We start from the raw sequence: 57,318 nt of genomic DNA on the forward strand, positions 1-57,318 counted from the left end.
ACCATGCCACCGACGGTCGCCACCTCGGCCACGCCGGGCAGGGATTGCAGCTCGAACTTCAAGAACCAGTTCTGCAGGCTGGTCAACTCGGCCAGATCATGCTGACCGCTGCGGTCCACCAGCGCATAGCTGTAGATCCATCCCACGCCGGTCGCATCCGGGCCGAGACGCGGCTGCACGCCGTCCGGCAGATCGGCCGCAGCCTGATTCAAATACTCGAGCACCCGGGCGCGCGCCCAGTAGAGGTCGGTGCCGTCCTCGAAGATCACATAGACATAGCTGTCGCCAAAAAAGCTATAACCACGCACCGCCTTGGCGCCCGGCACCGACAGCATGGTGGTGGTGATGGGGTAGGTGACCTGTTCCTCGACCACCCGCGGCGCTTGACCGGGAAAGCTGGTCTTGACGATCACCTGCACGTCGGACAGATCGGGAATGGCATCTAGCGGTGTGCGCGCCAGGGCATAGAGGCCCCAGGCCGTCAGCGCCAGGGCCGCGAGCAGGACCAGGAAGCGGTTGTTGAGCGACCAGGCGATGACCGCTTTCATCTAGTGGGCTCCATGTCCGCGGGCCGCTGCCGCGCCTTCGGCATCGGGCTCGGGCTCAGTTAGGCGCTGGAAGCTCGCCTGCAGATTGGATTCTGAGTCGATCAGGAACTGCCCGGAGGTCACGACGCGATCGCCCGCCTCAAGGCCGGAGAGAATCTCCACCGCGCCATCGCGCTGCATGCCGGTGACCACGTCGACCGGCTGGAAGCGCCCGTCGCCGAGCGCCAGCACCACGCTCTCGCGCTCACCGGTCATGATCAGCGCCTCGGCCGGGATCTTGAGCACATCCTTCTTGGGTCCACCAAAGATCTCCACGTCCGCGAACATATTCGGCTTCAGGCTCAGGTCTGGGTTGTCGAAGACCAAGCGCACGCGCAGGGTGCGGGTGTTTGGGTCCAGTTCCGGATAGAGATAATCGACCTTGCCTTTCCAGTCGCGCCCCGGCCGCGCCGGCACGCGCATCTCTGCTGCGGCGCCCGGCTTGAGCCAGTCAATCTGGTGTTCGTAGACGTCGACCATCACCCACACGCGGCTTAAGTCCGCCACCCGAAACATCTCGGTGGCCTCGGTGACATACATCCCCTCGCGTGCGGCGATGTGGGTGACGATGCCGTCCATGGGCGCGCGGATGGGCACCCGGTTGCGCGGTTCGCCGTCGCGCTCGATGGCGGCGATCACATCGTCCGGCACCGCCAGCAGCCGCAGCAGATTGCGCGCCTTGTCCGCGCTGATGCGGCGTTGGCCGCCGCCTTCGCGCGAGAGCAGAAAATCGACCTGGGCGGACAATATCTGCGGCGCATAGAGCTCCGCCAGCGTCTCTCCCTGTTTCACCGGCTCGCCCTCGGCGCGCAGGTCGAGCGCCTCGATCCAGCCCGGCGCGCGCGGATGCACATGCGCAAGGCGCGTCTCGTCATAGGTCACACGCCCGAGGGTGCGGATATAGCGCCACAGGGTGCCGCGCTCCGCCGCCGCCGTGCGCACGCCGAGCGTCTGCACCACCGCCGATGTCAGACCGACCTCCGGATGCTTGCCGGTCATGGGGGCGAGCCATTTCTCGACCAGATCCATGCCGCAGATCGGGCAGGTGCCGGGCTCGTTCTTGATGATCTGCGGATGCATGGGGCAGACGTATTTCGGATCGGCATGATGATGCTGATTATGGCGCGCATGCTCGACCAGGCTGTCGTCTTGCGCCTCGGCCCGAGATTCGCTTGGCGACGCCTCCGCGCCAGCAGCCGGGTCCGCGAAGCTAACTCCCCAGCCGAGGGCCAACAAGCCAAGCAGGGAGATCGAAGCCAGAAAAAGACCAGCCAGCGGTTGGCTGTCTTTCGATGCAAGCACAGGTTTGGACATGCAATGATCCTCGTCACCTGTTCAATTCTTGACGATCGTCAAGTCCGTCATGGAACGCAGCCGAAGCGCGTTCGTGATCACCGAGACAGAGCTGAAGCTCATCGCGGCCGCGGCAATGATCGGCGAGAGCAGCAGGCCGAATACCGGATAGAGCACACCCGCCGCGATAGGCACGCCGAGGGCGTTATAGACGAAGGCGAAGAACAGATTCTGACGGATGTTGCGCATGACCGCACGGCTCAGCCGCCGGGCGCGCAGGATACCGCGCAGATCGCCCTTGACCAGGGTGACACCGGCGCTTTCCATGGCCACATCGGTCCCGGTGCCCATGGCGATGCCAACATCAGCTTGGGCCAGTGCCGGGGCATCATTGATGCCGTCTCCGGCCATCGCGACCCGGTGCCCCTCGGCCTGCAGGCGCTTGACGATGTCGGCTTTGCGCTCCGGCAGGACCTCTGCTTCGACCCTGTCGATGCCGAGTGTGCGTGCCACGGCTGCGGCCGTGGTGGCGTTGTCGCCGGTCAGCATGACCACCGACAGGCCCTCGGCCTGTAGATCCCGGATCGCCTCCGCCGTTGTCTCCTTGATCGGGTCCGCGACGGCGATCAGTCCGGCGGCCTGATCGTCGATGGCGACGAGCATGACCGTCCGGCCCTCGGCGCGCTGCGACTCGGCCTGGGCCTCCAGCGTGCCGGGCTCGATGTCGATCGTGGCGAGATAGCGACTGGTGCCAATGGCGACGCGGTGGCCACCAATGATGCCGGTGACGCCCTTGCCGGTGACGGACTCGAAGGTCTCGGTCTCGGTGAGGGTGAGGCCTTTGTCCTCGGCCCCCCGCACGATGGCCTCGGCCAACGGATGCTCGCTGGCGCGTTCCAGGCTGGCGGCAAGGCGAAGCAGGGTGTCCTCATCCTGATCGGACTCCGCATGGACCGCGACGAGCTTGGGTCGTCCTTCGGTCAGGGTCCCGGTCTTGTCCAGCACCAGGGTATCGACCTGCTCCATGACCTCCAGGGCCTCGGCATTCTTGACCAGCACCCCCATGCGCGCGCCCTTGCCGGTGCCGACCATGATTGACATCGGTGTTGCGAGCCCAAGGGCGCAGGGACAGGCAATGATGAGCACGGCGACGGCATTGACCACGGCATGCGCCAGGCGCGGCTCCGGCCCCCAGACGAACCAGACGACAAAGGCCGCGACGGCGGACAGCACCACGGCGGGCACGAACCAGCCCGCAACCACATCGGCCAGACGCTGGATCGGGGCGCGCGGTCGCGGTATCGAGACGCTGGCGCACAAAAAAACCAAAGCGCCAGCAACCACAAACTCGCCGCCACCGCCGAGGGCAGGCGCAGCGCGAATTCGTTCAGGCCCAGCGCCTTCACCGACCCCGCTTGAAGCCAGTAGATCAGCACCGGTTTGTCGTAGCGCGGCTCGCCATCCTTGTAGGGCGTGATGAAATTGCCGCTTGCCAGCATCTCGCGGGTCGCCTAGGTAAAGGCGCCCTCGTCGAGATCATAGAGCGGCGGGCCGCCTAACTGCCAGAAAAACGTCAGCCAAACGACCAGCAACAGCAGCCAGGCCGACGTCAGCCAGCGAGTCGGAAGCGGAGCCGGGGCAGAGGTCTGAGCCGGATCGCGCGAATGGTCAACATCGGCTGTCATGTCAGAGATGTTTCAGGTGTATCCACATCCAGATAGATATCCGCCACGTCCAGAGAGGTCGCCAGACAATCCAGCCGGATCTCGCCGCTGCTGTAGACTTCCGCTTGCCAGTTATTGATCCGACGAAACACCTCCACCCGAGCGGCATCCTGCCCTACCAGCAGATATTCCATCAAGCTGGGCAAAGTCTGGTAAGCCAGCAGTTTCTCGCGCCGGTTGATGCGCTCGGTGGATTTGGACAGCACCTCGACAATCAGACAGGGGGTGCGACTGAAATAGGTTTCGCGATCCTGCCCGTCGCAGGACAGCAGCAAGTCCGGGTAGTAAAACAGCGTCTGACCGCTGATTTCCAACTGCACCTTCATATCCGAGGTGAAAAGCTGACAACCCTTGCGTCGGGCGGCCGGAGTCAAAGCAAAGGCCAGCGCATTAACGATCAATCCATGCGCACGGCTCGCGCACGTCATGGCATAAACCTGCCCGTCAATGTACTCGTGGCGGATCTCGTTCTCAGCCTCCCCAGCCAGATAGTCTGCAACACTCAGCTCGGATGTCCGTTCGGCAACTGATGACATGGTGGAACTTCTCAACGATAAACCCATTCGACGATAAATCAGTGTAGCCAAGCTCATGCGCACATATCAGATACATACCTCAACATCAGAACCTGCCAAGACCCCCTAGCTATGTCAGCAAAAAGCTGCAATAAATAGCGCATATTTCCTTCATTTCGCGCCTGATTTGACCGTCGGCGCACTTGGAAGTCAGGTGAATATCCAACAATCGCTGTCTCAAAGCAACCCCACAGATCGACTCCTTCATCCTTCGCCTCAATGAGCCTGAAGGATGACTTTAATGAGCAACGTAAGGTTTCGGGTAATGCGCCAAATTGGTCCGGAGAGGTTCCGAGACACACGACTGACCGGTAAACGAATATGCCCCACTCCCCCCGGAAGACACTGAACCTCTCGATCACCATCCTGGCCACCCTGGGCCTGGCCTTGCTGGCCGTTTTGGGCAATGTCCTGACGATGCCTTTGGGTTTTGGGGTGGTTCTTATCTTCGGCTCTGTCTTCGCGATGCTGGCGGTGGTCTTGCTCGGACCGCTGCCCGCTATGCTGGTCGGATTCGCCGGAGGACTCTACACCTGGGTGCTCTGGGGTCATCCCTACGCGCTCGTGGTCATGACGCTCGAACCGCTGGTGGTGGGACTGCTGTACCGGCGCGGGCGGGTTAACCTGGTGATGGCCGACATGGCCTTCTGGCTGGTCCTGGGCGCGCCTCTGGTGATCTTGTTTTACGGTCAATTCATTGGCCTACCGTGGTCGGCCGTGCTTCAGATCTCGCTCAAACAGCCGCTGAACGGTGTCTTCAACGCACTGCTGGCGGGATTGCTGGTGATCGGTGCGCGCTTGCTGTGGCCCAGATGGAAGCTCCCGGGGAGCCTGCGGATGGGCGACCTGATCTTCCATGTGGTGCTGGTTTCCATCCTGCTGGCCGGCAGCCTGCCGCTCGTCTACGAGAGTTATCAGCAGCGCGCCGAGCTGGAGGAACGGCTCCGGATCGAATTGGCCGGTATCCTCGATCACCTGGCACTGCGCTTGGAACGGAACGCCAGCGAGGGGCGCCTCGACCTTGACGAGGCCATGGCGCGGGAGCGGCTAAAGCCAGACATGGGGCTCGCGGTGACCGATACCGCCGGCGAGATTCTGGCCAGGCGCGGCCAGATGAATAGCCTGGACAATGCCGAGGCGCCCCTCGCCCGACCGCCTACGGAGCTGCGGGTCTGGATGCCCGGCGGCGAGCTTCCGCTGATGAAACGCTGGAAGCAAGGTCGTTATCGCCTGGCTACGCCGGTCGCGGTGGCGGGACTGGGTCAGGTGGTGGTGGAAGCCCCGGCCGCGCCCCTGGTCGCAGCCCTGGAAGCGGGCAGCGTGACGCTGTTCGGGTTTCTGGTGCTGCTGTTGCTGATCGGCATTTCGGTGGCGGCTGTGCTGAGCCACTGGCTCAGCCGGCCACTGCGCGAGCTTGGAATCCTCGGCGAACGCTTGGCCGAGACGGTGGCCCAGGGGAGAGAGCCGCGACTGCCGAACAATCCCCTGCGCGAGTACAACGACCTGGCGATGCGCCTGCAATCCATGGCGCAGAGCTTAGCCGCCAGCTTTTCTGAATTGCGTGTGACCCAGTCTGGGTTGGAGGCGCAGGTCGCGCAGCGCACGCAGCAGTTGGAGCGACTCTCGCAAGTGGCCCGTCAGACCACCAATGGGGTCATCATCACCGACACCGAGGGCCGGGTGCAATGGACAAACGAGGGATTCACCCGTATTTCAGGTTATCCACTCGATGAGATGCTCGGTCGCAAGCCGGGCGAGATGCTCCAGGGCGCTCAAACCGATCCCGATACCGTCGCACGCATCCGCGCGGCAGTCGTTGCCCAGCAGCCCTTCACAGAGAACATCCTCAACTACAGCCGCGCTGGCGAGCCCTACTGGATCAACATCGATTGCAATCCCTTGACGGACGCCGACGGCCAGGTCTACGGCTTCATGGCCATCGAGTCCGACATCACAGCGCAGAAACGGGCCGAGGATGCCCTGCAGCTGAGTAACTTGCGCCTGCGCAGCCTGTTTGAGCTGTCGCCCTTGGGGATTGCCCTGAATGACATGGCGAGCGGCGATTTCATTGAGGTCAATGACGCCCTGATCACGCCGACGGATTACAGTCGGGAGGAATTCCTCGCGCTGAGCTACTGGGATCTCACCCCGATGGATTACGCGGACCAGGAGCAGGTCCAGCTCGAGAGCCTGAAGTCCACCGGCCGCTACGGTCCCTACGAGAAGGAGTACATCCGCAAGGACGGCAGCCGCTACCCGGTGCTGCTGAACGGGGTGACGATCGAGGATCCCGGTGGCACCCGCATCTGGTCCATCATCCAGGACATCTCCGAGCGCAAGCGCGTCGAGATGGCGATTCGCGACCAGGCCCAGCAGACCCAGGCCATTGTCGATAACATCGTCGATGGCATCATCACCATTGATCGCGAGGGAATGATCGCCTCGGCCAATCCGGCGGCGCTGAGAATCTTCGATTATCCCCCCGAGGACGTGATTGGAGAGCATGTTGGAATGTTGATGCCCGAGTCCCAGGGGCGCGCCCACGACAGCTACATACGCAATTTCCTGGCCACCGGAGTAGCCCGGGCCGTTGGTCTCAGCAGGGAGATGGAAGGTCGGCGTCGCGACGGGACCATCTTCCCGATTGAGCTCGCGGTCTCCGAGGTCAGTTGCCAGGACCAGCCGATGTTCATCGGCATGGTACGCGACATCACCGAGCGTAAGCGGGTGGAACGGATGAAGAGTGAATTCGTTTCGACGGTCAGCCATGAACTGCGCACGCCCCTGACCTCGATTTCCGGCTCCCTGGGTCTGCTGCTCGGGGGTGCCATGGGCGAGCTGCCGGAGACCATGCGCCCGCTGCTTGAGATCGCGCACAAGAACAGCCAACGCTTGAGCTACATGATCAACGACCTGCTCGACATGGAGAAGATCGCGGCCGGCAAGATGCAGTTCGACCTGCAAGAGACCGCCCTGATGCCCCTGGTGGAGCAGGCGGTGAGCGCCAACCTGACCTATGGCGAGGCACGTGGGGTGCGCCTTGAGCTGACCGAGCGGATTGCCGAGGAGATCGCGGTGCGGGTCGACAGCCAGCGCTTGCAGCAGGTCCTGGCCAATTTTCTCTCCAATGCCGCCAAGTTCTCGCCCGACGGCAGCACCGTCGAGATCGGCGTGCGGCTGCGCGACACCTGCGCCAGGATCTGGGTGCGGGATCGGGGACCCGGCATTCCGCGGGAATTCCGTTCCCGGATTTTCCAGAAGTTCTCTCAGGCCGACGCCTCCGACACCCGACAGCGGGGTGGCACCGGGCTGGGGTTGGCCATCACCAAGGAGCTGATGGAGCGCATGGGCGGCGCGGTCGGTTTCGAGTCGGTTGTCGGCGAGGGGGCCACCTTCTGGGCCGACCTGCCAGTCATGGCGCACGGCTTAGCGGGGGCGCAACCGTCGCCGGACCCGGACCATCCCACCGATGGACCGCCGGTTCTGGTGGTGGAAGACGATCCCGACGTTGCCCAGTTGCTGAGCCTGATGCTGACCCGGGCCGGCTACCAAAGCCAGATCGCGACCAGTGGCGAGGAGGCCTTGCGCATCCTGGGCGAAGCGGACCTAGCCGCCATGACGCTGGACTTGCAACTGCCCGGCATCCATGGTCTGGAAGTCATCCGACAGGTGCGTCAAAATCCCCGCACGGCGGAACTGCCGATCATCGTGATTTCCGCCAGCGTGGCCGAGGGCAAGCTGGCCATTGACGGGGATTTGTCCTTCGTCGAGTGGCTCCCCAAGCCGCTCGACGACCAGCGTCTGGTATCCGTCCTGGCACAGGCATTGCCTGATGACCGGGTGGGTCATCCGCGCATTCTCCATATTGAAGACGACCTGGATTTGCACCAAGTGGTCAAAATCATGGTCGGCCATCGCTACCAGTTCGACCATGCGGCGACCCTGGCCGAGGCACGCGCCCTGTTGGCCGGGATGGAGTACGATCTGGCGATTCTGGATCTGAACCTGCCCGATGGCTCGGGCTGGGAGTTGCTGCCGCTGATTCGTCGCCAATCATCCCGGCCACAGATCCTGATCCTGTCGAGTATGGAGGTATCGCGAAACGAGGCGGAGCAGGTCGAGGCGGTTCTGCTGAAATCCCAGATCACGCCAACAACGCTGCTCAACGCGCTTGGCGGTCGCATTCGAAGACATCAGGAAGCATCCTCATGAGCGAATTACAACGCGTTCTCTGCGTCGAGGACGAGCCCGACATTCAAACCGTGGCCAAGATCGCCCTGGAAGCGGTGGGTGGTTTCACCGTCAAGATTTGTTCCTCTGGGGAGGAGGCACTGGCTGCGGCGGAAGACTTCGACCCCGACATGATCCTGCTCGACGTCATGATGCCCGGGATGGATGGTCCGTCCACGCTCGCGGCCCTGCGCCAGCGCCCGGCACTGGCGCAGACGCCTGTGGTCTTCATGACCGCCAAGGTGCAGCCCCAAGAGGTCGCGCAGTTCAAGTCCCTTGGCGCGCTGGACGTCATTCCCAAACCTTTCGAGCCCATGCAACTGGCCAATCAGGTGCGCGCCCTCTGGGATGAATCGTATGACTGATGTCCAGATCAACCTGGCCGCTGAACTCGCCAGGATTGGCGAGGACTATGCGCAACGGGTGCGCGGCGAGCTGGCCGAATTAACCCAGTTGGCCGCTCGTCTCGAGAGCGAGGTGGATGTGCGCCCGTTCCTTGAGAGGTTGCACCCGCGTCTGCACCGCATCGCGGGCTCAGGAGGCTCGTTCGGCTTCAAGACGCTAAGCAAGGCGGCGCGCGATCTCGAGGTCGAGGCGAACGGATGGCTGAGCCAAGACGCTGTAACGCTCGATCTCGCCCAGCGACGACGATTCGCCAAAGAGGTTGCCGCGCTGGCGAACCGTCTCACGCAACGCGAGGCGGCGCCGACTCAGGCGGTGGCGCAGGCGCCGAGCGCCAAGACGACGGTATCCGGCAACGGCGGCAAGGTCGCCGTCTGGCTGGTCGAAGATGAGATTCCGCTGGGTGAGCATATCGTCCATCTGCTTGGGCAGTTTGGCTACCAGCCGCGCCTCTATACCCGGTTCGATGCGGTCGCCGCCGCCGTCCAGGATGAATGCCCGGATTGTTTGGTGATGGACCCGCGTTTCACCGAGGAGGATCTGGGCGCGGTCGAAGCGCTCATGGCCAGCCCAAGCTTTCAGGCGTTAAACTGCCCTGTTATTTTCGTGTCTGCCAGTGGCGACTTTCCGTCGCGCATGCGCGCCGCGCGGCTCGGAGCCGATGGCTTTATGTTAAAGCCGCTCGATATCCCGCGTCTTGTGGATCGGATCGGACGCATTCTGGAAGAACGCCACGCGGCTCCCTATCGGATTTTGGTCGTGGATGACGACCTGGATCTGGCCGAGCATCTTCGTCTGGTGCTGAGTGCGGATGGCATGGATGTGGAGGTCTTAAGCGAGCCAGAGCAGGTCATCGAGGCGGTTGCGACCTTCCACCCGGAACTGGTCCTGATGGACATGCACATGCCCGACTACTCGGGTCCCGAGTTGGCCACCGTGATTCGCCACCACGATGACTTGCTTGGCCTGCCCATCGTTTATCTGTCCGCCGAGCAAGACCGCAAAAAGCAGATCCAGGCCCTGCGCAGCGGCGCGGACGATTTTCTCACCAAGCCGATTTCGGACGCCGAACTGGTGGCGGCGGTCAGAGTACGCGCCGCGCGTTTCCGCCAGTTGGCCAATCTGATGACCAAGGACAGCCTGACTGGGTTGCTCAAGCACGCGCACATCAAAGAGGGCATTGTTCGGGAGCTTGCCCGTGCCCAACGCACCGACCATCCGCTGGCGGTGGCCATGCTGGACATCGACCATTTCAAACAGGTCAACGACAGCTATGGGCACGCCGTCGGCGATCGCGTGATCATGGCCCTAGCCCACCTGCTCAAGCAGCGTTTACGCAAGTCCGATGGCATCGGGCGCTATGGTGGGGAAGAGTTCGTGGTGATTCTTCCCGATTGCAATCTCCAAGTGGCGCAAAGCGTGTTGGAAGATATTCGCGCGCGCTTTGAAGTGCTGCCATTTCTGCACAACGATCATGAGTTTCGCTGCACCCTGTCCGCCGGCATCGCCTCAACACTGGAGTACCCTGATGCCGATGATGGACAATTGCTCATCGCGGCGGATCAGGCCCTCTATGCGGCCAAGCATGCCGGGCGCAATCGAGTCCATGTCAGCCAATCTATGTGATGCCGAAACCTCCTAGGTTTCAAGGGCTTAATTGAACCTGTAGTAACTTCTCAATCTCTCATGGCACCACACCCGCCGCAGTGGCGCGCTCGCGAATGATGTCAGGCAATGGCGGGATGTTGTGATGCCCTTCGATGCGATCGCCGAGGTAGCCCCAGAAGGAGATGCCGAGCTTGCGACAGGTCTTTTTCAAACTGGCAAATCCTTCACGACAGCGTCTACCCAGGTCGCTGCGAGTACCGCCGCTAATCTTGCGCCACTTCACATAGCCGCGGATGTCGCCTTCGGAACCGTTGGTATATAGCACAATCTCCGGGCGTTGGAGCACCAGCAGCAGTTTCTGCTTGTGCCGATGCAGGCGCTTGAGCGTCTGATTGAGGGTGGCAAAGGAGGTGTGCTGGGTGAAAATGGTCTCAAAGCGCGCCTCAAGCGCCGGCGCCAATGCGGGATCGGGATTGCGCTGATAGGCCTTGAGGTCGGCATACAAATTCCAGATCTCCCGATGCACCCGCTCTTGATCCTGGCGGTGCTGGTCATTGAGTGCGATGAGCTTATGCACTGATATGTTTTGACCTGTCACTTTTTGGTAGTGACTATTGCTTAACCACCTCTTCTTCTTTGTCTTTTTCCGAAAACGTTGTTCTGACAACTGCTCGTCGGTGTAGACTGAAAAGTCACATACTCCCATCGGAGAGAGACGATGATGGCTCAGTCTGACCTTCAAAAAGAGCTGAGGTTTTCGGAAGCCCGCTACCGCCGCCTATTTGAGGCTGCGCAGGACGGAATTCTGCTTCTGAACGCTAATACAGCGGAGATCGAAGACGTCAACCCGTTCCTGATGGACCTGCTGGACTATTCTCATGATGAATTTCTGGGTAAGAAACTGTGGGAAATCGGGGCCTTCAAAGACACGAGCTTGAGCAAAGATTCTTTTCTCGAACTTCAGATGAAGCATTACATCCGATACGACGATCTGCCGCTGGAGACAAAGGACGGCAGGCGGATTTCAGTTGAATTTGTCAGTAATCTGTGCGAGTGCGACGGCATCGACGTCATTCAGTGCAACATCCGCGACAACACCAAGCGCCATATTGCGGAAATGATGTTGAGAGCGACGGCCAGAGAGCTTCAAATGTTGAGTGAAAGCAACATTGCGTTGCTCAACGCCAAGACGGAAAATGAGTTGTATGACGAGTATTGCCGGATCGCTGTCGAAACAGGAGGCTATCGCATGGCCTGGGTAGGCCTTGCGGATCAAGGTCCAGATCAGCGCATCATACCCTTGGCATTTTCCGGCAGCGAAGCAGGCTATTTGCAGCTTGCAGACATCTCATGGGCCGATACCGAGCGTGGCAATGGTCCCGTCGGCCGTTGCATTCGCACCGGGGAGGCCCAGGTCGTCGAAGATATTTCGACCGATCCTGTGATGGCACCTTGGCGAACCGAAGCCTTGCGACGGGGCTATCGTTCGATCATCGCAGTACCGTTTCGACTCCCCGATGCAACGATGGCCTGTCTGGCACTCTACGGCGCAACCAGTGATCTGTGGTCAGCGCCGGAACGGAAACTGTTGCAGGGGATGTCCGATGACCTTGTCTTTGGGGTCGGCACCCTTCGGATGGCGATTGCACGGACGCAGTTTCAAGAATCCCTGCGCTCCAGTTTGGAACAAACGATTCAGGTCGTGGCCGGCACGATTGCCGAGAAGGATCTCTATACCGCGGGCCATCAACGGCGTGTGGCACACCTAAGCGCTCGAATCGCGACCGACTTGGGGCTGCCTGCTGATCGTGTCCACGCCCTTCACTTAGCCGCGACGATCCACGATCTAGGAAAGATTGGCATTCCAGCAGAGATCCTTGCCAAGCCGAGACACTTGAGCGCCATGGAGTTTGGGTTGGTTAAAGAGCATCCGCAAATCGGCTTCAATATTCTCAAAGACGTCGTTTTTCCATGGCCCATTGCCGAGATGATCTTGCAACACCACGAGCGCATTGATGGCTCCGGCTATCCCCGTGGGCTAAAGGGCGATGACATGCTACTGGAGGCGAAAATTCTCGGAGTGGCCGACGCTGTCGAGGCGATGGCGTCTCATCGCCCTTACCGCGCGGCATTAGGGATCGAGGCAGCTCTGTCTGAAGTTTCCTCGCTACGCGGTGTGGCTTTTGACGCCGATGTAGTGGACGTCTGCTTGCGACTATTCCGCGAGCAGGGATATGAGATTGTCGATTAGACGTGTCGCCGGATCGTTGCCAATTCGGCAGTGTGCGGATCGGTTGCTGACCATCCGCAGGCTTCAATGGTCGCCGCGGGTATGGCTCTTCATCGCCGAATCTTGACGCCGACTGAGTGGTCACTCAACGTCTGGTGATAGCCGAGAGCTGTAAGTCGGCTCCCTGCCGACGAGGGTCTGCTTCCTGTCCCACTGCGGACGCAATGGGTGGAGGGCGCGACCGTCCGCTGTTGGCCGCTATTTGAAGCTTCACATAGCGGCCAGTATGTGTAGCTACAAACTATGTGAAGTTCGGTGAAATTTTTTACCCAGCCATTGCGCGGTTGCTGGCTTTGAGGCGCGGCGTGCGACACGAGAACTTCACATAGTCTGTCGATTTTCTGAAGTGTTGTGAGTAACTTCAACTTCAGTCAGGCGTGCACTTCAAGGACATTGCACTCTACCTCGAGTATGAAACACTGACCACGACGCATCAGTATGTTGAGGCGAATATGGCCATGAAGGAACAAGCGCTCGCGCGCCTGCAAGAGCCAACCGCCGTAGTTCCTTCCCGTTTCCAGCCAACTGACGCGCTACGCCAGTTCCTGGAGAACCTGTAACTATGTGAAAAATGGGCTGGCTCCAACGCAGGTCAGCCCAGCAATCAGCATCCGAACTTCACATAGTTTGTAGCTCCACATAGTGGCCGACTGCTGCCATCCGGCGGGCCTCGCTGCTCGCGCAACAATGAATTCGGTAGCAAATGCTGCGGCGGAATCCTGCGGTGTCAGTGCGGATTTTTCTGAGCATCGGCGGCGCGAAAACCTCAAGTAAGACGCGTAGTCCAAGCCGACCTCCTTTGCTGGCTGTGTTAAAGAACGGCGCCGTCGGGGACGCCATTTGCCAGGGAACATCCGCTTCCTCCATGAGCAACCCAGAATCACCCCGATTTCACCGAGATTTCACTGTCGCTTCAGACGCCTGCATCCGGGCAAGCTATGTTCCCACAGCAACCCGACTGATGCAGGTTTCCGATGCGCCAAGTACTTCGTTCCAGTCTCCCTTGCCTGCTGGCCCTGAGCGGACCGGCGGCGAATGCAACTCTTCCTCTTCCGCCTGATCTCGCCGATCTCTCAGCCCCGCTGGAGGCCTCGATCCAGCTGCCCGGCAGCGGTGTGCAGATGCTGCAACTGCAAGACCGGGTCGCCTTTCTCAGCGGCAACGGTCGCTATGCCTTCACCGGCGATGCCTGGGATCTGTGGCATGGCGAACAACTGACATCGGTCCGCCAGGCGCAGGTACTCGCCAGCCGGGTCGATCTCAATCGACTCGGGCTTGACCCAGCGGACCTGGGCGCCATCAACCTCGGCTCCCTGGGTACCGACACGCAACCCACCTGGGTCTTCATCGATCCACTGTGCTCGGCCTGCCAGGAACTGCTCGAGCGTCTCGCGCAAACCGGGACCCCGGCGCACGTCATTCCACTCCCACTCGGCGGCGCTGAATCGGCCCAGGCCGCGCGTCGTCTGCTCTGCGCGCCATCAACCCACGCCGCCCGATCCGCGTTGCTGGATCACTCCTGGTCCGACCTGCCCGCAGCGACGCCCGACTGCGACACCCAACCCCTGGTCAGAGCACTGATCACCGCGCGGCTGCTGGGGATCGATTCCGTCCCGACCTTGATTGCCCCGGACGGGCGCATCCATCGCGGACTCCCCAAGAACTTGACCGTCTGGCTGGAAGGAGCGCAGCCATGAGAAGGCGCTCCGGCGTTCTCTCCGCGCTGGTCCTCATGCCCCTGTGCCTTTCCGGCTGCGCGGGTGGTCTCGGTGCCAAGCGCTACGCCTGCGATGGTCTTCCCAGCCGCCCGTTGTGCCTGTCCACCGCCGAGATCTACACCCTGACCGATGGCAATGGCCCACCCCCAGCCGAGCGCCGACTGCAACAGGAGAAAGCCCGATGATCCGCGTTCGTCAACTCCATCATTCCCTTCTCGCCGTCCTGATCAGCACAGCGCTCTCAGGCTGCATCACGGCATTGCCGCGCCCCTCTGAAGAAGCCACCTCGGTAATCGTGGCAGGGGAGGGCGTTGTGCGCGAGAGACCTGCGGTCACTCCCAGCGGTAACCCATCGCCGAGCAAGTCAGCGCAGATGCCAGCGTCCGCCAAACAGCGCCCGCCAACCCCCGTCGCCGAATCCAACCCCACCCGCAAGCCTGCCCAAGTGATGCGCATCTGGATCGCCCCCTGGGAAGACAGCGCCGGCAATCTCCATGGCGCAAGTCACGTCTTCAGCGAGGTTGTTCCCCGTCGCTGGAGTCTGGCCTCGGACACCGACACGCCAGCAACCACCGTCCTCACACCCCTGCAAATCCAACCGCGCCAGGTTTCGACTTCCGAATCCGAGCGCAAACCCTAACCCAACCCAAGAAGGAGTTACCCATGACCACTGTCTCTAACCAAACGCAGTCCCCAACCAACCCCCTGTCTTCAAGCCCACTGCTGCACGCCGCCCTGATCGGTACGCCGCTGCTGGTGCTCTTGTTTCCCGACACCGCGCTGGCCGGCTCCGGCGGCACCGAGTTCCAGGCCACCTACGACATGCTGATCGGCTGGATGACCGGTCTGCTCGGCCGGATCATCGCGGTGGCCTTCATCATCGTCGGGCTGATCGCCGGTGTCGCGCGCCAGTCGATCATGTCCTTCGCCATCGGCATTTCGGCCGGTCTTGGCCTGTTCATGGCCCCCGACATCGTCGATGCGGTTGTTTCCGCCACCCTGCCCATCGTCTGAGCAACGCTTGCTGACTGACCGGCCCTTGTTAGGACCAAGGCGTGCCGAGCCTGGGCGGGAAACCGCCTCCCATGAATTCACAACCCGTTCCAATTCAAGAATTCAGCGAGGCCACTCCCACCATGCGACACCAACGAGGACCCAGACGCCGGCCATCCGCCGTGGCGGTGCTGGATGACCAAGGCCGCTTTCTCGCCCCCTGCAAACCGGCCCGTGCGCGTCAACTGATCACCCGCGGTCGCGCCTGGCTGCTGAGCGCGGAGCCGCCGCGGATTCAATTGACCGATCAGCCCCAGCAAGAGACCCCCGACCAGCCATGACCCATCCCGCCCGTCAGTTTCAGGGCGAGCGCGCAGCGAACCTGTTCAGCCCGCTCGCCTTCGCCCCCGATTGTTTTCTGTTCCACCACGACGACCAGACCCTGGGGTATGGCTTTCTCTGTACCCCCCTGGCCGGAGCTGATTCATCCTGTGCCGAGCGTCTCTCGGTCCTGCTCAACCAGGACTGGCCCGCCGGCACCCAGATGCAGGTGGCCCTCTGGTCCACCCCGGACATCGACCAAGCCCTGGCCGTCATGCTCGGACTGCGTCTGGATCTGGACGAGGGCGTTCTGCGCGAAGCCACCCAGGAGCGCGCCCAGTTTCTGCGCACCGGCGTGAGCGAGCCCATCATCCCCGGCACCGACGCGCGGGTGCGTGATCTGCGGGTCTTCGTCGGGGTGAAAGTGCCCATCGCCGCCATGCTGCCCAACGCGGCCGAGATCGCCCATACCAACGAGCATCGCGCCGAGACCGAGCAGATGCTCAGCACTGCCGGGCTGCGTCCGCAACCACTCACCGCTGAGCACTATGTCCGCCTGCTGGGTACCCTGCTCAACTGGGGCGAGGAAGCCTCCTGGCGCCATCGCATCGCCCCGGAGTGCGACCCGACTCGCATCCTGCGCGAGCAATTGCTCGATTACGACCATGCCTTGGAGGTCGATGCCGATGGGCTGACCCTTGGGGAGACCCGCGTGCAGGTGCTCTCCTGCAAGCGCTACCCGGATCAGGTCCACTTCGGCCTGGCAGCGCGCTATCTGGGCGATCCCCTGTCCGGCACCCGGGGCATTCGCCACAACGCCTTGGTCACGCTGAATCTGTATTTCCCCGACCAGGAACGCCTGCGCAGCCGCATGAAAGGCCAGCGCCAGTGGGCGACCAATACCGCCTATGGCCCGCTGGCCAAGTTTATGCCGGAACTGGTCTCGCGCAAGCAGGGGTTCGATGCCTTGTTCGCTGCCTTGGATCAGGGCGACCGCCCGGTGCAGTGTTATCTGAGCCTGGTGCTGTTTTCCTCTCCGGCCGAGGCGGCGGCGGTCGCTTCCAATGCCATCACCTACTGGCGCGAGCTTGGCTTTCAGCTGATGCGCGATCGCTACTTCGTGCTGCCCTTATTCCTGCAGGCCTTGCCCTTTGGCATGGACCGCCGGGCGATCCGCGACATGATGCGCTACCGCACCCTGGCGGCACGCCATGCGGTGACTCTGTTGCCGGTCTTTGGTGACTGGAAAGGCACGCCAACTCCCGTCGTCAATCTGCTCTCGCGCAGCGGACAGCTGATGGGGCTGTCGCTGTTTGATTCCACCAGCAACTACAACGCGGTGGTGGCGGCCAGTTCCGGAGCAGGGAAGAGCTTTTTCACCAATGAGCTGATTGCCTCTTCCCTCAGCGCCGGGGCGCGCTGCTGGATTGTCGATGTCGGGCGCAGTTATCAGAAACTCTGCGAGGCGCTGGGCGGACAGTTCATCGCCTTCAATGCCGCATCAGACATCTGCATCAATCCCTTCGAGCTAGTGCAGCGCTGGGAGGAAGAAGCCGATGTGGTGCTGGCGATCATCACCGCCATGGCCGCCCCGACCGAGCTGCTGGGGGACTATCGCACCGCCGGGCTGAAACGGGTGCTCAAGCAGGTCTGGGATGCCCTGGGTCCGAAGATGACGGTGGATGCGATCGCCGATGCCTTGCTCCAGGAAGACGATCCCCGGGTGCAGGATATTGGCCGCCAGCTCTATGCCTTCACCAGCCAGGGCGAGTATGGACGCTTCTTCAATGGCACGAACAGCATCCGCTTCACCGCGCCGCTGGTGGTGCTGGAACTGGAGGAGCTGAAAAGCCGGAGACATCTGCAACAGGTGGTCCTGCTCCAGCTGATCTACCAGATCCAGCAGGCCATGTACCTCGGCGAGCGCGGCCAGCAGAAGTTGGTGGTGATCGACGAGGCCTGGGACTTGCTCAACCAGGGTGATGTCGGGCGCTTCATCGAATCCGGCTATCGGCGATTCCGGAAATACGGCGGCGCGGCGGTCACTGTCACCCAGTCACTGGCGGACCTCTATGCCAACCCGGTCGGACGGGCCATTGCCGAGAACAGTGCCAATACCTTCTTGCTGGCGCAGCCGTCCCAGAGCATTGACCAGCTGGCCCAGGAAAAACGCCTGCCGATTCCTATCCAAGCCGCCGAGTTGCTCAAGACCGTCCATACGGTCCCCGGCGCCTACTCGGAAATCTTCTGCCTGACCACCATGGGCGGCGGCATTGGCCGACTGGTGGTCGATCCGTTCAGACGCTTGCTCTACAGCACCGCGCCGCAGGATGTGGCGGCCTTGGAAAGCTTGAGACAGCAAGGGCTGGATGTGGTCGGAGCCATCCGCCGGCTGCTTTGGGAGCGTGGGCATGGGTGAGATTGGAGCGAAACGAACAAGCTTATCGGGTGCCAGCATGGCCATTCCGGTGCTGGTCGGCGCGTTGGGCGGACTGGTTGGCGCCTTGGTTGCGGATCGGATCGCGGCCGAGCCGGACAACCAAGCGAACCTTGTTGTCGTGCTGTCCGTCGCCGACTGGCTGCGCGGCGGACAGGACGGTGAGGCGATTCGGACGCTGGCCGAACGGCTAGCAGAGCATGGCTTTCTGGTGTTGGACGATCAGGCGGTTCTGGCCGCGCCAGAAGAGCTTTACCTCCAGCCGACGGAGGGGCAGCCATGATTGGGTCGGTGCTCGAATCCAAGTCCCATCCCAAGCCCAAGCCCAGCCACGAACCCTGGGACCGCTTTGCCATGAAAGCCCTGCTGGTGCTGACCGCCATGCTGATTCTCATTGGCTATGGCTGCGCGCGCTATCGCATCGGCATCGACGATCAGGTCAGTCAATGTCTGCCACCGTATCGTTGGTATTTGATCGACACCTTTGACCGGCAGTCCATCAAGCGCGATCAGCTCATCGCCTTCGCGGCGACCGAGGTGATGGCGCCGTATTTCCGTCGCGAGCAGACGATCATCAAGCGGGTTGCCGGGATTCCGGGTGACCAGTTATCGGTCACGGCAGAGGGAACGTCCATCAACGGCGTCATGCAGCCGCAGAGCGATCCGGCTTTGGCTAAAGCGCTGGGATTGTCCGTTGCGGATTTTCTGATTGATCAACTGGCGATCCCAGAGGGTTTTCTCTGGGTCATGGGCGCCACGCGCGACAGCTTCGACTCGCGCTACTGGCGCTTGCTGCCGGAGAACCAGGTCATCGGGAGGGCGTATGCGCTGTTCTGAGATGACGCGGCTGGCAAAAAATAGACAGCTGGGACGGGTCAGCATCCTCGTTGTGACAGTGCTGGCCGCCAGCATCGGGCAGGCATCAAACCAGCAGGCGGCCTCGCCGGGAATCGACGCGGAACTGCAAGCCATCCATTCGCGGGCCTCCGAGATTTTGTCACAAGTCGATGGCAAGCGACTGCCAGCATGGCTGCAGGATGCCAATGAGCAGTCTGCCGCCTATGCCATCGAAGCGGAAGCGATTGCCAAAGGCGCTGGTCAGTTGGTGGGGGAGGGGAGTTGTGGCAGCCTGCCGGAGATGCCCGGCAGCATCACCGGAACACTCACCTTCACCCTGTTCGCCTCCCGCTCCCTCGGCGATGCGCAACTGCGAGACCTGTTCCTGTTCGCCTCAGGTCAACCGGAGACGCAAATCCTGTTTCGCGGCATCGGCGAGGACGAGTCGCTGCTGGATTTCATGGCGAGCCTGAAGCCGCTGTTGCAGGACATCGACCAGCCGCCGACGGTGCTGCTCGATCCGACGCCCTTTCGGGCGCATGGCATCGAATCCGTCCCGACCCTGGTCGCGACCGGACCTGACGGCCAGGAAGTGGCGCGCGTCTCCGGCCTGGCCAGTATTCATTGGCTGCGTTCCGCCCTGGACGAGGGCAAAACCGGCGATCTGGGCGTGCGCGGTCCGATCCGGGAGATCGCCGAGCAGGACATCCTCGAGCTGATCCACCAACGCCTGGCGCGCCTGGACTTCGAAACCCTGGGCGAACGGGCGGTGGCGAGGGCGTTCGATCGTCTGCCGTTCGAGCCCTTGCCCGCCGCCGGCGAAGACAGGGAACGCTGGATCGATCCAACCATCACGGCGGGGGCGGATGTGCATCTACCCGATGGCACGCTGCTGGTCCGAGCGGGGGATTCGGTCAATCCGCTGGACAAGCTTCCCTTTACCCAGCGCCTGGTCATCTTCGATGCATCCGATAGCCGCCAAGTCGCCTTCGCGCACTCCCTGGCCAGCGAAGCCTCGGACAAACCCACAACATTCCTGCTGACCGGAGCCCACCGCAAAGGCGGCTGGAACGCGCTGACCCGGGTGATGGAGTTGCTCGATCGCCGGGTCTTTCTGCTCACCCCGGAGATGCGAGAACGCTTCGCCCTGGACAGGGTTCCCGCCATCATCGAGGCAGTGGGACGGCAGTTCCGGGTGCGGGAAGTGGCGATGGTTGGGCAGGTCGAACCGGATATCGCCAGGAGCGAGATGGAATGAATCGCTCCTCCCAGTATCTTCTCGCTGGCCTTGCGCTGCCAATCAGCGTCACCGCTCCAACCCAAGCCGAGGACGCCACCTGCCCGGATGCCGAGTTGCTGAGCGAAAAGCTCATCACCGATGTCTGCTGGTCCTGTCTGTTCCCGGTGCGTATCGCCGGAGTGCCCATTGGCGGGGGCCACATTCCCGCTGGCGTGACCGATCAAGTGGTCTGCGTCTGTCCCGATCCGCTCGGCATCCCCAAACCGGGGTTCACCATCGGGATGTGGGAACCGGCGCGCATCATCGAAATGGTGCGCAATCCCACTTGCGCTCCCTCCCTGGGCGGCATCCGCTTGCCATTCGGCGATGTGCGCCTGCTCGGCAGCGGCGGAAACAGCGAGGAGGACAGCAGCGACACGGCTTTCTACAGCGTCCATGTCTATGCCTTCCCGTTGCTGGTGATGCTCGATCTGCTCTACGACGACCGCTGCAACCCGGATGGCTTTAGCGAGCTGGATATCCTGCATTTCTCTGAGCTCGACCCGACCTGGAACAACTCCGAACTGGCGTTCTTCACCCATCCCGAAGCGGCCTGGCTGACCTCCCCGCCGGCGCTGGCTGCCTGCCTGGCCGATGGCGTCTCCGCCACGGCCGGCACGCCATTGGATGAACTCTTCTGGTGCGCCGGCACCTGGGGCTTGCTTTATCCCTTCGCGGGGGCGCAACCGACGCTGGGCTCACGTCCGCGCGCCACCTCGCTGTCGGCCACCCGCACCATGGCCGCGCTGCATCGCCGGGGATTTGCCCGGCGCACCATGGGCGATGACGCCCTGTGCAAGGCCCCCATCGCACCCTTCCTGCCCAAGAGCCAATACAAGTTCTCCATGTTCTACCCGCTGCCGGAAGCCAACAGCAGTCATGTGATTGGCGAGAGTCCGTTCCGCTGGGGCATCCATCGCACTTATCCCGGTCCGGGTGAGGATCATCTCTACATCCTTTGGCGATGGCAGGACTGCTGTGCGACCCTCTGAGTCTGATCCCGTGCTGTCCGATACATCTTTGGTGCAGGCACGTTCGCGCTCGCCGGCTTTTCGCCTGTTGGCCTCGGTAGTCAGCCTGGCCGTGGCCTGGACACCCTGGGCGCTGATCTGGGGGGATGAACTCGCGGACCTCGGGCGGGAAGGGCAGGCGTTCGGCGCCTCGCAAAGCGCTGCCTTTGTCGTTCCGCAGATCAATGGCGGCACCCTGACGTTTCCGGGCAATGGTGGGAACGACTCAGTCACCATCGAAGGGCTGTTTCCGGGTGCCTCCGCAGTCTCAGCTGAGGATTTCAGTGCCTTTTATGACAACGCGGCCGGTCTGGGTGCTCAGGGTCAGGCGGTGCAGGCCGATCTGCTCCAGACCGATTCCGCCCATGGCGCGGCTTTCGAGAGCTTGCACGGCAGCTTCGGTGTGTCGGACATGGACCTGCGCGCTGATCCCCTGTGGTCGCAGTCCGACCCGCTGCTGTCCGACATGGCTGGCATGACGGAGACCTTCAGCGATTGCTCGGTGGAATCCCAGTTTGCCAGCGGCAGCCGCAAGGCCCATCTGCCGGAGATTGAAACCTGTCAGCAGGTGCAGCAGGGTGGTTCCTGCCTGATCCGGCATGCCTATAGATTACCGCCGGCGGAAACCAGCGTCTCCGTTTCTGGCGACGCCGAGCTGACCTCCTGTGGGAATGGCTGTCTGGAAGTGGTCTTCGCGTTTCAGGGCTCCGATCCTGAGCCGTCCTGCCCGACCTGCGGTTTCCCACCGCCACGAACCTTCGGCTTCGCCATCACGGAGCCCGAGCGCGTCGAGCGGATTGGCGTGTCGGTCAGCGCGCAGGATGCCGATTTTGAATCAGTCTGCGGCACGGATTGCACCCTCATCGCGATGGAGCAGTCCTGGGGCGTCACTTTCCCCGGCTATCACGACGCCGACAGCAGCCAGACTCTCGGCGACGGCATTACCCGAGACCCCCTGTCGGATCGAAACCTGACCTCTGGCTTGCGCAACGGTGGTCAGTTCCAGGTCACCAACGCCGCGCGCGTCCAGACCGACGCTGGTCAGTGGTTCGTCGCCGCAGGCCCGGTCCAGATCCGCGTGCGTATCGAGCTGACACCCCGGCCGCTGACCGACCAGGGCTGGGATGCCACGCCGTCCTGTATTCACCTGGCCGAAACCATCCGCCCGGATGGATTCTGCACCGGCACCGCCGCCTGCTCAGGCGCGCCGGCGCTGGATGCCAATGGCTGTTACAACGCCATGGGCGTGCGCCTGTGTTCTTCCGACTTTGGTTCCAATCCGGTCCACTGGCTCAACCCCTTCTGCCGCGAGATCGCCATTGAGGCCGAGTGCGCCGGGTTTAACAGCGGCCCCATGTCCTGCTGGACCGATCCCCAGGGCGAGACCCACTGTCCCTATAACCCCGGCGACATCGCCGATGACTGCGCCATGCTGGCCGGTGATCCCCGTTGTCAGTTCCAGGATTCCGTCTGCGTCGAAGGCGCCCGCGATCCCCATGGCCTGTGCTATGTCAACGAGTCGCGCTACGACTGCGGCACCGACACCGAGATTCCGGCCATCGCCCGCCAGACCGAGATGGCCTGCGCCGGCCCGGTGCGCTGTCTCGGCGATGATTGCCTGGATTTGACCTATGAGCAGTCCGACGACTTCGCCGAAGCCGCCGCCGCGCTGCAGGCTGCGGAGTTTGTGCTGCTCGATTCCAACTGCACCGCGCCAGGGCAGTGCGAGGTCTTCGCCGGCGAGGCGGCGCAGTGCAAGCAGGCCGTCGGCGGGGTGGTGGATTGCTGCGAGACGCCCCAGGGCATTTCCCTGGTGGATTACATCCAACTGATGTTCATGGTCACCAAGGTCGATGCCGCCATCATGGCCTCCGAATCCGGCACGGCCCTGCGCGGCAGTTGGGAAGTCTTGCGCGATCCATTGGTGGATAGCTGGGATGCGGTCACCGATGCCTTCACCTCCGCGGCCAACAACCTGATGGGCAACACCGCCGCCTCGGCCAGCGAGGGCGCGGCGCGCTTGTCCCTGGATGCCGCCAAGCAAGCCGTGATGCGCCAGACCGTGCAGTGGGTGGCGAACATCTTTGGCGATGCCGCCGCCAATGCGCTATTCGTCACCAGCAGCGGAGGGCCGGCGGTTGTCGGCGGCACCGTGCAGGCGGGACAACTCCAGCTTGGTGGACTGCTCGGTACCACCCTCAGCTGGATCATGACCGCCTACATGATCTATACGGTTGTCATGATCCTGATCCGGATAATCTGGAAATGCGAGCAGGATGAGTTCGAACTGGGCGCCAAGCGCGAACTGCGTTCCTGCCACTATGTCGGCAGTTACTGCAAAACGGATTTTCTGGGCCTGTGCATCGAGAAGCGCAAGAGCTACTGCTGCTTCAACAGCCCGCTGGCGCGCATCATCAACCAGCAAGCACGGGCGCAGACCGGCCATGGCTGGGGTAGCGCCAAAAGCCCGGATTGCTCGGGGCTCAGCCTGCAAGAGCTGGAAAGCCTCGACTGGGAACGGATCGATCTGTCCGAGTGGCTGGCGATCCTAGCTGAATCCGGCCAATACCCAACGGCGGCAAATCTGGACATCGAGACCCTGACCGGCACCGGCTCGGAGCTAAGCACCGGCGCGCGGGCCGATGCGGCCGAGCGCAGTGTGCTGCGCTCCGACGGGCTCGAGGGCGGTGACATCGTCCATGATGCCGCCGGAACCTTCTATGAGGCGTGCTCTGTCAAGCCCTTTTGAAAGCCTTGTCCGATTCAGTACCGTCTAGCAAATCAGAACGTTACAGTCGTTCCCGCATTGCATGAGCGCGCAAATCGGCCGATCCGCCGCGCTTCTCTCTCCCCGAAGGGGCGGGCGTGGTTCATCGAAACGCTCGCGCATGGCAAGGCCGTCGGGCGCTGTTCAGAGGCTTGCAAATCGCGTGATCACTCACCTTGAATCGTCACAGATGCATTGGATCTCCTTGGCGATGGCGGCCGTTTAGTCAGCGCGTTTTGCTCGGTGTCATGGGCATGGCGAGCGTTGTGACAGCCATGGGTTGTCTCGGTTTGAAAGCCGACGGATTCTGTGCGAATCCGCTCCACCTTCTATCCGTGCCGGGAAGCCCGGTCACCTGAAATTGCATGCGATGTTCGCCGCTGAAACCGATTAAAAAGGAAAGCGCCCCTTCTTTTAAAACGGCATGACCAGGGGTCAGCCCAGGTTCCAGTCGGGCGCTTTCGACAACCTTGACCGTGATCCGTCGCGTTGCTCTCTCCTCGGGCGTTGGCGCTGTGCTTGGCCGTTGGGGGTAACTGGATGTCTTCCGCGGGCGGCGGGCCTTAGCCGGCTTTGAGCACCGCGCCGTCTGGGATCTCGCCCTGTTCGAGATAGCGCCACAAGGCGATGAGCAGCTTGCGCGCCAGGGCGACGATGCCGATGCGACGCATGCGTTTGCCGCCGGTGGCAAAGCGCTCGCGGTACCAGCGGCTCAGGGCGCTGTCAGGCTGATAGCGCAACCACAGCCAGGACAGTTCAACCATGAGCGCGCGGATGCGCCGGTTGCCGGCCTTGCTGATGCCTTGGTCGCGCTGATCATCACCGCTCGCATAGGGCGTGGGGGTGAGCCCGGCACAGGCGGCCAGCTGCTGGCGATTGCGAAAGCCGCGCCAGCTGAAGAATTCCATGACCAAGATCCAGCTCGAAACCCAGCCGATGCCTTTGAGCTCGAGCATGCGTGCGACTTGCTGGTGGGAGACGTCGGTGGCTTGCTCGACGCGGCGCTTTTGTTCTTGCTCGATGGCGCGGATTTGCTCATCAGCCAAGCAATAGCGCTGGTATTCGCGGCGGATCTCTTCTTTGAGGTCGGCGCCAAGGGGCTCGCCGGTGGCGGTGCACAAGTGATCGAGAGTATCGATGACGGTGTCGTTGAGACGCTCGATGACGAGACCCTGGGCGATGAAGAGCGATTTGATTCGGGAGCTGTGGGCGCCACGTTCGCGGATCAGTCGCTCGCGCTCGCGGTTCAGCCGCATCCGATCCTCGGCCCCGGCACTGGGGACGTTCACCACCGCGAGGGCTTTTTTCTCTCCGCCAAGATACCGCATGAGCTGCACCAGCAGCGCTTCGACGTCGACCCGGTCGGTCTTCACGCGCCGCTTCTTGCGGTTGACCTGAATGCTGGCCGAGTCGACCACGCGGCTGTGAATCCCCCAGGATTCCAATGTACGATGAATCCAGAATCCATCCCGGCCGGCTTCGTAAACGCTTTCAATGACACAATCCGCGCTGAGTCCAAGCTTCCCCTTGGCGATCTCGATCTGCTCGTGCAAGGCGGGAAGATCGCGCGCTTCGATGGTCTTGATGCGGATCTTCTCGCCGTTGCTGAAGCCCAGCTTCCAGGTTTTGTTGCTCAGCTCAAGGGCCAGATAGAGGGTGGTCTTCGGCGTTTGGACAGCGGCAGTGGTCATGTTCGGTCTCCTCGTGGCTCGGGGTTAATGTCGAGGCTTAGACTTGGATGGCCTACATAGTTTCTTGCGCGAGCAGATCCAGGCGGATCTGCCCTGAGGTTCGCGGGAAAGGTTCGGAGGTCAGTCGTCGCTGGTGATGTCCGTGGCGTCGTCGCCGGCGGACGCCAATGCAGCGTCAGAACGGGCGCTGTCGGCATCGCCTTCACTGGCAGCCGCTCCCTTGGAATCGTCGTCGACATCCACCAAAGACCCGGAGACCAAATTCGCGCCGTTCGCGTCGCCATCGGCTTCTTCAAGCGCATCCGCCTGTCCGCGCCGCACCGCCGAGTCCCGCGCCCTGCGTTCCAGATCGATCAGCTCGCGCCCGAGTCCATAGACCAGCCGGCGCAAGTCATGGGTCAAATCCTTGCGCTGCTTGTTCGAGATCAGCCCCGCGAACCACAGCCCATCGAGCAGCATGAGCGTCTGATCCAGACGCACAATCAACCGCAGATATTGCGCCAGCGCCGGGGAGGACAGCTGCAGGGTCACTTCGCGCGGGTTGGTGTAGCGGGGGACAGGCACGCCGCCTTCGCCATCGGCAAGCTGCTTCAGCCGCGCCTGCTCGTTGGTCAGTCGCTGCGCGACCGCCCCGATGCGCTCGGAGACCAGGGCCTCGATCTGGTCCATGTCGTCATCGTCGCCGATGATGCGCAGCACCACCGAGATGCCATAGAGCGCTCGCACCACCAGGACGAAAGAGCGTCCGCGCTGCAAGACATACTGGGCATTCTGACTGTGAATGGTGACGGTTTGATCGAGAACCGGTTTGGAGAAGGCGTGCTTGTTCGTCTGTGAGACCTGGGCCATCGGATAACCTCCGGGGTGGATGCCAAAAGCCCAGAGTAGGAGGATCAAGCGGCGCTCGCAGCCAGGAAAGAGACAGAATCCGTGCCTCTTTCGCGCCACTGTCCGGCGGAGACACCCCAATCATGCGCAAAAGTTCCCCGGAGGAGATGACAAAAACATGACCAAACTGTCACGGTCGATCCCTCTATTTCCCACTATATTACTTGGGTTTTATAACCTGATATGGAGGGAACGCTCGTGAACGACATGATCTTGCCAATGACCGGAAAGGCCCGGTCGGAACTGATCCGGCGCGCCCGTCGGGCCAAGGGGCTGACGCAGCGCGAACTCGGCGAACAGGTGGGGTTGCCACAGTCGACGATCTCGCAGATAGAGACCGGAGACATTTTGGTGGATTTGACTTTGTTGCCACGGATCGCGGCTGTCTTGGACATTGGCGGCCAGGCATTGCATCGGCTGCTCGAGGCCAGCGATGGCCTGCGCTGGCGCGCGTGGGTGTGGGCGTCAAACCGGCCGCCGAATCAGAAACTGGTCTTGCTGGCGTTGACCGATGGGGCCGACGGGCAGGCCAACTTAGCTCAGTTGGAGGCGTTGACCGGCCTGAACACCGGCACCCTACGCGCGGCGGTCGAGGAGCTGGCGCGCGTCGGTTTGTTGCATGAGGCCCGGGATCGGTTGAAGCAAGGCGAGCCGATCATCATCGCTGGCCCGTCGCCGGGTAGGTGCACCCCATGAGCCAGGCGACGGTGACACGGTTGCAGCCGCGGCCCGCGCGTCTCACGGCGGTGCAGCGGCGCTTGGAAGCCTATGGCGAGGTGGTCGAGCTGATCGCCGGGGAAATGTTGGACCCAACGATCGTCCATTTCTGCGTCGGCTTCATTCTGACCGGACGGCTTGAGCTGAGCTGGCGCGATGGCAACAACGAGAAAGCCTTCTATCCAATCGAGACGGGCGACTGGTTCAGCGTGAACAACCTGTCCCTGCCGCAGCCGCCAAGGTTGGTGTGGTTCCGGGCGACCTGTTTCACTCGGGTGCTGGCGATCGAGGTCGAACGGCTGAATGCTTTGCTGCTGGGTGAGCTGGCCGATCTGGATGGCCCCCTGCACCGAGAGGTGATGCGGTTCTATGCCGAGCGCTGGTCGGAGCTTGCGGCACGCTATCACCGCTCGCTGTTCAATCCGACCGACACCCTGGTGCTGGATGCACTCGACGAAGCCGCTTCGTGGTCGTCGGCCATGTCCCATCCGGAGGGAACCCTCGTCAAGGTGGGTCGGGATGACTTGGCCAAGCGCATCGGCTGCACGCGCGTGACGGTCAGCCGGGCGTTGTCGCGGTTAGTTGCCGATGGTCGGGTGCGTCTCGAAGGCCGCAGAATCCTGCTACTCGGGCATCAAGGACGCGGGGAGGCGGCTTGACGCATCGGCTGGCTGCGCTGCCGGTCTGGTTCAATGAGAACCGGGTCGGCGGCCGGCCAACTTGTCTCGGCATCCATGGGCCGGATGTCCGGTTGGTCGCTGAGCGGCGTGTCCATCAGTTCTGCTCGGTCATCGACGCACCTTACCCGTCGGGAAAGATGCTCAAAATGCGCGTCATTGCCGGCTGCTTGCTTGGCAAGGCCCTGGTAGGGTCGGGGCCTTGTCAAAACTGCGAGCAGACATCAGCCGTGAACCCAGTATTTGAGCCGCAATCCCAACCGGAGAACTGGCGAATACCAGCGCCATTGTCCGGGAGTAGGGCACCTCTCGGTCGCCAAGCCATGGCGGCTGTTTCCCTGGCCGTGTTGTTGATCAGTCCCGTTTCCGGGATGGAACACCCGCTGCAAGAGCTGGGATTCGAGCGCTCGCTCAACCAATGGGAGCTGCGTCGGACCTGGCAGCAACAAACCAAGGTGGCCAAGCCTTCACCGGGCAATCCGCAAGAAACCGCCAAACGTCCAGTTCCGCAGATTCGTCGGATCAGCGCCGTCGCTTTGCTGAAACCGATCTCAGGGTCGATTAAGATCCGCCGGGATCGCTATGTTGCGATCATTCTCTCCGAGGCCAAACGGCACAGGGTCGACCCCAACCTGGTCCATGCTGTCATCCAAGCCGAGTCCGCCTATCGGCCAAACGCCAAGTCTCCGGCCGGTGCCTGCGGCTTAATGCAGCTGATGCCAGCCACGGCCCGGCGCTTCGGTGTGCGGGACATCTGGGACCCGGAGCAGAACATCGGCGGTGGCGTGGCGTATCTGCGGTTCCTGCTTGACCGTTTCTCCGGAGCAATCCCGCTGGTGCTGGCGGCCTATAACGCAGGGGAGGGCGCGGTGGCGAAACACGGCAACAAGATTCCGCCGTATCGGGAGACGCGGGAGTATGTCAGAAAGGTGATGGGGTATTTCGGTTGAGAGGTGACGAACCAGAATAGGCATTGCCACCGGATCATTCGCTCCATCATCCACCAAGCTGGTGCCGTCCTCAGACCAAAGCTCCGGCTGGATGTTGTCGATGCACGGTCAAGCCAGCGGCAGAATCCGCTCCTGCACCACCGGATTGCTCTCCGCGCAGACGACATCCAGATGCACAGTCGCGCGTGTCAGCCCGCAGAACAGCACCTGCAGCTCGCGCTGGAGATCGCTATCGCGCGGGTCGACATCGACCAGAATCACCGCCGCCGCCTGCTGGCCTTTGAACCGCCGCACGGTATCGAACAAAATCTGCCCGTCAGAGTAGATCTGATTGCCGAGTAGATCGTAGGTATTGGTAAAGCGCCTGAGTGTGTGATTCCCGACCCGCGCGCAGTCCTTCAACGCCGTGCTGCCGACACCCCGGCAGGAGAGAATCGCAATATCCTGCGGCTGAAAACGCTGCTTTAGCCGCTGCCCGACCAGGCGGCCGACCAGCTTCGGCTGCTCACTTGACTCCTGATAGGGCGTCACCTGCACCCCCAGCCCCGGCAGATCGTTCGCGCCGGTGAATGCAAACTCCGGCAGCGCCTCGCGGATAAAGCGCGCGATGCTCTCTGGCGAACGGTAATTCAGCAGCGACTGGTAACCGACAAAGTCCTGCTCCTGCAACGCCATGGGCGTGGTCGAACGGACATTCTGATTCGGGTCCTCCAGCCACAGCATGGCCGCCTCCTCGCGCAGAAACAGCCGCACCGCCTCGAACCATTCGCCCTCGAAATCCTGCGCTTCATCGACAATCAGCGTATCGAAGCGCCAGTCATCTGCCGGCTCCTGCGTCAGCGCCTGTTCCTCCACCTGCTTGGCCGCCGCTGTCCAGAAGGCCGGATCAGTGCGCATGTCATCGAAATTGAGCGGTGCACCGCGCGCGCAGAAACTGATCGCAGAAGTGATGCGCGATAAGCGGCCGAGTCCTAGGCGAACTAAGAAGATCTAGCTGCGCTTAAGCGGCTAGCGCTGAAGATTCGGCGGACTACCGGTGCTGGCTGGTTGATCCGAGATGACGTGTTCTTGGCGCTACCTTGTTGACTGTTGGTATCTGTGCGCAGTGTTTGTGCTGCCCACTTGGTATCATTTGCCGGAAAGCATGCTAGATCGCGGTTCGGCGCTTTCCCTTGTGACGCCTTATGATTATGATTGTGTTCGGGGTGGTCAGTCTCTATCTGTTTCGGGCTGATTTGGTCGGGCGTGAGGAGTCCGACCGCGTGCTTTGTTTTGGCTGTCTCTTGGCGACGCGCCAAGCGATCAACCTAAGCCTCATGTTCCTGGCCACTCCGGGGAAAGAATCCAAGCTCTTCAGGGTCGTGCGACACCACTCATGCGCTCCTCCAATCGGGTCCAACCCAATCCGGCCTCATGAACAAGCTCTGGAAACAGATTACCCCGTCGGATTTTGCCTGGGAACGTGAGGCGCTTGACTGGCTGAAAAGGCGGCTGCCCGATCACGAGCCTTACCGCGCATGGGCCAACTTCGAGTTTATCGCTCAGGACGGCTCCATCAATGAGGTGGATGTCCTGATTCTGACCCCTAAGGGTCTGTTTCTGGTCGAAATCAAGTCGCATCCTGGCGAGATTCTCGGCGATGCCGGCACCTGGGTGTGGCACCACGCCGGGCGCCGCCGGGTGTTTGACAATCCGCGCCTGCTGGCGGATCGCAAGGCGAAGAAGCTGAAGTCCCTGCTCGAGTGCCAGCGCTCGACGCTGGTCGGTAGCAAGCAGGGCAAGGCGCGCTTGCCCTTCGTCGACACCCTGGTCTTCCTCTCGGCCGAGAGCGTCGTCAACAAGCTTCAAGGTCCCGCGCGGCTGAATGTTCACACCCGCAAGACCGTCATGGATGCCCTCTGCCGGATGGACCATGACTGGAAGCACCGCAAGCTCGACCGGCCCAGTTCCAAGAGCGTTGCGCGGGCGCTGGAAGAAGCCGGGATCAAGGAGTCCATGCGGGCGCGACGGGTCGGGCTCTATGAACTCGGCGCGCTGCTCGATGAGGCCGACCATTTCCAGGACTGGCTGGCGACTCACGCCGAGACAGGTGTGCAGCGGCGCATTCGCATTTACCTCACCCTGGGCCGTCCTGAGCCCGAGGCCGCGACCCTGCGCCAGGCGGCAAAGCTCGAACACCGCCTGCTTGAAGGGATCGAGCACCCGGGCATTCTTCAGGCGCGTGAGTATCAGCAACACGACCAAGGCCCAGCCCTGCTCTACGAGTATGACCCGGCAGCGCTGCGTCTGGACCATTTCCTCACCGAGCGCGGCGCCGGGCAGCCGCTCGACACTCAGGACGCCCTGGCCCTGCTGCGCCAGATCGCTGAAGCGGTGCGCTTCGCGCACGGCAAGCGGCTTTACCACCGGGCGCTCAGCCCGCAGAGCATTTTCGTGCGACACGAGGACGCCGGAACACTCAGTGCCCGGATTGCCAACTGGGCCACCGCCCGGCGCGCGCTGTCAAGCGAGACGCAAACCCGCGCCCAGACCCGACCCCAGACTCGATTGGCGCTGAGCCATCTGAGCGGGCTCGTGCAAGAGGAGGCCGGCCCCTATCTCGCGCTTGAAGCGCATGCCGAGGCCCTCGGCGGCGCGGCCAGCGACAGCGTCTATCTCGATGTCTTTTCCCTCGGCGCCATCGCCTATCTGCTGTTCACCGGGCAGCCGCCCGCGGCGAATGATCTCGAATTGCAGGACAAGCTCAGCAGCGGCACTGGCCTGCAGGTGACTGACGCGCTCAACGGCGCCTGCACTGAGCTGCAATATCTCATCCAGTACGCCACCCACCCGGACACCAGCAGTCGTTCGGGCTCGGTTGACGAGTTTCTCGACAACCTGACCGCCGTCGAGGACGAACTGACCCGCCCGGACAGCGAGCGTCGCAGCGACCCCGCCGCCGCGCGCCCGGGCGATACCTTCGAGGGCGGCATCCGCGTGCTCAAGCGCCTTGGACGCGGGGCCAGCTCGGTGGCCTTCGTCGTCGATCACCAGGGACAGCAGCGGGTGCTCAAGCTCGCCGCGACGCCTGAGCACAATGCGCGTCTGCGCCAGGAAGGCGAGATCCTGGGCAAGCTGCGGCATCAGGCCATCATCGCCTGCCATGCCACCCAAGACTTCCTCGGTCACACCGGACTGCTGCTCGACCAGGCCGCCGAGGGCACCCTGGCTGAGCGTTTGCGCGCGCTCGGTCCCATCCAGCTTGAACTGCTCGAGCGCTTCGGCGAGGACCTGCTCAGCGCGCTTGGCCACCTGGAAGAGAAGGGCCTGTCCCATCGTGACATCAAACCGGCCAACATCGGCCTGACGAAGCAGGGCCGCCAGCTGCATCTGGTGCTGTTCGACTTCTCGCTCGCCGGCATCAGCCCGGAGAACTTCACTGCCGGCACCCTGGCCTACATGGACCCCTTCCTGCGCGATCCCGGTCGCCGGCGCTGGGACGACTACGCCGAACGCTTCGCCGCCGCCCTGACCCTCTACGAGATGGCCACCGGTCGCCTGCCCAACTGGGCCGAAACCGACGGCTTACCGCCGCTGATCGAAGGCGCGCTCGAGATCGATCCCGCCGTGTTCGACCCCAGCGTGCGTGACGGACTGGCCGATTTCTTCCGCACCGCGCTGGCCCGCGATGTGAAGAGGCGCTTCGGCAACGCCGAGGACATGCGTCGCGCCTGGCTGCAACTCTTCCACCAGGCCGCGCGCGCCGGCACCAGGCAGCCTGCGGGCGAGCAGCCCAGCCCGCGTTGCCCCATCAGTGAGGCTCAGCTCGACACCCAGATCGGCCTGCTGCCGCTTTCGGCCCAGGCCCTGGACACCCTCAGCCGGCTCAACATCAACAGGGTCGCCGAGCTGATCCGGCTGCCGCGCAATGAGTTGGTGCGCATGACCGGGGTCGGTACCAAGACCCGACGCGAGCTCTCGGAGCTCATCGCCAGTCTCCAGGCACGGCTCGCGTCGGTCGGGGCTCCAACCCAGTCCGGCCGGCCGGACAGTCCTGGCATCACAACCGTGTCGACGCCGGCGGCGGGGCCGGCAGGGCCAGCGGCGCTGGGAGCCGCCGGGCTCGCCATCAGTGTCGACCAGCTCATGCGCGCGTTGCGGCCAGCGCCCACCAAGGCAAGCGACCCGGATCGCCAGCGCTTTCTCGCCGAATACCTCGGTCGGCTCGATGGTGACAGCGCCGGACCCGCGGATCAGATTCCGGCGGACAGGGTTCAAACGGACAACCTCCATTGGCCAACGTCGCTGATGGTTGCCGCCACCCTCGGCATGGCGTCTGATGCCGCGCGGGAGCTGCAAGCCCGCCTCCTGACCCAATGGGGCAAGAACAAGTTCATCACCCAGCTGCGCCATGACATCGCCCAACTGCTCGTCGATCAAGGCGGCGTCATGACCGCTGTTGAGCTGGCGGAGGCCGTGCTGTTGCGGCGCGGCTCGGTGCAGCCCTCGCCGACGCGCGAGCGCTGGGCGCGCGCTGTGGTGCGCGCCGCGGTCGAAACCGAACTTGCGCGCTCAACGCGACAACAGGCGCCGCGCTGGGTGCTGCGTCGCTGCGGCAAGCGCGTGCTGATTGCCGAAGACACTCAAGGGCAGGGCGAGGCGCTCGCCGATTATGCCGAGGCGTTGGGTCAGCTCGCGGACGAATGCGCCGAGCAGCGGCCGTTGCTCTCCCCGGCGCGCGCACTTGAGCGCATCCGCTCACTCCCGGCGCCCGAGTCCGTCGCCGCGCTCAGCAACCATCGCTTGCTGCGCCTGGCCGTCGCCGCCTCCCAGGACGCCGCGCTCTCCAGTCGCGCCGAGTTTTATCCCAAGGGCATGCCAGCCGAGCGCAGTCTGGAGCTGGCTAAGGGCGCGCTGTTGGGCTCGCCCCGGCTCTCGGTGGCCGATGTTCAGGACCGCATCCAGGGTCGCTATCCGCAGGCGCAACCCTTGCCGGGTCGCCCCCAGCTCGACAGCCTGCTGCAAGGGCTCGACCTTGGCCTGGTGTGGCACCCGCAGGCCGAGCACGCCGGCCAGCGCGGCTGCTATTGTCTGCCCCAAGTCGGCACCTTGGGAATCGGCGGCAGCACCTTCGCCACCACCCGCAGCAGCATCCATTACACCCAGCACGAAGGCGATGAATCCGCCGCCGATCGCGAGCTCAAGCAGTTCGAGCACAGTGTGCGCAACGCGCTGGAGTCCGCCCGATTCCTGGCCCTGTCCGTGCGCCCTCGGCTGTGGCTGCGCGCGCAAAGGCAGCTGGCCAAGACCTTCGGGCTGGAGATTCTGAGCTTCGACGCCCTGTTGCTGCGCCATCTGCGCATCCTGTGCGACGGCATGGCAAATCCGCCCAACTGGCAGGTGGTGCTCAAGGCCGATGCCGCCGACTCGGGCAGCATCGACTGGTCGCGCTTGCAGAGCCTGGTGCGGCGCGTCCTGCCCGCCATGGCCGATGAGCTCAAAACCACCGCGCGGCCGGTCTTGCTCACCGACACCGGCCTAATCGCCCGCTACGGCCTGATCGACACCTGGCTCGCCGACCTGCGCCGTCACCTGCACGATGATCCGCACACTCAAGCCCTGCTGTTGCTCATCGCCAACGACACCGCCACCCCGGGCGCCATCCTTGAGGGCGTCAGCATCCCCAGCGGCGCTGGTAGTCGCGAGTTCGCGCGTCTTCCCAGCGCCTGGCTTCAGTCGATGGCGGTGGAGGCATGATCGAGCAGCACTGGATCAACGCCTGTGTGACGGCACAGAATTATCGCTACTCGCGCCATGGTGACCGCGAGCGTCAGAATGATGGGCTCAGCCTGGATGAGGTCGAGCAAGCACTGCTCAATGGGCGCATCATTGAGCAGTATGCAGACACCGGGCGCGGTGAAAGCGGCTTGTTGGTTGGCTTCACTGACGCGGGCAAGCCGATCCATGTTGTTTGTGGAAGGATGGGCGCAGCCTTGGTGGTTGTCACTGTCTATGTTCCCACGCCGCCAAAATTCAAAACTCCCTATCAGCGAGGCATCTGAGCCATGACCGAGCAGTGCAGCTTCTGCGGCAACCACAATTTAACGCCCAAAACCACCAGGTATCTCCATCAGCACGATGGCGAGGTGTTGTTTGTCGAGCAGGTGCCTTGTCTCGAATGTGACTACTGCGGGGAGCAGTATTTTGACATCGGCGTCTTGAAGCAGATCGAGGCTGATCACCGAGACATTGCCGAGCATCGTAAACAGCCGACGCGTATCGTCCAGGTTCCCGTTCAGGAGTTCCAGGCGCAGGCCCAATGATCCACCCCCAACACCTCCTTGCCGACCTCCAAGCCCTGCTGCCCAAGCTGGAGCAGGACATCCTGGCCTACACCCAGACCCGCCCGGAGCTGGAGGCGCATCTCAAGGCCGAGCACGCCAAGGCGCAAGAGGCCAAGCGCACCGCCGAGCACTTCGTCGCTTGGCGCGAGGCCCAGATCACCCAGGCCGCCGCCGCCTGGGTGCTGACCTGTGTCTTCGTGCGCTTTCTCGAAGACAACAGCCTGCTCGACATGCCGCTGCTCTCGGGGCCGACGCCGGCGGCTGACGGTGATCAGGGCGGCGACCAGACTGGCCAGTCCGGGCTGCCAGCGGCCAAGGCGCGGATGACCGTCTATTTCACTGAGCACCCGACCCATGCCGAGCGCGACTATCTGCTGGCGGTCTTCACCGAGCTGGCCAGTCTGCCGGCGCTCGGCGAGCTGCTTGACCGCGCCCACAATCCCCTGTGGCAATTGCCGCTGTCCGCCGACGGCGCCAAGGCGCTGATCGATTTTTTTCAGCGCATTGATCCCGCAACCGGCGCTATTGTGCACGACTTCACCGATGCCCGCGCCGCAGGCGGCTGGGACACCCGCTTTCTCGGCGATCTGTATCAGGATCTGTCCGCGAGCGTGCGCAAGCGCTATGCGCTCTTGCAGACACCGGAATTCGTCGAGTCCTTCATTCTCGATTACACCCTGGAGCCGGCCAAGGCTGCCTTCGGGCTGCCGGGGCTCAAGCTCATCGACCCGACCTGTGGCTCGGGGCATTTTCTGCTCGGCGCCTTTGACCGGCTGTTCGCCGACTGGCAGCAGCGCGAGCCGGCCACCAATGCGCGCGCCCTGGCGCAGCGGGCGCTGGATGCCATTCATGGCGTCGATATCAATCCCTATGCGGTCGCCATCGCCCGCTTTCGGCTGCTGATCGCGGCCATGCGCGCGGCCGGCAGCCGCAAGCTCAAGGACGCGCCGGATTTTCAGTTCCATCTCGCGGTGGGGGATTCGCTGCTGCACGGCGCGCGGCACGAATGGACCGGGCGCGGCATTCAGTCCGATCTGATCGAAGACCCGCTCGCGCATGTGTTCGAGGTCGAGGACAAGGCCAAGCTCGCACGGATTCTTGGGCAGCGCTATGCGGTGGTGGTCGGCAATCCGCCCTATATCACGGTGAAGGACAAGGCGCTCAATCAAGCCTATCGGGACAAGTACCCGAGCTGTCATCGCCAGTATTCGCTGGGCGTGCCCTTCACCGAGCGGTTTTTCGACCTGACGCTGGCGGTGCCCGAGGGGAATGCGGCCAACCGTCCGGCCGGATTCGTCGGCCTGATCACGGCCAACAGCTTTATGAAGCGCGAGTTCGGCAAGAAGCTGATCGAGGACTATCTGCCGCGCAAGGAGCTGACCCATGTGATCGACACCTCCGGCGCTTATATTCCGGGGCATGGCACGCCGACGGTGATTCTGTTCGGGCGCAATCGCCGGCCCGAGGGTGATCGGCTGCGCGCGGTGCTGGGGATTCGTGGCGAGCCGAGCACGCCGGAGGATGCAGCGCGGGGGTTGGTGTGGCGCTCGATTGTGGACTTGCTGGAGCGGCCGGGGACTGAGAACGATTTTGTGAGTGTGGTGGATCAGGAACGGGGATTGTATGCGCGGCATCCCTGGAGTGTTGGGGGTGGTGGAGCGTCTGAGCTAAAGGAACTGATAGAGCGCGCCGCCCAGCGAGAAAATGGGCGGTCCGAAACCGCACGGTCCGCTTCCGACTCGTTCCCACGCTCTGCGTGGGAATGCAGTCAGCGCCGCTCCAGCGGCGCGAACAGGACGTTAGGCGAGGTCGCTGAATCACCGATCGGTCGAGCGGTTCGCATTGCCGAGGAGGACATCTTTATGTTCTCAGCGGTGCGAAAGCGCAATACACCGGTTCCGTCGGAAGAATTTCGAGGCTTTGTGATTGGTGAGCAAGTTCGGGATTGGGGAAGCGCGCTCGATACATGGGTTTGGTATCCCTACACGGAAACGGCGAGCACATCCAAGGCACTGGAAACGCTTTGGAGGTGGAGAACCATTCTCGCAAACCGCAGCACCTTTCAGGGAGTGATGGCGGATGCTGGATTGAGGTGGTTCGACTACATGCAGCATACGGGATCGGCCTATGCCACCCCCCTCTCCATCACCTTCGCCTTCGTCGCCACCCACAATCATTTCGTCCTCGACCGAGGCGGCAAGGTCTTCAAACAATCCGCGCCGGTCATCAAGCTCCCTGCCGGGACGAGCGAGGACGATCATCTGGCGGTGCTGGGGCTGCTGAATAGCTCGATCGGCTGTTTCTGGATGAAGCAGGTGCTCCATAACAAGGGGGGCGGCGGGATTGGTGGTGGGCTGGCGAGCGAAGAATGGGAGCAGTTCTACGAGTTCACCGGCACCGGCCTAAAGGCATTACCCATCCCCCCCGACTCCGACGCCAAAGCCCGCACCCTCGCCAAAGCCCTCGACCAATCCGCCCAACAACTCGCCGAGTTGGAACCCGCCAATATCCTCGCCAGCCCCTGGAGCCCGGCGGAACTGCCTGCCAAGCTCGATCAGGCTCAAACGCAATCCGCCGCCATCGCGCGCCAAATAATTGCTCTGCAAGAAGAACTCGACTGGCTCAACTACCGGCTCTATGGCCTGACCGACGAGGATCTCGGCCACGCCGCCACGCCGCCGGAGATCCGCCTCGGCGAGCGCCCGTTCGAGATCCTGCTCGCCCGCCGCCTGGCCGCCGGCGAAACCCAGACCACCTGGTTTCAGCGCCACAAGAGCACCCCGATCACCGAAATTCCTACCCAATGGCCGGCCGACTACCGCGCCCTGACCGAGCGCCGGCTGCAAGCGATTGCAGGCAACCGCTGGATTCGCCTGGTCGAGCAGCCCGAGTACAAGCGCCGCTGGAATCGCGAGCCCTGGGACAGCCGTCAGCAGCGGGCGCTGCGCGACTGGCTGCTCGACCATCTCGAAAGCCGCTGCCAGACCCCCGAACCCGAGCTGCTGACCGTCGCCCAGCTCGCCGAGCGCGCCCGGCACGATGCCGCCTTCCAGTCGGTCGCCAGCCTCTACACCGGCAGCGACACCTTCGACCCGCGCGCCCTGGTCGCTGAGCTGGTCGAGGCCGATCAGGTGCCGCAGATGGCCGCCGCGCGCTACAAACCCAAGGCGATGCCCAAATTCCGCGCCTGGCAGGAAACCTGGGACCAACAGCGCGCCGAGGACGCCATCGACGCCCGCACCCAGCTCGATGCGACCGACCCGGCTTATCTGAGCGAGGACGCGGCCAAGGCGCTCAAGGCCAGCGAGATCGGCGACATCCCGCTGCCGCCCAAATACGCAACGGCCGACTTCCGCAAGCCGAACTACTGGAGCCTGCGCGGCAAGCTCGACGTGGCCAAGGAACGCTTCTTCAGCCTGCCCGGCGCCGAGCGCCCCGGCGACAGCACCCTGGTTGTCGGCTGGGCAGGGCTGAATCACCTGCAACGCGCCTCCGCCATCGCCGCCTGGTATTTGGCGCGCAAGGAACAGGACGGCTGGCAAGCCGAGCAACTCAAGCCGCTGCTGGTCGCCCTCGATGAGCTGATCCCCTGGCTCAAGCAATGGCACAACGCCATCGACCCCGAGTTCGGCGAGCGTTTAGGCGACTACTACGAGGGTTTTCTGCTCGAAGAGCTGCGCCAGTTGGAAGTGTCGCGCGATGAGTTGCTGGCCTGGGAACCGGCGGCGGCATCGCGCAGGCGCGGGCGGCAGCGGGCGGCTTGAGCCAAGATGACGGGCAGGCTTTGCTTTGCCAAACCGCGTTTTTTAGTCTGAATGGAGGATTGAGGCCATGATGCCGTCTCTGAATCTGAGCGACATGAGCACCAAAGAAAAGCTTCAAATGATGGAAGCCCTATGGGATTCCTTGACCGAGGATTCCACGGGGCCGCCATCCCCCGATTGGCACAGTGATGTTCTCGAAGAACGGCAGCGCAAGATTGAGGCCGGAAAGGGGGTGTTTTTGTCACTCGATGAGTTGAAGGCCAAGCGGCCATCATGAACATTCGCGAGATTCGGATTCTTTCCGATGCGGCGGATGATCTGGAACGCGGGCGAACCTTTTACGAGCAGCAGCAAACGCACCTTGGTCTCTACTTTTGGGATAGCCTGTTGGCCGATATCGAGTCATTGATGGTTTCAGGGGGTATACACAATCGTATTGAAGGTTATTACCGTCTGCTCTCGCAACGCTTCCCCTATGCCATCTACTACCAGGTGCAGGCTGACACCCTTGATGTGATTGCTGTTTTACCCTTGCGTCGCGATCCAACGTGGCTTGCGGGCGTGCTGAACGAGAGAAGCACATGATACTGATCAAGGACCTTATTCACATCCCTGAGCGCGTTCAGCGCGGGGACTTTGTGCTCAATCTGGCCAGCGGTCTGGAGGCCGAGGCGATCGAGCGCACGCTCCAGGACTATGTGGTGACTCCGCAGTTGGCGCGCTGCTTTGAGGACGCGCTGAGCTTTGTTCAGAGTACCGTCACCAGCGCGCAAAACCGCAATAAGGGCGCCTATCTGCACGGCAGCTTCGGCACGGGTAAGTCGCACTTCATGGCGGTGTTGCATCTGCTGCTGCAGGGTAACCCGCAGGCGCGCGCCATCCGCGAGCTGCACGCCTCGGTAGACAAGCACAACCACTGGATGCAGCGCCGCAACATTCTGCTGGTGCCCTATCACATGATCGGCGCCGCGAGCATCGAGGCCGGGGTGCTCGGCGGCTATGCGCGGCACATCCGCAAGCGGCACCCCGAGGCGCCGGTTCCCGGCTTCTACATGAGCGACCGGCTGTTTGAGGACGCGCAGGGTATGCGCGGGCACATGGGCGATGAGCGCTTTTTTGCCGCGCTCAATGCTGCCGTTGGGGCCGCCAATGGGACGGCTGGCGGGCCGGCGGCAGCAGGCGCCAGCGATGACGGCTGGGGCGAGCTGGCCAGCGGGTGGGATGCGGCGAGCTTCGAGGCGGTGCTCAGCGGCCAGGCGAGCGACGATGACCGCACGGAGTTGGTGAGCGCGCTGGTGCAGACCCTGTTTCGCTCCTTCGTCGATCTGGCCAACACGCAGAGCGGCGGCTATATCGAGTTCGACGAGGGACTACGAGTGATGACGCGCCACGCCAAGGCGCTTGGCTATGACGCTGTCATCCTGTTTCTTGACGAGCTGATTCTGTGGCTGGCGAGCCGGCTGTCGGATCGTCACTTCATCAGCGCGGAGATCCAGAAGGTCGTCAAGCTGGTGGAGACCGGCATACCGCGCGAGCTGCCGCTGGTGAGCTTCATCGCCCGTCAGCGCGATCTGCGCGAGTTCGTCGGCGATCAGTACAGCGGGATGGAACAGGAAATTCTCAGCGACTCGCTGAAATACTGGGAGGGCCGCTTCCATCAAATCACGCTCGAAGACCGCAACTTGCCGGTGATCGCCCAGCGGCGTTTGCTCGCCCCGGTGAGCGCGGCCGCCCAGGGCCAGATCGACGCGGCTTTTGCCGAGACCGAAAAAATGCGCGAGGAGGCTTTTAACCTGCTGCTGACCAGCCAGGGCGACCGTCAGCAGTTTCGCGCCCTGTATCCGTTCAGCCCGGCGCTGGTGCAGGCGCTGGTGGCGCTGTCCTCGGCGCTGCAGCGCGAGCGCACCGCGCTGAAGGTGATGCTGATGCTGCTGGTGGCGCAGCGCGAGACCCTGACCCTGGGGCGGGTGATCCCGGTCGGTGATCTCTATGACGTCATCGCCTCCGAGGCCGAGCCCTTCTCTGAGCAGATGCGCCAGCACTTCGATCATGCCCGGCTGCTGTTTGAACGCAAGCTGGTGCCGGTGCTGGAGCTGGAGCATCAGGTGAGCGCTCAGGCGCTGGAGGACTTAGCTGCGGATGATCCCAAGCGCCAGGCGTTTGACAATGATTTGCGCTTGCTCAAGACCCTGGTGCTGGCCGCGCTGGTGCCGGAGGTCGAGAGCTTCAAGCAGCTGACCGCGACCAAGCTCGCCGCGCTCAACCACGGCACCATCCGCTCGCCCATCCCGGGGCGCGAGGCGCAGACGGTCTTGCAGAAATGCCGCAAGTGGGCCGGGCAGGTGGGGGAGATCAAGATCTCCGAGGACAGCAACCCGACCATTGGCGTGCAGCTCTCGGGGGTGGACACCGAGAGCATCATCGAGCAGGCGCGCATCAACGATAACGACGGCAATCGCCGGCGGCTGGTGCGCGCGATGGTCTTCGAGGCCTTTGGCATTCGCGACGACCATGAGATTTTCGGCAGCGTTGAGCACGAATGGCTGTGGCGTGGCACCCGCCGGCGGGTGGAGGTGTTGTTTCAGAACATTCGTGAGATCACCGACGACAGTGTCTTCGAGGCGCGCGATGACCAGTGGAAGGTGATGATCGACTTCCCCTTCGACAGCGGCAGCTACTCGCCGACCGACGATCAGGCGCGGGTGCGCGAATTCGAGGCCAACGGCGGGCAGTCGCGCACCCTGTGCTGGCTGCCGTATTTCCTGAGCCCGAGCGCGCAGAATAATCTCGGCAAGCTGGTGGTGCTGGAGGAGATCCTCAAAAGCGAGGACAGCTTCAACCGCTACAGCGGGCACTTGAGCCCGCAGGATCGCGCCAGCGCCCGCACCCTGCTCGACAACCAGCGCAGCCAGTTGCGCCAGCAGCTCAAGGATACCCTGATGGGCGCCTATGGCGTGGCGGCGGAGCTGCCCGGCTCGCTTGATAACACCGACCTGCTTGAGTCCCAGCTCATGTCCCTGCAGCCGGGCTTTAAGCCGCGCCCGCCAGCCGGCACGACCATGGCCAAGGCGTTTGAGCAACTGCTGGGGCAGGCGCTGGCCTTTCAGTATCCGGATCACCCGGAATTTGATGCTGAGATTCGCCTGGGCGATCTGAACAAGGTGCTTGGCGAACTGCGCCGCGCCATGCATGCCCAGAACGGGCGCATTGATGTCGACGGCCCCTTGCGCCCGCTGATGCGTCAGATCGCCCAGCCGCTGAAGCTCGGTGAGATGCACGAGCGGCACTTTTTGTTTAAGGAGGACTGGCCGCGGCATCTCGGACGTGCCGTTGCTCAGGCTCGGCCTTCCCCTAATAAGGCATCTGATCAGGCATCTGGCCAGGTATCCGATCAGACATCCGGCCAGGGAGCAGGGGGGGAGTTGCGGGTTGCCATGCTGCGCGCGGCCATGGATGAGCCGCGCCCGCGGGGGCTGCCAACGCCGGTGCAGAACCTGCTGATTCTGGTGTTTGCCGAGCATGGCCAATACGCCTTCAACTTCCGTGGTGGACCCTTCGAGGATGTCGGCCTCAAGGATATCCGCGATGATCTGGTGCTGATCAAGCAGGCGTTGGCCGAGCCCCAGACCTGGCAACGGGCCTTGGAGCATTTCGCCGCCGTGCTGGGTCATGCGATCAATCCCTTGCGCACCGCCAATCATCAGAACGCGTTGCAGAAAGAGGCGCACGCCGAGGCCAATGCCCGGCTGGAAGATTGCCGCGCGCTGGTCGCTGATTTGATCCAACAGCTCAATGCCCTGGGACTGGCGGCGACGGGCAACCGCCTGGCCAACGCCAAGCTCGCCGTGCAGTGGCTGGAGGACATGCAGTCCCGCGAGGGCCCCGCACTGGTCGAGGCCCTGGCGGATCTCAAACCTGTCACCAGTGCGCAGGCGCTGGGGCGGAGCATCATCAGTGCGACGCGGGTGAGCAACGCGCTGGCGGACAACAACTGGGACTTGCTGAAGGCGGTCTGGGACAGCGGCGAGGGCACGCGCATCAAGCAAGCCGTGGCCGAGGCGCTGGCGGCCGATGAGTTGGTCACCTCGCTCGCCGACGCCCTGAAGCAGGCCCAACGGGATGCCACCCGTCTGATTCGGCGCCCGCCGCCGGTTGATCCCCCGGTTGAACCGCCGGTCGTTCCATCGTTGGACCCCATCAAGCCGCCAGGGGGCAGCAAGGGCAAGCGGGTGCTCAAAGAGGATAGCCGGCAAGGTCTGAACCTTGGCGAGGCGCGCCGGGCGCTGAAAGAGATCGCGTCCTTGCTGGAAGGGGACGTGACCTTGGACATTCGCTATCAGATCCTTGGGGATGCCGATGACTGACGCGCTCCCCAGCGCCATCTTGACCCAAATCCAGGCCATCCTGACCAAGGATGCCGAGGCCGATCGCATTGCACTCTTCTGGCCGGAACCGCTGCCGGCGGGCGAATGGCGTGAGCAGGTGGCGGGTCGGTCGCTGCGCCTGGTCTATTGCCCCTCCGAGCTGGCCATGCGCGAGCGGTTGATCAGCCATCGCCCGGGCGCGGAGCGGTTGGTCATGCTGACGCCTTTCGACGAGACGCGCCTGTCGAAGGATGTGCTGGCGCGGCTGTGGAACTGTGAGCCCAAGCGCATCAGCCCCTGGCACACGCTGGAACAGCTATTGCAGACGCGCCAGATCGACCCGAGGCTGACGACCAAGTCCTACCGCTGGATCGCCGAGGCCTTGGTCGATGGCTTCGACCGCTATCGCGGGCGTCTCTCGTTTGGCGAGGTGCTGGATCTGGAAACCGCCTGGCGGGCCTTGGCGCTGGCCTGGCTGGACTTTAGCGCCGAGACGCCGGACCTGGATGCGCTGCTGGCGTGGTCGCTCGACGCGGACGCGGCAGCGTCGGTGGCGGCGCTGCCTGCCTCTGTCGCCGAGCATCTCGAGGATTGGCTTGGCCCGGCCCTTGGCGGTGCTGGCAGCGAACAGACTTCACTGGTTTTGGGCCTGTGGCGGGCCGGCCATGCGGGCGACATGGTCGCCATCGGGTTGGTGTGCGCCGCGCTCTATCACCCTGGGCGCAAGCTTGAAACCAAGTCTGAGCCCAACCCTGATCAGGCGCTGTTCCAGGCGCGCGGGCGGCTGCGCGAGCGACTGCTCGGCGGTCTGATTATCACGGACACCGCATTGCAGGGCTACGGGCGTGCAACAGTCGCCGCCATCACCCGGCACACGACAGCCGGCACCCACCGCGCGCTGGATGCGGCTTTCGATCAGGCCGAGCAGATGCTCGCCAGCCTCGACATGCTGGCATTGGCCGAAACCTCCGACCTGTTGCCGGCGGCCTTCGGTCAGCGTCTTGACCGGCTCGCCGCGAGGCTGACGGAGGCACTGGCCGGGAAGGCGATCGCACCCGCGCTCGATACGCTCGCTGATCTGCGCCGTCATCGGCTCGCCAAGGTGCGCGGCGAGCAGCTCGCGACGGCTGCGCTCGCAGTGCGGGCGTGCCTTTGGCTGCGCACTCCGGAGCCTGTTCCCGCAAGCATGAAGGATGCGGTTCGGGACTATGTCACCAACGGCGGCTTTCTCGACTGGGCGCGCAGTCGTCTGTGGTCGGGCGATGCCCATGAGGGGCTGAGCCGGGTCTACGCCAAGCTCGTCAGCCAAGTGTCGGCGCGACGCGAGCGCTTTAATGCGCGGTTCGCGGACTTTCTGCCTGCGATTGCGCGGGGCGATCAGTCCGGTCCCCAGGCCGAACCTTGGTTTCAGCCGATTGAGCGGGCTATGGAGACGCTGGTGGCCCCTTTAGCCAGACAACAGCCGGTGCTGGTGCTGGTGCTGGATGGCATGAGTCAGGCGGTCTACCTCGAGCTGACGCAGAATCTGTCGCGTCAGGGGTGGGTCGAGCTACAGCCCGACGCTTGTCACGGCGATCAGCTTGATGCGCAATCCAAGGCTCCGCTTAGCGGCGGCTCCGGTCCCTGCTGTCTGTTGGCCGCCTTGCCGAGCGTTACCCGGGTCAGCCGCTTTGCCTTGTTGTCGGGAACAATTGGCGAAGGCGGCAGCCATGACGAGAAAAAGGCCTTCGCCGCGCATCCGGCTTTTAAACCCTTGTCGGCGAAGTTTCCCCCCGTGCTGCTGCACAAGGCCGACCTCCAACAGCACGGCAGCGGCGCCCTGGCCGACGGGGTGCGTGAGCTTATCGCAGGCCCTGAACGCAAGGTGGTGGGCGCCGTGATCAACGCTGTCGACGACCATTTGAGCAGTGGTGCTCAGGTGGCAATGCGTTGGTCGGTGGACTCCATCGGTGTGTTGGGTCAGCTTCTTGATGCGGCACGCGAATCGGGTCGGCTGGTCATTCTGACCAGCGATCACGGTCATGTGCTAGACCATGACATGACACTGGTCAAGAGCGCGGGCGAGGCGGAGCGCTGCAAACCCGTCACCGAGCCGGTCGGGGAGGGTGAACGCCGGGTCTCTGGTGCGCGCGTGGTCGCGCCGGATCAGGCCCCGAATCATGGCCCAAATCAGGGTGTCGTGCTGCCCTGGTCCGAGCGGATTCGCTACGCGGCCAAAAAGATGGGTTACCACGGCGGAGGCTCGCCGCAGGAAGTCCTGGTGCCCTTCGGTGTCTACCGCAGCGCGGGCGATGTGGGCGAACTTGAGGGCTGGCAAGAGGTCGCCCGCCAGACGCCCGATTGGTGGAATCTAGCCGCCGACGCGCAATTCGCCACCAACGTGCATCCGGAAACTGTTGGTTGGGTAGAGCGAAGCGTGCAAAACACCCCCGCCGAATCGCCATCCCCGCCCGCCAAACTGCTCCAGGCAGCCAAGTCGCACAAGCGCGATGAGCGCACGCTCGATCTTTTCGCCCATTTGTCCGAGCCGGAGCCGACCACTCAAGGCAATGAAGATTGGGTCGAAAAGGTGCTCCGCTCCCCCGTCTATGCGCAGATGAAGGCCCGCGGTGGCCGCGTGCGCGTCAGCGATGCACAGCTGCGAACCCTCCTCGAAGCACTCGATGCAGCGGGCGGCCAACAGATGACAGCCGCTCTCGCCCAGCGGCTCGGTATTCCCGAGCTGCGCCTCAATGGATTTCTGGCCGGCGTGCAGAAACTGCTCAATGTCGACGGCTACCCCGTCTTGTCGATTGATCGTGCGTCCAAGACGGTGCGGCTCGATTTGCGGTCATTAAAGACGCAGTTTGAAGTATGAGCATCAGCCACCAGCGCAGAGCGGACATTATTGATGCGTTGCGGCGAGGCACGGTGCCTGAGTATGGGCTGGACGCTCTCGCCGTCGGCCTGGCACCTTTCGAGGCCGCCTTTGATGTGGAGCTTGAGAGCGTCGCCCGAGGGCGTGGTCAGTTCAAGGCGGTGCGCGGTGAGTATGGCAGTGGCAAGACCTTTGTCGCCCGTTGGCTGCGCGAGCGTGCGCATCGGTTGGGCTTCGCCTGTGCCGAGGTGCAGATCTCGGAGACGGAGACCCCACTGCATCGGTTGGAAACCGTCTACCGCCGCCTGATCGAGCGGTTGACGACGGCCGACTCGCCGTCTGGTGCCTTCCGCAACGTCATCGACGCCTGGTTCTTCGCCCTTGAGGAGGATGTGATCGCCCAAGGCGAGGTCGATCCCGCCGACATCGCTGCATTGATGCGGGCGACGGATGCTCTGATGGAACAGCGCCTCGGTGAGGTGGTGCGCGCGGCACCGGCGTTCGCGTTGACCTTACGGGCCTATCGGCGCGCTTTGCTGGAGGGGCGCGAGGATCTCGCCGATGGTTTGCTCGGCTGGATGGCCGGTCAGCCGAACATCGCCGCGACGATCAAGCGCTACGCCAACATCAAAGGCGACATCGACCACTTCGGCGCCCTGAGCTTCCTGCAGGGGGTGCTGACCATCCTCAAGGATTCGGGCCATCCCGGGCTGCTGCTGGTGCTCGATGAGGTCGAGACCCTGCAACGCATGCGCGGCGACGTGCGCGACAAGAGTCTGAATGCGCTGCGACAACTGATGGATGAGATCGACAGCGGGCGCTTCCCGGGACTCTATCTGGTGATCACCGGGACGCCGCCGTTCTTCGACGGTCCCATGGGTGTGCAGCGCCTGCCACCCCTGGCACAGCGCCTGGCGGTGGACTTCGCGACCGAGGCTCGCTTTGACAATCCGCGCGCGGTGCAGATTCGGCTCAAGGGGTTCGATGTCGACGCGCTCTGCGAGGTCGGCTTCAAGGTGCGGGATCTCTATCTGGAGGGTGCGACATCCGGGCGCCTCGGGCAACGGGTCGATGATGCCTATGTGGCCGACTTGGCCAGAGCGGTCACCGGCGCCCTGGGTGGCAAGGTCGGCATCGCGCCACGGGTGTTTCTGAAGAAGCTGGTCGGTGAGGTGCTCGATCGGGTCGATCAGCATGCCGATTTTGATCCTCGTCGGCATTATGCGCTCACCCTTGGCGATGCTGAGCTGACGGCCGTCGAGCGCGCGGCCTGCTGCGTCGACCGCTGGGCCGATCGTCCCGACGACATTGAGTTGGAGCTGTAAGTGATGGTGCAAGAATCAGTGAGGATTCAATCGTCAGCCACGGCGTTGGGCACGCTTCGCTTTGCCCAACCTACTCGGATATGGTAGCTGAGACCGACGCCTTCGAGCGGCTGCACCCGGCGCTGCAGCACCACATCGTCAATAGCCTCGGCTGGCGGTCGCTGCGACCGCTGCAAGCAGCAGCCATTGCTCCAATCCTCAATGGCGAGCATGCGATCCTGTTGGCGCCCACGGCTGGCGGCAAGACGGAAGCGGCGATCTTTCCAGTGCTCTCGCGCATGCTGAGCGAAGGCTGGGACGGGCTTAGCGTGCTCTACGTCTGCCCGATCAAGGCACTGCTCAACAACCTCGAGCCACGCCTCGCCCAGTTGGCGGGGTTGCTTGGGCGCCGTGTCGCGCTCTGGCACGGCGATATCAGTCCGGCACGCAAGGCCAAGTTGGTCGCCGATCCGCCTGACTTGCTGCTGACAACGCCTGAGTCATTGGAGGTGACACTGATTTCGCGGCGCATCGACCATTGGCGGTTGTTCGCCGCCCTGCGCTGCGTCATTGTCGATGAGATCCATGCCTTTGCCGGCGACGACCGTGGCTGGCATCTGCTGTATCTGCTTGAACGGCTGAGCCGCATCGCTGGGCGCGAGTTGCAACGCCTGGGCCTTTCAGCGACGGTCGGTAATCCCGAGCCGCTGTGCGATTGGTTGGCAGGCGGTCTCACCCAACCGCGCCGCGTCATCCAGCCGCCAGCGGAGGGCGGACCAGCGCCCGAGGTCGAACTCGACTGGGTCGGTAATCTGCGCAATGCCGCCTTGGTCATCTCCCGCCTGCATCGCGGCGAGAAGCGATTGGTATTCTGCGATAGCCGGTCGCGGGTCGAGGAACTGGCCATTGAGCTGCGAACCTTGGGTGTCGAGACCTTCGTCTCACATAGCTGCCTCAGCCTGGAGGAGCGCCGCGCGGCCGAGTCGGCCTTCGGTCAGGGGCAGAATTGCGTCATCGTCGCGACCAGTACCCTCGAGCTTGGAATTGATGTCGGGGATCTCGACCGGGTGATCCAGATTGATGCGCCGAGCACTGTGTCGTCATTCTTGCAGCGGATCGGGCGGACGGGTCGCCGTGCCGGGAGCGCGCGCAATTGTCTGTTTCTGATCACCAAGGAGGAGGCGTTTCTGCCGGCGGCGGCGCTCTTACTGCTGTGGAGCGAGGGTTTTGTCGAGCCGATTGAGCCGCCGGCGTTGCCGTTGCATCTGTTTGCGCAGCAGATCATGGGGCTGGCGCTGCAGGAATCCGGCCTCATGGCGGCGGATTGGCCTGCCTGGCTGGGGCGTCGACCAGGCCTGGAGGCGGTCGAGCCACAGGTGCTGGAGCAGGTTCTGGCGTTCATGCATCAGACCGAGATCCTGCATGCCGACCAGGGCCTGTTCGGCATTGGCCAATCAGGCGAGCGCCAGTTTGGTGCCAAACATTTTATGGAGCTGTTCTCGGTCTTCGTCAGTCCGCCTGCGATCAAGGTTTTTCATGGCCGACAAGAGATCGGCGAAGTCCATCAGTCGACGTTCATTGTGAAAGAGCAGGGACCCGCAGTGCTCACGCTCGCCGGGCGCGCTTGGGCGACCAAGTACCTTGATTGGCCAGGGCGCAAAGCCTATGTGGAGCCAACTGAGCTACGTGGACGCTCGCGCTGGCTCAGCGCCGGCCAGCCGCTGCATTTCGCGCTCTGCCAAGCGGTGGCTCGCGTGTTGGTGAGCCAGGATTTGCCCTTTGCTTGTTCGCGCCGGGCTCTGGAGCACCTGGAAGGCCTGCGCGAAGCCTTCGATTGGGTCGATCCTGATAAGAGCTTCCTGATCGCTTACGCGCCGGACCATCTGGTCTGGTGGACCTTTGCCGGCCAACTCGCCAATGCAGCCATTGCGCATGCCCTGGAAGGCGAAGCAAGCAAAGTCGCGGCTGACAACCTGGGCGTCAGTTTCCGGGGTAGCGTGGATATAGAGTCGCTGCGGGCTGCGATCACGAATACGGTGCTTAGCGGCGACATCGCTATCCGTCTGCCTCTGGATGAGGATTTTGTTGCCGAGCTGAAATTTGGAACCTGTCTGCCAAAGACGTTGCGAGACGAAGAACTGACGGCGCGCTTTGATTGCTTCGCGGCGCTCTCAGCCCTGCGCGAGAAACCAATGGAGCATGTTTGGACCAGAGACCAAGGCCAAGCGCTTTGATCTGAAATGTGGAAAGACTGATTCGCCCCGCGCAATAACGACCGGCACTTTCCCTCCTGCTTCCCGTTCGCGCGCAGAGCGCGCCTAATGACTGCGGTGGGCCGAAAAGGATATTTTGTCCATTACCGACATCAAGACCGCCGAGACAACGAAGGTGAGATGGATGATGACGTACCAGAGGAGTTTGTCGTTGGCGATCTGCTCGGCGTTCATGAACGCCTTGAGCAAATGGATGGACGAAATCGCAACGATGGATATCGCCACTTTCAGCTTCAGGGTGCTGGGGTCGAGCTTGCCCAGCCCAGCCAACCCAGTTTTTCGCTGTCCGCGTCGATGTCCATCTTGGAGACAAAATTCTCGTAGCCGGAGAACATCACCATCACCATCACCACCAGGCTGGCGACCAGCACCAGATCAACGAGCGTGAGCACGGTGAGAATCAATTCCGTCTCCTTCATCGTCCAAAGATGAAGGAAAAGGTGGAAAATCTCCTGAAAAAACTTTAACCCCAGGGCAACAAGCACCAAGCTAAGCCCGAGATAAACCGGGGCCAAAATCCAGCGGGATGCGAACAGGGACTTCTCGATCATGCGCTCGATCATCTTTGGCCTCGCGTTGCTTGGCAGCGAGCTTGGTCGTGAGGGAGGGGTTTGGTGCAGTGCGGCATTCGCAGGTGTGTTGGATGGGCCAGTAGGCTTCTCAGCGGGGAACCGATGCGGGCCTGAACGATCTGCCTGAGCGCTCTGATCGGTGCGCCGCGAGGCACTGGCAGGATCGTTCCGGGGCGAGATCGTTAATCCTTCACAACCATGTAGTCGCTCTTGTAGCGCTCGCGATCGTCCTTGACGCCGGGATTGAGTCCAAGGGCTGACATTTTCTCTTTCATCCAGCCGGGCAGGGGGCCGCGCACATAAACGCAATCGGCATCATCCTTGGCGACATAAACGGGGTAGTTGCGCGCACCGGATTGCCTCGAGCGCCCTTTGGTGGGTGAACCGCAGACCTCATCAAAGTCAAAGCCTTCTTCCTTGAGGCGCGCTTTGAATTCCGCGACCAGTTCCTTTTTTCTGTCGATGCGCTTGGCTTGCAGTGCGCGGGAAATTTCCGCTTTTTGCTCTTCGAGCACCTTCAGTTGCTCATGCAATTCCTGATATTCCATCCGGATCTATCCTGTGTGGTGAAAGCCCGCCAGTATAAAACAAAGCATCCGATCAACGCAGTTGCCAGCGCGCTGGAAATACCATCGACTCCAAGATCACGAAAGACGATGAGCAAGGACACCGGGAGCGCATTGGCTATCTGGCAGAATAGCGAACCCTCTCCGTGACCCGGCGCGCCCGAGCACTGGCAACACCTGCACCGCCAGGCTTTAACGCCAGGACGGTCGTGAGGAAACGCTGGTTAACCCGCTCCAAGTTGGTCGACCGCCCACCGGGGATTCAGGTCACCGCTGGCGTTTTCTGCCAGTAGTGGCGATCATCTAGCTGGGCGAGGACGAACTCAGCGACGTCCGCGCGACTGATGCGCCCACCCTTGATGGATTTATCCAGACCATGGCGATAGGTCCCGGTGCGCGGTCCATCGGTGAGCCCGCCTGGGCGGACAATGGTCCAATCGAGGCCGCTGGCGCGGATCAACTGCTCCTGCTCCGCCTTCGCCTGCATGATGGCTTTCAGGCTCAGGTCCATGATCCAGCGAAACAGCGGATTGAGCTGACGACGGCTGTCGCCGACGCCCATGGATGTGACGGCAATCAACCGGCGCACCGCGCTCGCCTGCATGGCCTCGACAATCACCGCCGTGCCGCGTGCCTCGATCGGCGGCTGTTTCGGCTTTGAGCCCAGCACGCAAATCACAGCATCCGTTCCAGTAATGCACTGCCGGGTCGCGGTCGCATCCAGGACATCACCGGGAATCAGCCTGAGCCCATCCTGCGCGGGTAAGCTGGTTGGATCGCGCACCAAGGCCTGGATGCGATGGCCCTGCGTCAGGGCTTGTGCCAGCACCTCGCGCCCGGTCCCGCCGGTTGCGCCGAATAGAGCAATATGCATTAGATAAACCCTTCTGCTCAGTCAGTCACGGTCAGTTTGGGCGCTACGATAACACGAGGAGCGAACCGCGAAGAGCGTGCTTGGAAGTGCCAGGAATGCGACCCCTTAAAAGAGGCAGTAACCGCGAGGCGAGGATTGACCGCGTTGCTGAGCCATTAGCGCGAACGCACGCAATAGTTTCCGCTGGTATACCAGCCCGCCGGGCAACTTGAGCCAACCTTCTCAATTGCTGGTTTGGCGTTCTTGCCTGCCACGCAGTAACTGCTATTGGTGTAATACCCGGCCGGACAGCTCCCGGATTTTGGCAGCGCATCCCGCGCGCCGGAACCTGGCACACAATAATCACCCTGGGTGCGGTAGCCGCTGGGACAGCTGCCTTGTTTGACCAGTGGCTCCAACGCAAGGCTGATTTTGCTGCCGGTCAGCAGGAGGAGGGCGAGGGCGGTTGTGGACAAGATGGCAGGTAAGGCCGTTGGTGACAATGGCATGGTCAACCCCTGAAGATGGTCGTGAGTGTGCGGTGGATGCGAGAATCTCGGCGCCGAGTCAGCTGTTGCGAGGTCAATCACCGGATTGAATACGACTATGAGTTTTAGCGATCTATCGATCCTCTTTGCCATCATGCTGGCACTGGCCGCCATGCCAAGCACCAGCGTCGTATTGGTCGTCACGCGCGCGGCGATGGGCGATCTTTCCCAGGGTATCGCCGTCACATGCGGGATCGTCCTGGGCGACCTGCTCTTTGTCGCCACCGCGCTGTTTGGGTTAGCGGCCTTGGCCGAGCGTTTGGGCGGACTGTTCGTGCTGATCAAGGTGCTCGGCGGCCTGTACCTGCTATGGCTTGGCGGCACACTGCTGCGAGCACGCGCGAAACGCGACAGCGTCAACCCAAGCCTCGTCAGGCAATCGGGACTGCTTGGGAGCCTTCTCGCTGGACTGGTGTTAACGCTGGGCGACCTCAAAGCGATTCTGTTCTATGCCAGCATTTTTCCCTTGGTGATGCAAAACGATCAGCTCGCCGCGGTGGATGTGGTGGCTGTCATGGCCGTCACAATAACGAGCGTCGGTGGTGTGAAACTGCTCTATGCGTTCAGCGCGCGCAAGCTGGCCACGATGGTTCAAGACAGGCGCATGCGACGGATCGGCCAACGCGGCGCTGGCGTGCTCCTGGTTGGCGCGGGTGGGTCGCTGATTATCTCAACGGCGGGCTGAGACGATCTTTCGGCTTGGTGCCTTGGCATCAGCGCCTCGTCGGGAACAGCTATCAGCGGTCTGCAGAGCAGCTTGCCAGCCGCGGCACCGGACTGGCAGGATGGCGTCATGACGTCGAATTGCACCTCCTCAGATCACCAAGACGCGAGAGCCACTGCCGACCATGAGGCGGTGGAGCGCTTCTGCACCGGTTGTAACTGCTCCCAGGCGGTGGTGTCGGTCTATGCCGAGCGCTATGGAATCGACCCGGCACTGGCGATGCGCCTGGCCACTGGACTCGGGGGTGGCATCGGGCGCATGGGCGGCACTTGCGGCACCCTGGCCGGAGCGGCGCTGGTGCTGGGTCTGGAATACGGCCCGAGCGAGCCTGATCCCGTCGCCAAGGATCGCGTCTATACATAAGCCCGCGCGCTACAGCAGCGCTTCATCGATCGCCACGGCAGCAATCAATGCCGCGACTTGCTCGGTTTTGACCTGGCCGAGGATGCCGGTTATCGGGGCGCCCGTGACGCCGGGGTATTCAAGGAGCGCTGCCCCAGTTTCGTGGCGACAGCCGTGCAGTTGCTGGATGAACTCCTGCAGCCCGAGGCCGCTCAGGAGACCAAATCATAAAACCGGGCGTTCGTGACCCGCTGCAGCTCGACGGGGCTAAGCTCGATCTCCAGACCGCGCCGGCCGGCACTGACAAACATGCGATCCAACGCCTCGGCACTGCGATCAACAAAGGTATCCAGCCGACGCTTTTGCCCAATCGGGCTGATTCCGCCGAGCAGATAACCGGTGCTGCGCTCAGCCTGTGCCTTCTCCGCCATGGCCGCCTTCTTGCCGCCGGCTGCCTTGGCAAGCGCCTTCAAACTCAGTTGCCGACTGACCGGCACGACGGCCACCACCAGCCCATATTTAACAACTGGTCACAGAATTATCTTGATTTTCAGCAGGATAAGTGTACACAGATATCCGTTACGGCACTACATTTGCGATTTTGCCGCCGGTGCTGCTCATTCAGATCAAAGTCAGCTGTTGTCCACCCGGGCGATCACTCACGCCCAAGGCATCGTAAATGGCTTGCTGGCGCGGCTCCGCCCTTGTGGCTTTGCGAATATGCAGGGTGCGCCCATCGTCGCGCTTGAGCTCAACCGTGACGCGATCTTGCCCATCGAGCTCACGGCGGATGCCCTCCCAGCTCAGATGAATGCCAGCGGCTTTCAGCTGCAAGCGCAGGGTATGAACCAGATGGTAGGCTAGTACCGAGATGAACAGGTGCGCGCTAACCCGGTCGGTTTTATGGTGATAGACTGGGCGCAGGCCGAGTTCCGACTTCAGGGAGCGAAACACCGCTTCCAGATCGGTGAGCATGACAAAGGTGTGCCATAGGCGCGCTTCATCCCATTCGGTTTGATTCGTGCGTAGGCAATAGACACCGGGCAAGGTGTCATCGACCGGGGTGATCCGCGACCATCGGATGGCCTTGGCCTTTTTCCCTTTCTCATCGGGGTCGACGCTGATCTCGTAGTAGCGCGCGGCACGCGGATATTTCTGCTTCAGCCGCCCGATGCGCTCGATGACTTTCTCAAAGCGCTTGACGGTGCCTGGCTTGTGCAACCCATCGGCGAGTTGCTGCAGGGCCTGCTCGAAGCGTTGCGCGAAGCGATCGGCAATGCCGCGATCTTTGAGCTCACGTTGGCTGGAGTGACAATACAGCTCGACTTCGTTGGTTTCTTTCTTGACTACCCGCTGGGCGCGGATGGTCAGTGGGCCGTCTTCTTTGATCAAACAGGCCGCCTCGGGATCGAACTGCAGATGTCGCTTTCGGCTGACCACGACATAGCGGTAGCCCTGCGCCACCAGCCAGGCGATGTTCTCCTCGGTGGCAATGCCGGCATCGAGCACCACCGTCGGTGGGGTGCGTTGTTGCTCGGGCGTCAAGGCACGCAGCATTTTTGCCAGCGTCTCGGCTTCCACGGCGTTCCCAGCGAACACCTCGCTGCGTTTGGGAAAGCCACTGGCATCGAGCGTCAGCGCCAGGGTGACCAGCGGGCAGTCGCTGCGCTTTTCTTTCGAACGGCCAAAGGCGGCGTTGGCGTTATGCTTGGCGCTGCCCTCGAAATAGGTATTGGTCAGGTCGTAGAGCGTAATCACTTCATCAAGTTCGAACAGATCGCGCTCGCGGGCATACAGGAAGGACTCCAATGCCGGTTTGTGGGCGAGCAGCCGATCGGTGATGCGGTAGAGCGCCATCAGATCCAGGTCGGCGAAATCAACGTCGATCAACTCGCCCAGGGCGCTGCGCTGTTGCAACCACTGATGGGTCGCCAACTCGCTACCCGGCACCACCATGCGACCGATCACATTGCCGATGGCCGCCGCGCGTTGCGGGCCGCTGAAGCCCAAAGCCGTGAGTTTTTCATCCAAGCCCATCTGCCCCCAGGCGGCCAAGGCGACATGCTCGACCGCGACACTGCGCGGGCGCACCACATCGACTGTCTCGACATCGACCCGTTGGAAGTTGGGCGCGCTCCCCTCGGAGGGATCCTCCCCCGCGCGGGCGCGAATCACCTGCGCCGCCAACTGTTGCGCCAGCGGCTCCCAACGGGCATCGAGGTCAATGAACAGCTCCGACTGCCCGCCCACCAAGGCCTCAATGCGCCGTGCCAAGGCCGGCCATTGCCCGCGCGGGACCTCGAAGTGACGGCCGAGATTCAGCACCGTGCGCTGGCGCACCCGCCCGGCTTCGCGCACCGACTCCACCAGCCGATAGGTGAAGTACGGCTGACCAGTGCGTCGGCTCTTGATGGTGGTGCGGCGAATGTACATGCACGCATGCTCCGCTGCGCGGGCGCGCGCGTCAATGGGGCTCCGTAATATTATGGCACTACATTTGGGTCGCCAGTTTCAAGTCACTGATCCGGCAGGATATTATTTTCTCTCCAGAGAAAACTTCAATGACTTACGCCGATTTTCGGCGTGGAAATGTTAAATATGGGCCAGGGTTTTGGTATCCAGGCTGACGACCAAGGTCTTGAACACCAGCGCAGGGTCGAGCCCGAGTTGATCGGCGGCCTCTCGGCCATAGGCGGTGGTGCCAGGGTCGTGGTGGTAGGCATGCACCCGGTGGGCGATGCCCAGGCGCTTCAGGGTATCGATGGCGGGTGTCATGACTGGATGCGCGATCAGGGTCGGGTCCAAACCGGGCTACTGGATGCACAGGGTCTTGGCATTGCAGAAGCTGCGGATCCCCAATAGCCCCAGCTCGCGCCCATAGCCAGAGTTCCTGATGCCGCCAAAGGGCAGGCGCGGGTCACTTTTGACCATGTCATTCACAAAGGCGCAGCCGCACTGCATGCGCCGCGCGAAGGCCTCACCACGCGTGCGGTCTTGGCTCCAGACACTGCCGCCGAGGCCAAAGTCCGAGTCATTCGCCAGGCGCAGGGCATCGGCTTCATCGCGCGCGCGGATGATGGCGGCCACCGGGCCAAAGAGCTCCTCGTGATACGCCGGCATCCCCGGCGCGCAAGCATCCAGCACGGTCGGGGCATAGAACCAGCCAGGTCGTTCCAATGATGCACCACCGGTCACCAAGCGCGCGCCCTTGGCAATGCTCGCCTGAACCTGGGCATGCAACTGATCGCGCAGATCAGAGCGGGCGAGGGGCGGGAGTGTGGTCTCGGGCAGCAGGGGATCACCAGGGATCAGAGCCTCCGCCGCTGCCTTGAACGCCGCCAGGAAGGCATCGGCACTCTCTGGCACCAGGATGAAGCGCTTGGCGGCGATGCAGCTCTGTCCGCCGTTGAGAAAACGCGCCTTGGCCGCCACGGTCGCGGCCTGCTCGACATCGGCGTCCGCCAGCACCACAAAGGCATCCGACCCGCCAAGCTCCAGGATCGACGGTTTGATGCTGGCACCCGCGGCCGCTGCCACGCGCCGGCCGGCAGTCTCGCTGCCGGTCAGGCTGACGCCACGGATGCGGGCATCACCCACCAGCGCCTCGGCCTGCTCACCCGCGATGAGCAGGGTTTGGAGCAGGCAGTCAGGCGCCCCCGCCTCGCGAAACAGCCGCTCGATCGCCAAGGCACAACCGGGTACATTGGAGGCATGCTTGAGCAGCACCGGATTGCCGGCGGCGAGCGCCGGCGCGGCACAGCGGAACACCTGCCAAAACGGAAAATTCCAGGGCATGATCGCCAACCAGACCCCGAGCGGCTGATAGGCCACCAG

Annotated in this window: 48 protein-coding genes and 2 pseudogenes (2 of these 50 running past the window's edge); 32 read left to right on the forward strand and 18 right to left on the reverse strand. The window is 62.8% G+C overall.

All coding sequences use genetic code 11. From position 1 onward, the window contains the following. From Thiosp_RS10615 to Thiosp_RS10635, 5 genes and pseudogenes are all read right to left on the reverse strand, one after another. A pseudogene (locus Thiosp_RS10615) lies at positions 1-548 on the reverse strand (efflux RND transporter permease subunit); its annotated part reaches 820 nt to the left of the window's first position; the annotation flags it as partial. Next, positions 549-1,901, reverse strand: coding sequence for an efflux RND transporter periplasmic adaptor subunit (locus tag Thiosp_RS10620; protein WP_242518361.1), 1,353 nt, complete (start codon positions 1,899-1,901; stop codon positions 549-551). A gap of 21 nt (positions 1,902-1,922) precedes the next feature. Then, a pseudogene (locus tag Thiosp_RS10625) lies at positions 1,923-3,176 on the reverse strand (heavy metal translocating P-type ATPase); the annotation flags it as partial. 215 nt (positions 3,177-3,391) lie between these two features. Then, a complete protein-coding gene (locus Thiosp_RS24695) occupies positions 3,392-3,565 on the reverse strand; it encodes a hypothetical protein (protein ID WP_201066730.1) in 174 nt (57 codons plus the stop codon). Beyond that, the gene (locus Thiosp_RS10635; RefSeq protein WP_201066729.1) at positions 3,562-4,140 is read right to left on the reverse strand and encodes a Uma2 family endonuclease; all 579 of its coding nucleotides are present in this window, start codon (positions 4,138-4,140) and stop codon (positions 3,562-3,564) included. The genes Thiosp_RS24695 and Thiosp_RS10635 overlap by 4 nt, the downstream gene beginning before the upstream one ends. A 360-nt stretch (positions 4,141-4,500) precedes the next feature. On the opposite strand from Thiosp_RS10635, the gene Thiosp_RS10640 reads away from it, so the two are divergent. Genes Thiosp_RS10640 through Thiosp_RS10650 form a run of 3 tightly spaced genes read left to right on the forward strand, consistent with a single transcriptional unit; the run spans position 4,501 to position 10,437 of the window. Further along, positions 4,501-8,391 (forward strand): PAS domain S-box protein, encoded by a 3,891-nt coding sequence (locus Thiosp_RS10640; RefSeq protein WP_201066728.1) that lies wholly within the window; start codon positions 4,501-4,503, stop codon positions 8,389-8,391. Beyond that, the gene (locus Thiosp_RS10645; RefSeq protein ID WP_201066727.1) at positions 8,388-8,774 is read left to right on the forward strand and encodes a response regulator; all 387 of its coding nucleotides are present in this window, start codon (positions 8,388-8,390) and stop codon (positions 8,772-8,774) included. Before Thiosp_RS10640 ends, Thiosp_RS10645 begins: the two co-directional genes overlap by 4 nt. Next, the gene (locus tag Thiosp_RS10650; protein WP_201066725.1) at positions 8,767-10,437 is read left to right on the forward strand and encodes a diguanylate cyclase; all 1,671 of its coding nucleotides are present in this window, start codon (positions 8,767-8,769) and stop codon (positions 10,435-10,437) included. Before Thiosp_RS10645 ends, Thiosp_RS10650 begins: the two co-directional genes overlap by 8 nt. A 58-nt stretch (positions 10,438-10,495) precedes the next feature. On the opposite strand, the gene Thiosp_RS10655 is transcribed toward Thiosp_RS10650, so the two are convergent. Further along, entirely contained in the window at positions 10,496-10,996 is a 501-nt protein-coding gene (locus Thiosp_RS10655; protein ID WP_323697043.1) for an IS66 family transposase, read from the reverse strand. Positions 10,997-11,137: 141 nt separating this feature from the next. On the opposite strand from Thiosp_RS10655, the gene Thiosp_RS10660 reads away from it, so the two are divergent. The 13 genes from Thiosp_RS10660 (at position 11,138) to traN (ending at position 24,053) form a co-directional block, all read left to right on the forward strand. Beyond that, entirely contained in the window at positions 11,138-12,670 is a 1,533-nt protein-coding gene (locus Thiosp_RS10660; protein WP_201066724.1) for an HD domain-containing phosphohydrolase, read from the forward strand. Between the two features lie 416 nt (positions 12,671-13,086). Next, positions 13,087-13,269, forward strand: a complete 183-nt coding sequence (locus Thiosp_RS10665) for an integrase (RefSeq protein WP_201066723.1) — start codon at positions 13,087-13,089, stop codon at positions 13,267-13,269. 414 nt (positions 13,270-13,683) lie between these two features. Further along, positions 13,684-14,406 (forward strand): thioredoxin domain-containing protein, encoded by a 723-nt coding sequence (locus Thiosp_RS10670; protein ID WP_201066721.1) that lies wholly within the window; start codon positions 13,684-13,686, stop codon positions 14,404-14,406. After that, a complete protein-coding gene (locus tag Thiosp_RS10675) occupies positions 14,403-14,612 on the forward strand; it encodes a conjugal transfer protein TraV (protein WP_201066719.1) in 210 nt (69 codons plus the stop codon). Before Thiosp_RS10670 ends, Thiosp_RS10675 begins: the two co-directional genes overlap by 4 nt. Further along, a complete protein-coding gene (locus Thiosp_RS10680) occupies positions 14,609-15,067 on the forward strand; it encodes a TraV family lipoprotein (protein ID WP_201066717.1) in 459 nt (152 codons plus the stop codon). Before Thiosp_RS10675 ends, Thiosp_RS10680 begins: the two co-directional genes overlap by 4 nt. A gap of 23 nt (positions 15,068-15,090) precedes the next feature. Next, on the forward strand, positions 15,091-15,441 hold the full coding sequence (gene traA / locus Thiosp_RS10685) for a TraA family conjugative transfer protein (RefSeq protein ID WP_201066715.1): 351 nt from the start codon (positions 15,091-15,093) through the stop codon (positions 15,439-15,441). Positions 15,442-15,512: 71 nt separating this feature from the next. Beyond that, positions 15,513-15,761 carry an RRXRR domain-containing protein gene (locus Thiosp_RS10690; RefSeq protein WP_201066713.1) on the forward strand — a complete coding sequence of 83 codons (249 nt, stop codon included), beginning with the start codon at positions 15,513-15,515 and terminating at the stop codon, positions 15,759-15,761. Then, positions 15,758-18,160: a type IV secretion system protein TraC gene (gene traC / locus Thiosp_RS10695; RefSeq protein ID WP_323697044.1), complete on the forward strand. Its 2,403-nt coding sequence runs from the start codon at positions 15,758-15,760 to the stop codon at positions 18,158-18,160. Before Thiosp_RS10690 ends, traC begins: the two co-directional genes overlap by 4 nt. Next, complete coding sequence (locus Thiosp_RS10700) at positions 18,153-18,461, forward strand: hypothetical protein (protein ID WP_201067100.1); 309 nt, start codon at positions 18,153-18,155, stop codon at positions 18,459-18,461. The genes traC and Thiosp_RS10700 overlap by 8 nt, the downstream gene beginning before the upstream one ends. Next, positions 18,458-19,015 (forward strand): S26 family signal peptidase, encoded by a 558-nt coding sequence (locus tag Thiosp_RS10705; RefSeq protein WP_201067098.1) that lies wholly within the window; start codon positions 18,458-18,460, stop codon positions 19,013-19,015. The genes Thiosp_RS10700 and Thiosp_RS10705 overlap by 4 nt, the downstream gene beginning before the upstream one ends. Before the next feature lie 52 nt (positions 19,016-19,067). Then, positions 19,068-20,273 (forward strand): TrbC family F-type conjugative pilus assembly protein, encoded by a 1,206-nt coding sequence (locus Thiosp_RS10710; RefSeq protein ID WP_323697045.1) that lies wholly within the window; start codon positions 19,068-19,070, stop codon positions 20,271-20,273. Beyond that, entirely contained in the window at positions 20,270-21,286 is a 1,017-nt protein-coding gene (locus Thiosp_RS10715; protein ID WP_201067096.1) for a TraU family protein, read from the forward strand. Before Thiosp_RS10710 ends, Thiosp_RS10715 begins: the two co-directional genes overlap by 4 nt. 10 nt (positions 21,287-21,296) lie before the next feature. Further along, entirely contained in the window at positions 21,297-24,053 is a 2,757-nt protein-coding gene (gene traN, locus Thiosp_RS10720; protein WP_323697046.1) for a conjugal transfer protein TraN, read from the forward strand. A 581-nt stretch (positions 24,054-24,634) separates the two neighbouring features. Here the strand turns inward: traN and Thiosp_RS10725 are convergent. Then, positions 24,635-25,762, reverse strand: coding sequence for an IS110 family RNA-guided transposase (locus Thiosp_RS10725; protein ID WP_201068759.1), 1,128 nt, complete (start codon positions 25,760-25,762; stop codon positions 24,635-24,637). A gap of 120 nt (positions 25,763-25,882) precedes the next feature. After that, the gene (locus Thiosp_RS10730; RefSeq protein WP_201066943.1) at positions 25,883-26,611 is read right to left on the reverse strand and encodes a hypothetical protein; all 729 of its coding nucleotides are present in this window, start codon (positions 26,609-26,611) and stop codon (positions 25,883-25,885) included. 246 nt (positions 26,612-26,857) lie between these two features. Here Thiosp_RS10730 and Thiosp_RS10735 point away from each other — a divergent pair, with 246 nt between their 5' ends. The 3 genes from Thiosp_RS10735 (at position 26,858) to Thiosp_RS10745 (ending at position 28,994) form a co-directional block, all read left to right on the forward strand. Beyond that, entirely contained in the window at positions 26,858-27,346 is a 489-nt protein-coding gene (locus Thiosp_RS10735; protein ID WP_242518591.1) for a helix-turn-helix domain-containing protein, read from the forward strand. Beyond that, on the forward strand, positions 27,343-28,026 hold the full coding sequence (locus Thiosp_RS10740) for a Crp/Fnr family transcriptional regulator (RefSeq protein WP_242518590.1): 684 nt from the start codon (positions 27,343-27,345) through the stop codon (positions 28,024-28,026). Before Thiosp_RS10735 ends, Thiosp_RS10740 begins: the two co-directional genes overlap by 4 nt. Before the next feature lie 341 nt (positions 28,027-28,367). Continuing rightward, positions 28,368-28,994: a lytic transglycosylase domain-containing protein gene (locus Thiosp_RS10745; RefSeq protein ID WP_201066945.1), complete on the forward strand. Its 627-nt coding sequence runs from the start codon at positions 28,368-28,370 to the stop codon at positions 28,992-28,994. A gap of 108 nt (positions 28,995-29,102) precedes the next feature. Here the strand turns inward: Thiosp_RS10745 and Thiosp_RS10750 are convergent, their stop codons facing one another. Beyond that, positions 29,103-29,891, reverse strand: a complete 789-nt coding sequence (locus Thiosp_RS10750) for an ATP-binding domain-containing protein (RefSeq protein WP_323697047.1) — start codon at positions 29,889-29,891, stop codon at positions 29,103-29,105. Positions 29,892-30,407: 516 nt separating this feature from the next. Here Thiosp_RS10750 and pglW point away from each other — a divergent pair. From pglW to Thiosp_RS10800, 10 genes are all read left to right on the forward strand, one after another. Then, complete coding sequence (pglW, locus tag Thiosp_RS10755; protein ID WP_201065800.1) at positions 30,408-34,730, forward strand: BREX system serine/threonine kinase PglW; 4,323 nt, start codon at positions 30,408-30,410, stop codon at positions 34,728-34,730. Then, positions 34,727-35,035: a DUF4258 domain-containing protein gene (locus Thiosp_RS10760; protein ID WP_201065799.1), complete on the forward strand. Its 309-nt coding sequence runs from the start codon at positions 34,727-34,729 to the stop codon at positions 35,033-35,035. Before pglW ends, Thiosp_RS10760 begins: the two co-directional genes overlap by 4 nt. 3 nt (positions 35,036-35,038) lie before the next feature. Further along, the gene (locus Thiosp_RS10765; protein ID WP_201065797.1) at positions 35,039-35,296 is read left to right on the forward strand and encodes a YgiT-type zinc finger protein; all 258 of its coding nucleotides are present in this window, start codon (positions 35,039-35,041) and stop codon (positions 35,294-35,296) included. Further along, a complete protein-coding gene (gene pglX, locus Thiosp_RS10770; RefSeq protein ID WP_201065796.1) occupies positions 35,293-39,081 on the forward strand; it encodes a BREX-2 system adenine-specific DNA-methyltransferase PglX in 3,789 nt (1,262 codons plus the stop codon). Before Thiosp_RS10765 ends, pglX begins: the two co-directional genes overlap by 4 nt. A 67-nt stretch (positions 39,082-39,148) precedes the next feature. Next, on the forward strand, positions 39,149-39,358 hold the full coding sequence (locus Thiosp_RS10775) for an addiction module protein (protein WP_201065795.1): 210 nt from the start codon (positions 39,149-39,151) through the stop codon (positions 39,356-39,358). Next, a complete protein-coding gene (locus Thiosp_RS10780) occupies positions 39,355-39,666 on the forward strand; it encodes a type II toxin-antitoxin system RelE/ParE family toxin (RefSeq protein WP_201065794.1) in 312 nt (103 codons plus the stop codon). The genes Thiosp_RS10775 and Thiosp_RS10780 overlap by 4 nt, the downstream gene beginning before the upstream one ends. Next, on the forward strand, positions 39,663-43,445 hold the full coding sequence (locus Thiosp_RS10785; RefSeq protein ID WP_201065793.1) for a phage resistance protein: 3,783 nt from the start codon (positions 39,663-39,665) through the stop codon (positions 43,443-43,445). Before Thiosp_RS10780 ends, Thiosp_RS10785 begins: the two co-directional genes overlap by 4 nt. Beyond that, positions 43,438-46,302, forward strand: coding sequence for a BREX-2 system phosphatase PglZ (gene pglZ, locus Thiosp_RS10790; protein ID WP_201065774.1), 2,865 nt, complete (start codon positions 43,438-43,440; stop codon positions 46,300-46,302). The genes Thiosp_RS10785 and pglZ overlap by 8 nt, the downstream gene beginning before the upstream one ends. Then, complete coding sequence (gene brxD / locus Thiosp_RS10795; RefSeq protein WP_201065773.1) at positions 46,299-47,627, forward strand: BREX system ATP-binding protein BrxD; 1,329 nt, start codon at positions 46,299-46,301, stop codon at positions 47,625-47,627. Before pglZ ends, brxD begins: the two co-directional genes overlap by 4 nt. 80 nt (positions 47,628-47,707) lie before the next feature. Next, entirely contained in the window at positions 47,708-49,840 is a 2,133-nt protein-coding gene (locus Thiosp_RS10800; protein WP_201065772.1) for a DEAD/DEAH box helicase, read from the forward strand. 84 nt (positions 49,841-49,924) lie between these two features. Here Thiosp_RS10800 and Thiosp_RS24955 read toward each other — a convergent pair whose 3' ends face one another. From Thiosp_RS24955 to Thiosp_RS10820, 5 genes are all read right to left on the reverse strand, one after another. Next, positions 49,925-50,149 carry a YqhA family protein gene (locus tag Thiosp_RS24955; RefSeq protein ID WP_456129271.1) on the reverse strand — a complete coding sequence of 75 codons (225 nt, stop codon included), beginning with the start codon at positions 50,147-50,149 and terminating at the stop codon, positions 49,925-49,927. Further along, positions 50,113-50,442 (reverse strand): YqhA family protein, encoded by a 330-nt coding sequence (locus Thiosp_RS24960; protein ID WP_430738942.1) that lies wholly within the window; start codon positions 50,440-50,442, stop codon positions 50,113-50,115. The genes Thiosp_RS24955 and Thiosp_RS24960 overlap by 37 nt, the downstream gene beginning before the upstream one ends. 191 nt (positions 50,443-50,633) lie before the next feature. Then, entirely contained in the window at positions 50,634-50,999 is a 366-nt protein-coding gene (locus tag Thiosp_RS10810; RefSeq protein ID WP_201065771.1) for an H-NS family nucleoid-associated regulatory protein, read from the reverse strand. A 280-nt stretch (positions 51,000-51,279) separates the two neighbouring features. Beyond that, positions 51,280-51,891 carry an NAD(P)-dependent oxidoreductase gene (locus Thiosp_RS10815; protein WP_201065770.1) on the reverse strand — a complete coding sequence of 204 codons (612 nt, stop codon included), beginning with the start codon at positions 51,889-51,891 and terminating at the stop codon, positions 51,280-51,282. Positions 51,892-52,046: 155 nt separating this feature from the next. After that, the gene (locus Thiosp_RS10820; protein WP_201065767.1) at positions 52,047-52,379 is read right to left on the reverse strand and encodes a hypothetical protein; all 333 of its coding nucleotides are present in this window, start codon (positions 52,377-52,379) and stop codon (positions 52,047-52,049) included. Between the two features lie 97 nt (positions 52,380-52,476). Here Thiosp_RS10820 and Thiosp_RS10825 point away from each other — a divergent pair, with 97 nt between their 5' ends. From Thiosp_RS10825 to Thiosp_RS10835, 3 genes are all read left to right on the forward strand, one after another. Next, complete coding sequence (locus tag Thiosp_RS10825; RefSeq protein ID WP_201065765.1) at positions 52,477-53,103, forward strand: LysE family translocator; 627 nt, start codon at positions 52,477-52,479, stop codon at positions 53,101-53,103. A 108-nt stretch (positions 53,104-53,211) separates the two neighbouring features. Continuing rightward, entirely contained in the window at positions 53,212-53,505 is a 294-nt protein-coding gene (locus Thiosp_RS10830; RefSeq protein WP_242518451.1) for a C-GCAxxG-C-C family protein, read from the forward strand. Between the two features lie 57 nt (positions 53,506-53,562). Then, the gene (locus Thiosp_RS10835) at positions 53,563-53,715 is read left to right on the forward strand and encodes a hypothetical protein (RefSeq protein ID WP_242518449.1); all 153 of its coding nucleotides are present in this window, start codon (positions 53,563-53,565) and stop codon (positions 53,713-53,715) included. On the opposite strand, the gene Thiosp_RS10840 is transcribed toward Thiosp_RS10835, so the two are convergent. From Thiosp_RS10840 to Thiosp_RS10855, 4 genes are all read right to left on the reverse strand, one after another. Further along, positions 53,697-53,957 (reverse strand): YbaK/EbsC family protein, encoded by a 261-nt coding sequence (locus Thiosp_RS10840; RefSeq protein ID WP_242518447.1) that lies wholly within the window; start codon positions 53,955-53,957, stop codon positions 53,697-53,699. The genes Thiosp_RS10835 and Thiosp_RS10840 overlap by 19 nt on opposite strands. A 148-nt stretch (positions 53,958-54,105) precedes the next feature. Beyond that, positions 54,106-55,917, reverse strand: a complete 1,812-nt coding sequence (locus Thiosp_RS10845; RefSeq protein WP_323696449.1) for an IS1634 family transposase — start codon at positions 55,915-55,917, stop codon at positions 54,106-54,108. 159 nt (positions 55,918-56,076) lie between these two features. Further along, positions 56,077-56,259, reverse strand: a complete 183-nt coding sequence (locus Thiosp_RS10850; RefSeq protein ID WP_323697048.1) for a YbaK/EbsC family protein — start codon at positions 56,257-56,259, stop codon at positions 56,077-56,079. Positions 56,260-56,295: 36 nt separating this feature from the next. Next, positions 56,296-57,318, reverse strand: the 3' portion of a protein-coding gene (locus tag Thiosp_RS10855) for an NAD-dependent succinate-semialdehyde dehydrogenase (RefSeq protein WP_323697049.1). It continues 342 nt past the right edge of the window; 1,023 of the gene's 1,365 nt are visible here — the last part of the coding sequence; its start codon lies off the right edge, out of view; its stop codon occupies positions 56,296-56,298.

The sequence above is a fragment of the Thiorhodovibrio litoralis genome (genome assembly GCF_033954455.1).
GTDB lineage: Bacteria > Pseudomonadota > Gammaproteobacteria > Chromatiales > Chromatiaceae > Thiorhodovibrio > Thiorhodovibrio litoralis.

What these genes read in the sequence shown, in the direction of transcription:
- Thiosp_RS10650 (WP_201066725.1), top strand. Translation starts at nt 8,767, where the DNA reads ATGACTGATGTCCAGATCAACCTGGCCGCTGAACTCGCCAGGATTGGC.
- Thiosp_RS10765 (WP_201065797.1), top strand. Translation starts at nt 35,039, where the DNA reads ATGACCGAGCAGTGCAGCTTCTGCGGCAACCACAATTTAACGCCCAAA.
- Thiosp_RS24960 (WP_430738942.1), bottom strand. Translation starts at nt 50,442, where the DNA reads ATGATCGAGCGCATGATCGAGAAGTCCCTGTTCGCATCCCGCTGGATT.
- Thiosp_RS10680 (WP_201066717.1), top strand. Translation starts at nt 14,609, where the DNA reads ATGATCCGCGTTCGTCAACTCCATCATTCCCTTCTCGCCGTCCTGATC.
- Thiosp_RS10675 (WP_201066719.1), top strand. Translation starts at nt 14,403, where the DNA reads ATGAGAAGGCGCTCCGGCGTTCTCTCCGCGCTGGTCCTCATGCCCCTG.
- Thiosp_RS10745 (WP_201066945.1), top strand. Translation starts at nt 28,368, where the DNA reads ATGGCGGCTGTTTCCCTGGCCGTGTTGTTGATCAGTCCCGTTTCCGGG.
- Thiosp_RS10760 (WP_201065799.1), top strand. Translation starts at nt 34,727, where the DNA reads ATGATCGAGCAGCACTGGATCAACGCCTGTGTGACGGCACAGAATTAT.
- Thiosp_RS10800 (WP_201065772.1), top strand. Translation starts at nt 47,708, where the DNA reads ATGGTAGCTGAGACCGACGCCTTCGAGCGGCTGCACCCGGCGCTGCAG.
- Thiosp_RS10715 (WP_201067096.1), top strand. Translation starts at nt 20,270, where the DNA reads ATGAATCGCTCCTCCCAGTATCTTCTCGCTGGCCTTGCGCTGCCAATC.
- Thiosp_RS10815 (WP_201065770.1), bottom strand. Translation starts at nt 51,891, where the DNA reads ATGCATATTGCTCTATTCGGCGCAACCGGCGGGACCGGGCGCGAGGTG.
- Thiosp_RS10620 (WP_242518361.1), bottom strand. Translation starts at nt 1,901, where the DNA reads ATGTCCAAACCTGTGCTTGCATCGAAAGACAGCCAACCGCTGGCTGGT.
- Thiosp_RS10850 (WP_323697048.1), bottom strand. Translation starts at nt 56,259, where the DNA reads ATGACACCCGCCATCGATACCCTGAAGCGCCTGGGCATCGCCCACCGG.
- Thiosp_RS10810 (WP_201065771.1), bottom strand. Translation starts at nt 50,999, where the DNA reads ATGGAATATCAGGAATTGCATGAGCAACTGAAGGTGCTCGAAGAGCAA.
- Thiosp_RS10640 (WP_201066728.1), top strand. Translation starts at nt 4,501, where the DNA reads ATGCCCCACTCCCCCCGGAAGACACTGAACCTCTCGATCACCATCCTG.
- pglX (WP_201065796.1), top strand. Translation starts at nt 35,293, where the DNA reads ATGATCCACCCCCAACACCTCCTTGCCGACCTCCAAGCCCTGCTGCCC.
- brxD (WP_201065773.1), top strand. Translation starts at nt 46,299, where the DNA reads ATGAGCATCAGCCACCAGCGCAGAGCGGACATTATTGATGCGTTGCGG.
- Thiosp_RS10700 (WP_201067100.1), top strand. Translation starts at nt 18,153, where the DNA reads ATGGGTGAGATTGGAGCGAAACGAACAAGCTTATCGGGTGCCAGCATG.
- Thiosp_RS10730 (WP_201066943.1), bottom strand. Translation starts at nt 26,611, where the DNA reads ATGGCCCAGGTCTCACAGACGAACAAGCACGCCTTCTCCAAACCGGTT.
- Thiosp_RS10725 (WP_201068759.1), bottom strand. Translation starts at nt 25,762, where the DNA reads ATGACCACTGCCGCTGTCCAAACGCCGAAGACCACCCTCTATCTGGCC.
- Thiosp_RS10780 (WP_201065794.1), top strand. Translation starts at nt 39,355, where the DNA reads ATGAACATTCGCGAGATTCGGATTCTTTCCGATGCGGCGGATGATCTG.
- traA (WP_201066715.1), top strand. Translation starts at nt 15,091, where the DNA reads ATGACCACTGTCTCTAACCAAACGCAGTCCCCAACCAACCCCCTGTCT.
- Thiosp_RS10845 (WP_323696449.1), bottom strand. Translation starts at nt 55,917, where the DNA reads ATGTACATTCGCCGCACCACCATCAAGAGCCGACGCACTGGTCAGCCG.
- Thiosp_RS10785 (WP_201065793.1), top strand. Translation starts at nt 39,663, where the DNA reads ATGATACTGATCAAGGACCTTATTCACATCCCTGAGCGCGTTCAGCGC.
- Thiosp_RS10830 (WP_242518451.1), top strand. Translation starts at nt 53,212, where the DNA reads ATGACGTCGAATTGCACCTCCTCAGATCACCAAGACGCGAGAGCCACT.
- Thiosp_RS10740 (WP_242518590.1), top strand. Translation starts at nt 27,343, where the DNA reads ATGAGCCAGGCGACGGTGACACGGTTGCAGCCGCGGCCCGCGCGTCTC.
- traC (WP_323697044.1), top strand. Translation starts at nt 15,758, where the DNA reads ATGACCCATCCCGCCCGTCAGTTTCAGGGCGAGCGCGCAGCGAACCTG.
- Thiosp_RS10825 (WP_201065765.1), top strand. Translation starts at nt 52,477, where the DNA reads ATGAGTTTTAGCGATCTATCGATCCTCTTTGCCATCATGCTGGCACTG.
- Thiosp_RS10775 (WP_201065795.1), top strand. Translation starts at nt 39,149, where the DNA reads ATGATGCCGTCTCTGAATCTGAGCGACATGAGCACCAAAGAAAAGCTT.
- Thiosp_RS10635 (WP_201066729.1), bottom strand. Translation starts at nt 4,140, where the DNA reads ATGTCATCAGTTGCCGAACGGACATCCGAGCTGAGTGTTGCAGACTAT.
- Thiosp_RS10660 (WP_201066724.1), top strand. Translation starts at nt 11,138, where the DNA reads ATGATGGCTCAGTCTGACCTTCAAAAAGAGCTGAGGTTTTCGGAAGCC.
- Thiosp_RS10705 (WP_201067098.1), top strand. Translation starts at nt 18,458, where the DNA reads ATGATTGGGTCGGTGCTCGAATCCAAGTCCCATCCCAAGCCCAAGCCC.
- Thiosp_RS10750 (WP_323697047.1), bottom strand. Translation starts at nt 29,891, where the DNA reads ATGCGCACTGATCCGGCCTTCTGGACAGCGGCGGCCAAGCAGGTGGAG.
- Thiosp_RS10735 (WP_242518591.1), top strand. Translation starts at nt 26,858, where the DNA reads ATGATCTTGCCAATGACCGGAAAGGCCCGGTCGGAACTGATCCGGCGC.
- Thiosp_RS10690 (WP_201066713.1), top strand. Translation starts at nt 15,513, where the DNA reads ATGAATTCACAACCCGTTCCAATTCAAGAATTCAGCGAGGCCACTCCC.
- Thiosp_RS10670 (WP_201066721.1), top strand. Translation starts at nt 13,684, where the DNA reads ATGCGCCAAGTACTTCGTTCCAGTCTCCCTTGCCTGCTGGCCCTGAGC.
- Thiosp_RS24695 (WP_201066730.1), bottom strand. Translation starts at nt 3,565, where the DNA reads ATGACAGCCGATGTTGACCATTCGCGCGATCCGGCTCAGACCTCTGCC.
- Thiosp_RS10645 (WP_201066727.1), top strand. Translation starts at nt 8,388, where the DNA reads ATGAGCGAATTACAACGCGTTCTCTGCGTCGAGGACGAGCCCGACATT.
- pglW (WP_201065800.1), top strand. Translation starts at nt 30,408, where the DNA reads ATGAACAAGCTCTGGAAACAGATTACCCCGTCGGATTTTGCCTGGGAA.
- Thiosp_RS10820 (WP_201065767.1), bottom strand. Translation starts at nt 52,379, where the DNA reads ATGCCATTGTCACCAACGGCCTTACCTGCCATCTTGTCCACAACCGCC.
- pglZ (WP_201065774.1), top strand. Translation starts at nt 43,438, where the DNA reads ATGACTGACGCGCTCCCCAGCGCCATCTTGACCCAAATCCAGGCCATC.